Annotated in this window: 48 protein-coding genes and 1 pseudogene (1 of these 49 only partly in view); 21 read left to right on the top strand and 28 right to left on the bottom strand. The window is 68.2% G+C overall.

Going from position 1 to position 55,983, the window contains the following annotated elements; translation table 11 throughout:
* The 5 genes from ACTJLF_RS21400 to ACTJLF_RS21380 form a co-directional block, all read left to right on the top strand.
* A protein-coding gene (locus tag ACTJLF_RS21400; protein ID WP_132752288.1) for a sugar ABC transporter ATP-binding protein crosses the window boundary here: on the top strand, positions 1 to 36 show its 3' end. The gene continues 1,485 nt to the left of window position 1, outside the view; only the last 36 of its 1,521 coding nucleotides appear in the window; the start codon falls outside the window, past its left edge; the stop codon is at positions 34 to 36.
* 139 nt (positions 37 to 175) lie between these two features.
* Positions 176 to 1,210: an ABC transporter permease gene (locus tag ACTJLF_RS21395; protein WP_132752289.1), complete on the top strand. Its 1,035-nt coding sequence runs from the start codon at positions 176 to 178 to the stop codon at positions 1,208 to 1,210.
* Entirely contained in the window at positions 1,207 to 2,241 is a 1,035-nt protein-coding gene (gene yjfF, locus ACTJLF_RS21390; protein ID WP_126182604.1) for a galactofuranose ABC transporter, permease protein YjfF, read from the top strand. Before ACTJLF_RS21395 ends, yjfF begins: the two co-directional genes overlap by 4 nt.
* A 40-nt stretch (positions 2,242 to 2,281) precedes the next feature.
* The gene (locus ACTJLF_RS21385; RefSeq protein WP_132752290.1) at positions 2,282 to 4,030 is read left to right on the top strand and encodes an IlvD/Edd family dehydratase; all 1,749 of its coding nucleotides are present in this window, start codon (positions 2,282 to 2,284) and stop codon (positions 4,028 to 4,030) included.
* 16 nt (positions 4,031 to 4,046) lie between these two features.
* On the top strand, positions 4,047 to 4,964 hold the full coding sequence (locus ACTJLF_RS21380) for a dihydrodipicolinate synthase family protein (protein WP_132752291.1): 918 nt from the start codon (positions 4,047 to 4,049) through the stop codon (positions 4,962 to 4,964).
* An 80-nt stretch (positions 4,965 to 5,044) separates the two neighbouring features.
* On the opposite strand, the gene ACTJLF_RS21375 is transcribed toward ACTJLF_RS21380, so the two are convergent.
* The 5 genes from ACTJLF_RS21375 to ACTJLF_RS21355 all read right to left on the bottom strand — a co-directional run bounded on the left by ACTJLF_RS21375 (position 5,045) and on the right by ACTJLF_RS21355 (position 11,558).
* Positions 5,045 to 5,341, bottom strand: coding sequence for a hypothetical protein (locus tag ACTJLF_RS21375; protein ID WP_019654533.1), 297 nt, complete (start codon positions 5,339 to 5,341; stop codon positions 5,045 to 5,047).
* 137 nt (positions 5,342 to 5,478) lie between these two features.
* Positions 5,479 to 5,940: a hypothetical protein gene (locus ACTJLF_RS21370; protein WP_132752292.1), complete on the bottom strand. Its 462-nt coding sequence runs from the start codon at positions 5,938 to 5,940 to the stop codon at positions 5,479 to 5,481.
* A 98-nt stretch (positions 5,941 to 6,038) separates the two neighbouring features.
* On the bottom strand, positions 6,039 to 6,449 hold the full coding sequence (locus ACTJLF_RS21365; RefSeq protein WP_019654531.1) for a hypothetical protein: 411 nt from the start codon (positions 6,447 to 6,449) through the stop codon (positions 6,039 to 6,041).
* A 259-nt stretch (positions 6,450 to 6,708) separates the two neighbouring features.
* Positions 6,709 to 9,276, bottom strand: a complete 2,568-nt coding sequence (gene cphA / locus ACTJLF_RS21360) for a cyanophycin synthetase (RefSeq protein WP_126182607.1) — start codon at positions 9,274 to 9,276, stop codon at positions 6,709 to 6,711.
* A 44-nt stretch (positions 9,277 to 9,320) separates the two neighbouring features.
* On the bottom strand, positions 9,321 to 11,558 hold the full coding sequence (locus ACTJLF_RS21355; protein WP_240649907.1) for a cyanophycin synthetase: 2,238 nt from the start codon (positions 11,556 to 11,558) through the stop codon (positions 9,321 to 9,323).
* A gap of 139 nt (positions 11,559 to 11,697) precedes the next feature.
* Between ACTJLF_RS21355 and ACTJLF_RS21350 the strand changes: the two genes are divergently transcribed.
* Together ACTJLF_RS21350 and ACTJLF_RS21345 are read left to right on the top strand one after the other, a co-directional pair.
* On the top strand, positions 11,698 to 14,001 hold the full coding sequence (locus ACTJLF_RS21350; RefSeq protein ID WP_440883882.1) for a cyanophycin metabolism-associated ABC transporter: 2,304 nt from the start codon (positions 11,698 to 11,700) through the stop codon (positions 13,999 to 14,001).
* Positions 13,998 to 14,471 (top strand): cyanophycin metabolism-associated DUF1854 family protein, encoded by a 474-nt coding sequence (locus tag ACTJLF_RS21345; RefSeq protein ID WP_019654527.1) that lies wholly within the window; start codon positions 13,998 to 14,000, stop codon positions 14,469 to 14,471. Before ACTJLF_RS21350 ends, ACTJLF_RS21345 begins: the two co-directional genes overlap by 4 nt.
* A 133-nt stretch (positions 14,472 to 14,604) precedes the next feature.
* On the opposite strand, the gene ACTJLF_RS21340 is transcribed toward ACTJLF_RS21345, so the two are convergent.
* Genes ACTJLF_RS21340 through ACTJLF_RS21330 form a run of 3 tightly spaced genes read right to left on the bottom strand, consistent with a single transcriptional unit; the run spans position 14,605 to position 18,373 of the window.
* Entirely contained in the window at positions 14,605 to 15,324 is a 720-nt protein-coding gene (locus ACTJLF_RS21340; protein ID WP_132752294.1) for a hypothetical protein, read from the bottom strand.
* Positions 15,321 to 16,856, bottom strand: coding sequence for an alkaline phosphatase (locus tag ACTJLF_RS21335; protein ID WP_260310171.1), 1,536 nt, complete (start codon positions 16,854 to 16,856; stop codon positions 15,321 to 15,323). Before ACTJLF_RS21335 ends, ACTJLF_RS21340 begins: the two co-directional genes overlap by 4 nt.
* Positions 16,857 to 16,888: 32 nt before the next feature.
* Positions 16,889 to 18,373, bottom strand: coding sequence for an alkaline phosphatase (locus ACTJLF_RS21330; RefSeq protein WP_184604573.1), 1,485 nt, complete (start codon positions 18,371 to 18,373; stop codon positions 16,889 to 16,891).
* A gap of 259 nt (positions 18,374 to 18,632) precedes the next feature.
* On the opposite strand from ACTJLF_RS21330, the gene queC reads away from it, so the two are divergent.
* Positions 18,633 to 19,337 carry a 7-cyano-7-deazaguanine synthase QueC gene (gene queC / locus ACTJLF_RS21325; RefSeq protein ID WP_019654523.1) on the top strand — a complete coding sequence of 235 codons (705 nt, stop codon included), beginning with the start codon at positions 18,633 to 18,635 and terminating at the stop codon, positions 19,335 to 19,337.
* On the opposite strand, the gene ACTJLF_RS21320 is transcribed toward queC, so the two are convergent.
* Both ACTJLF_RS21320 and ACTJLF_RS21315 read right to left on the bottom strand, forming a co-directional pair.
* Positions 19,319 to 21,109, bottom strand: a complete 1,791-nt coding sequence (locus ACTJLF_RS21320) for an ABC transporter ATP-binding protein/permease (RefSeq protein WP_126182611.1) — start codon at positions 21,107 to 21,109, stop codon at positions 19,319 to 19,321. The genes queC and ACTJLF_RS21320 overlap by 19 nt on opposite strands.
* A 132-nt stretch (positions 21,110 to 21,241) precedes the next feature.
* Entirely contained in the window at positions 21,242 to 21,802 is a 561-nt protein-coding gene (locus tag ACTJLF_RS21315; RefSeq protein WP_132752296.1) for a phosphonate degradation HD-domain oxygenase, read from the bottom strand.
* Positions 21,803 to 22,111: 309 nt separating this feature from the next.
* Between ACTJLF_RS21315 and ACTJLF_RS21310 the strand changes: the two genes are divergently transcribed.
* The 6 genes from ACTJLF_RS21310 to ACTJLF_RS21285 all read left to right on the top strand — a co-directional run bounded on the left by ACTJLF_RS21310 (position 22,112) and on the right by ACTJLF_RS21285 (position 30,005).
* Positions 22,112 to 23,146 carry a putative 2-aminoethylphosphonate ABC transporter substrate-binding protein gene (locus tag ACTJLF_RS21310; protein ID WP_132752297.1) on the top strand — a complete coding sequence of 345 codons (1,035 nt, stop codon included), beginning with the start codon at positions 22,112 to 22,114 and terminating at the stop codon, positions 23,144 to 23,146.
* 165 nt (positions 23,147 to 23,311) lie between these two features.
* A complete protein-coding gene (locus ACTJLF_RS21305) occupies positions 23,312 to 24,385 on the top strand; it encodes an ABC transporter ATP-binding protein (protein WP_126182613.1) in 1,074 nt (357 codons plus the stop codon).
* Positions 24,386 to 24,697: 312 nt separating this feature from the next.
* The gene (locus ACTJLF_RS21300) at positions 24,698 to 26,413 is read left to right on the top strand and encodes a putative 2-aminoethylphosphonate ABC transporter permease subunit (RefSeq protein WP_132752298.1); all 1,716 of its coding nucleotides are present in this window, start codon (positions 24,698 to 24,700) and stop codon (positions 26,411 to 26,413) included.
* Positions 26,414 to 26,424: 11 nt separating this feature from the next.
* Positions 26,425 to 27,555 (top strand): TIGR03364 family FAD-dependent oxidoreductase, encoded by a 1,131-nt coding sequence (locus ACTJLF_RS21295; protein ID WP_132752557.1) that lies wholly within the window; start codon positions 26,425 to 26,427, stop codon positions 27,553 to 27,555.
* A 50-nt stretch (positions 27,556 to 27,605) separates the two neighbouring features.
* The gene (phnX, locus tag ACTJLF_RS21290) at positions 27,606 to 28,439 is read left to right on the top strand and encodes a phosphonoacetaldehyde hydrolase (protein WP_132752299.1); all 834 of its coding nucleotides are present in this window, start codon (positions 27,606 to 27,608) and stop codon (positions 28,437 to 28,439) included.
* A gap of 297 nt (positions 28,440 to 28,736) precedes the next feature.
* Complete coding sequence (locus ACTJLF_RS21285; protein WP_019654514.1) at positions 28,737 to 30,005, top strand: MFS transporter; 1,269 nt, start codon at positions 28,737 to 28,739, stop codon at positions 30,003 to 30,005.
* On the opposite strand, the pseudogene ACTJLF_RS21280 reads toward ACTJLF_RS21285, so the two are convergent.
* Positions 29,953 to 30,883: pseudogene (locus ACTJLF_RS21280) on the bottom strand (hypothetical protein). The gene ACTJLF_RS21285 and the pseudogene ACTJLF_RS21280 sit on opposite strands and share 53 nt — an antisense overlap.
* Here ACTJLF_RS21280 and ACTJLF_RS21275 point away from each other — a divergent pair.
* From ACTJLF_RS21275 to ACTJLF_RS21265, 3 genes are read left to right on the top strand one after another with little or no spacing between them, the layout of a single operon-like run.
* Positions 30,870 to 31,196: a DUF2970 domain-containing protein gene (locus ACTJLF_RS21275; protein WP_418150803.1), complete on the top strand. Its 327-nt coding sequence runs from the start codon at positions 30,870 to 30,872 to the stop codon at positions 31,194 to 31,196. The pseudogene ACTJLF_RS21280 and the gene ACTJLF_RS21275 overlap by 14 nt on opposite strands.
* Positions 31,193 to 31,912: a c-type cytochrome gene (locus ACTJLF_RS21270; protein WP_354411539.1), complete on the top strand. Its 720-nt coding sequence runs from the start codon at positions 31,193 to 31,195 to the stop codon at positions 31,910 to 31,912. Before ACTJLF_RS21275 ends, ACTJLF_RS21270 begins: the two co-directional genes overlap by 4 nt.
* 14 nt (positions 31,913 to 31,926) lie before the next feature.
* Complete coding sequence (locus tag ACTJLF_RS21265) at positions 31,927 to 33,210, top strand: cytochrome c (protein ID WP_132752301.1); 1,284 nt, start codon at positions 31,927 to 31,929, stop codon at positions 33,208 to 33,210.
* A 28-nt stretch (positions 33,211 to 33,238) separates the two neighbouring features.
* Here ACTJLF_RS21265 and ACTJLF_RS21260 read toward each other — a convergent pair whose 3' ends face one another.
* The 14 genes from ACTJLF_RS21260 to gspG form a co-directional block, all read right to left on the bottom strand.
* Positions 33,239 to 35,248 carry a lipoxygenase family protein gene (locus ACTJLF_RS21260; RefSeq protein WP_132752302.1) on the bottom strand — a complete coding sequence of 670 codons (2,010 nt, stop codon included), beginning with the start codon at positions 35,246 to 35,248 and terminating at the stop codon, positions 33,239 to 33,241.
* 171 nt (positions 35,249 to 35,419) lie between these two features.
* Entirely contained in the window at positions 35,420 to 36,811 is a 1,392-nt protein-coding gene (locus tag ACTJLF_RS21255; protein ID WP_132752303.1) for an 8-oxoguanine deaminase, read from the bottom strand.
* Between the two features lie 55 nt (positions 36,812 to 36,866).
* A complete protein-coding gene (locus ACTJLF_RS21250; protein ID WP_132752304.1) occupies positions 36,867 to 37,766 on the bottom strand; it encodes a 5'-nucleotidase in 900 nt (299 codons plus the stop codon).
* Positions 37,767 to 37,872: 106 nt separating this feature from the next.
* Positions 37,873 to 39,111, bottom strand: coding sequence for a type II secretion system inner membrane protein GspF (gspF, locus tag ACTJLF_RS21245; protein WP_132752305.1), 1,239 nt, complete (start codon positions 39,109 to 39,111; stop codon positions 37,873 to 37,875).
* An 18-nt stretch (positions 39,112 to 39,129) separates the two neighbouring features.
* Complete coding sequence (locus ACTJLF_RS21240) at positions 39,130 to 40,527, bottom strand: GspE/PulE family protein (protein WP_019654506.1); 1,398 nt, start codon at positions 40,525 to 40,527, stop codon at positions 39,130 to 39,132.
* 10 nt (positions 40,528 to 40,537) lie between these two features.
* Entirely contained in the window at positions 40,538 to 42,868 is a 2,331-nt protein-coding gene (gene gspD, locus ACTJLF_RS21235) for a type II secretion system secretin GspD (RefSeq protein ID WP_132752306.1), read from the bottom strand.
* A 5-nt stretch (positions 42,869 to 42,873) separates the two neighbouring features.
* Positions 42,874 to 43,674: a type II secretion system protein N gene (gspN, locus tag ACTJLF_RS21230; protein ID WP_132752307.1), complete on the bottom strand. Its 801-nt coding sequence runs from the start codon at positions 43,672 to 43,674 to the stop codon at positions 42,874 to 42,876.
* Positions 43,675 to 43,690: 16 nt separating this feature from the next.
* Positions 43,691 to 44,239 carry a type II secretion system protein GspM gene (gene gspM, locus ACTJLF_RS21225; RefSeq protein ID WP_132752308.1) on the bottom strand — a complete coding sequence of 183 codons (549 nt, stop codon included), beginning with the start codon at positions 44,237 to 44,239 and terminating at the stop codon, positions 43,691 to 43,693.
* A complete protein-coding gene (gene gspL, locus ACTJLF_RS21220; protein ID WP_132752309.1) occupies positions 44,236 to 45,447 on the bottom strand; it encodes a type II secretion system protein GspL in 1,212 nt (403 codons plus the stop codon). Before gspL ends, gspM begins: the two co-directional genes overlap by 4 nt.
* Positions 45,448 to 45,573: 126 nt before the next feature.
* A complete protein-coding gene (gene gspK, locus ACTJLF_RS21215; RefSeq protein ID WP_132752310.1) occupies positions 45,574 to 46,599 on the bottom strand; it encodes a type II secretion system minor pseudopilin GspK in 1,026 nt (341 codons plus the stop codon).
* Positions 46,596 to 47,291, bottom strand: coding sequence for a prepilin-type N-terminal cleavage/methylation domain-containing protein (locus ACTJLF_RS21210; protein WP_132752311.1), 696 nt, complete (start codon positions 47,289 to 47,291; stop codon positions 46,596 to 46,598). The genes gspK and ACTJLF_RS21210 overlap by 4 nt, the downstream gene beginning before the upstream one ends.
* A 3-nt stretch (positions 47,292 to 47,294) precedes the next feature.
* On the bottom strand, positions 47,295 to 47,687 hold the full coding sequence (gene gspI, locus ACTJLF_RS21205) for a type II secretion system minor pseudopilin GspI (protein WP_132752312.1): 393 nt from the start codon (positions 47,685 to 47,687) through the stop codon (positions 47,295 to 47,297).
* The gene (locus tag ACTJLF_RS21200; protein WP_019654498.1) at positions 47,684 to 48,202 is read right to left on the bottom strand and encodes a prepilin-type N-terminal cleavage/methylation domain-containing protein; all 519 of its coding nucleotides are present in this window, start codon (positions 48,200 to 48,202) and stop codon (positions 47,684 to 47,686) included. The genes gspI and ACTJLF_RS21200 overlap by 4 nt, the downstream gene beginning before the upstream one ends.
* A complete protein-coding gene (gene gspG, locus ACTJLF_RS21195) occupies positions 48,177 to 48,617 on the bottom strand; it encodes a type II secretion system major pseudopilin GspG (RefSeq protein ID WP_019654497.1) in 441 nt (146 codons plus the stop codon). Before gspG ends, ACTJLF_RS21200 begins: the two co-directional genes overlap by 26 nt.
* Positions 48,618 to 48,667: 50 nt before the next feature.
* Here gspG and ACTJLF_RS21190 point away from each other — a divergent pair, with 50 nt between their 5' ends.
* Positions 48,668 to 49,315, top strand: a complete 648-nt coding sequence (locus tag ACTJLF_RS21190) for a type II secretion system protein N (protein ID WP_132752313.1) — start codon at positions 48,668 to 48,670, stop codon at positions 49,313 to 49,315.
* Between the two features lie 60 nt (positions 49,316 to 49,375).
* Here the strand turns inward: ACTJLF_RS21190 and ilvA are convergent, their stop codons facing one another.
* Entirely contained in the window at positions 49,376 to 50,992 is a 1,617-nt protein-coding gene (gene ilvA, locus ACTJLF_RS21185) for a threonine ammonia-lyase, biosynthetic (protein ID WP_132752314.1), read from the bottom strand.
* 210 nt (positions 50,993 to 51,202) lie between these two features.
* Between ilvA and ACTJLF_RS21180 the strand changes: the two genes are divergently transcribed.
* On the top strand, positions 51,203 to 52,174 hold the full coding sequence (locus ACTJLF_RS21180) for a hypothetical protein (RefSeq protein ID WP_440883881.1): 972 nt from the start codon (positions 51,203 to 51,205) through the stop codon (positions 52,172 to 52,174).
* Between the two features lie 124 nt (positions 52,175 to 52,298).
* Here ACTJLF_RS21180 and ACTJLF_RS21175 read toward each other — a convergent pair whose 3' ends face one another.
* Entirely contained in the window at positions 52,299 to 53,537 is a 1,239-nt protein-coding gene (locus ACTJLF_RS21175; RefSeq protein WP_126182630.1) for a porin, read from the bottom strand.
* A 292-nt stretch (positions 53,538 to 53,829) separates the two neighbouring features.
* Here ACTJLF_RS21175 and ACTJLF_RS21170 point away from each other — a divergent pair, with 292 nt between their 5' ends.
* Complete coding sequence (locus ACTJLF_RS21170; RefSeq protein WP_354424558.1) at positions 53,830 to 54,279, top strand: OsmC family protein; 450 nt, start codon at positions 53,830 to 53,832, stop codon at positions 54,277 to 54,279.
* A 17-nt stretch (positions 54,280 to 54,296) separates the two neighbouring features.
* Here the strand turns inward: ACTJLF_RS21170 and coq7 are convergent, their stop codons facing one another.
* Positions 54,297 to 54,926 carry a 2-polyprenyl-3-methyl-6-methoxy-1,4-benzoquinone monooxygenase gene (gene coq7, locus ACTJLF_RS21165; protein ID WP_440883880.1) on the bottom strand — a complete coding sequence of 210 codons (630 nt, stop codon included), beginning with the start codon at positions 54,924 to 54,926 and terminating at the stop codon, positions 54,297 to 54,299.
* Positions 54,927 to 55,205: 279 nt separating this feature from the next.
* Between coq7 and ACTJLF_RS21160 the strand changes: the two genes are divergently transcribed.
* Positions 55,206 to 55,983 (top strand): porin (locus ACTJLF_RS21160; protein ID WP_440883879.1); only part of this gene is annotated, 778 nt, incomplete at its 3' end.

Here is a 55,983-nt window from a genome sequence, read left to right as displayed (position 1 = left end):
GAGGATGAGGTGTACGAAATGATTGCGGCAGCATGAAGTCCTTCCTGTTCTTCTCCCTCCCCTTCCGGGGGAGGGCTGGGGTGGGGGCAGACGGCCTTCACCTTCGCGCCGCGTTCGAGGCCGCATGCCCCCATCCCAGCCTTCCCCCAGAGGGGGAAGGAGCAAGGCAGAACACATGAACCGCCTTTCATCTCTCATGAGCCATCGCCTCGCGTGGCCCATCGTCACGCTGCTGCTCCTGCTGGCGGTGAACACCGCCTTCAACGCCAGCTTCCTGCACCTCGAATGGCGCGAAGGCCATCTCTACGGCAGCCTCGTCGACATCCTCAACCGCGCCGCGCCGCTGGTGCTGGTGTCGCTCGGCATGACCCTGGTGATCGCCACCCGCGGCATCGACATCTCGGTGGGCGCCGTGGTGGCCATCGCGGCGGCGCTCGCGGCCTGGATGATCGGCGGCTCGGTCTCCAGCGACACGAGCCGCTTTCCGATGCCGCTCGCGATCCTCGCGGCCATCGGCATCGCGCTGGTGTGCGGGCTGTGGAACGGCCTGCTGGTGGCGAAGGTGGGCATGCAGCCCATCATCGCGACGCTGATCCTGATGGTGGCGGGGCGCGGCATCGCGCAGCTGATCGCCGACGGGCAGATCATCACCATCTACTACAAGCCCTTCTTCTTCCTCGGCAGCGGCTACCTGCTGGGGCTGCCGTTCTCGCTGTTCATCGTGGCGGCCGTGTTCGTGCTGCTGTACCTGGCCATCACGCGCACGGCGCTGGGGCTCTTCATCCAGGCGGTGGGCATCAACCCGACGGCGGCGCGCGTGGCGGGCGTGCAGGCACGGCGGCTGATCGTCGGCGCCTATGCGTTCTGCGGCGCCTGCGCGGGCGTGGCGGGCTTGCTCATCAGCTCCAACGTCAAGAGCGCGGACGGCAACAACGCGGGCCAGCTCATCGAGCTCGACGCGATCCTGGCGGTGACGCTGGGCGGCACCGCGCTCACCGGCGGACGCTTCAGCCTCGTGGGCAGCGTGATCGGCGCGCTCATCATCCAGACGCTGACCTACGCGATCTACTCGCTGGGCGTGCCGCCGGAGATCAACCTGGTGGTGAAGGCGGGCGTGGTGTTCGTGGTAATGCTGCTGCAGTCGCCGGAGTTCAGGTCGCAGGTGCGCACGCTGGTGCAGCGGCCGGCGCATGAAGGAGCGAAGGCATGAGCGCGGTGATCGAGACTGCACGCCCGGCCCAGCCCGCTTCCGCAGACGGAAGGCGCGGCAGAGGGAGCCGGGGGCTCAATCCGAAATACCTGCCGCTGGCGGCGACCATCTCGCTGTTCGTGCTGGTGGCCACGCTGGGCTCGGTGTTCTACGACGGCTTCTTCTCGGCGCAGGTGTTCCTCAACCTGCTGATCGACAACGCCTTCCTCATCGTCGTGGCGGTGGGCATGACCTTCGTGATCCTCTCGGGCGGCATCGACCTCTCGGTGGGCTCGGTGATCGCGCTCACCACCATGGTGTCGGCCTCCCTGGTGGAGAAGCACGGCTGGAGCCCGGCCATCGTGATTCCGCTGGTGCTCGTCATGGGCACGGCATTCGGTGCCTTCATGGGGGTGCTCATCGAGCGCTTCAGGCTGCAGCCCTTCATCGTCACGCTGGCGGGCATGTTCCTGGCGCGGGGGCTTTGCTACCTCATCAGCATCGACTCGATCAGCATCACCAACGAGTTCTACTCCGAGGTCTCGCAGATCCGCATTCCGGTGTGGGGCGAGGCCTCGGTGTCGATCAGCGCGGTGATCGCCATCGTGGTGCTGCTGGCGGCGATCTTTCTCGCGCACTGCACCCCGTTCGGGCGTGCGGTGTATGCCATCGGCGGCAGCGAGCAGTCGGCGGTGCTGATGGGGCTGCCGGTGCGCCGCACCCTGATCGGCGTGTACACGCTCTCGGGCTTCTGCTCGGCGCTGGCGGGCGTGATCTTCACCTTCTACATGCTCTCGGGCTACGGCCTGCATGCGGTCGGGCTGGAGCTCGACGCGATCGCGGCGGTGGTGATCGGCGGCACGCTGCTGACCGGCGGCGTGGGCTACGTGGCGGGCACGCTCTTCGGCGTGCTGATGCTGGGCATCATCCAGACGCTCATCTCCTTCGACGGCACGCTGAGCTCGTGGTGGACGCGCATCGTTGTCGGCGCGCTGCTGTTCGTGTTCTGCCTGCTGCAGCGCTTCTTCACATCGCGCGCACCGCGGCGCTGACCTTCCTTTTTCTCCCCCTCTCTCCCTCAGGACAACTCGCATGCCGGACACCCCTCCGAAGAAACTGCGCTCGACCGAATGGTTCGGCTCGGCCGACAAGAACGGCTTCATGTACCGAAGCTGGATGAAGAACCAGGGCATCCCGGACCATGAATTCGATGGCCGCCCGATCATCGGCATCTGCAACACCTGGTCGGAGCTCACGCCCTGCAACGCGCACTTCCGCAAGATTGCCGAGCACGTGAAGCGCGGCATCTCGGAGGCCGGCGGCTTCCCGGTGGAGTTCCCGGTGTTCTCCAACGGCGAATCGAACCTGCGGCCCACCGCGATGCTCACGCGCAACCTCGCGAGCATGGACGTGGAAGAGGCCATCCGCGGCAACCCGGTCGATGCGGTGGTGCTGCTCACCGGCTGCGACAAGACCACGCCCGCGCTCCTGATGGGCGCCGCGAGCTGCGACATCCCGGCCATCGTGGTCACCGGCGGGCCGATGCTCAACGGCAAGCTCGAGGGCAAGAACATCGGCTCCGGCACGGCCGTGTGGCAGCTGCACGAATCGCTGAAGGCGGGCGAGATCAACCTGCACCAGTTCCTCTCGGCCGAAGGCGGCATGTCGCGCTCGGCGGGCACCTGCAACACCATGGGCACGGCCTCGACCATGGCCTGCATGGCCGAGGCGCTGGGCGCCTCGCTGCCGCACAACGCGGCGATCCCCGCGGTCGATGCGCGCCGCTACGTGCTCGCGCAGATGTCGGGCATGCGCGTGGTGGAGATGGCGAAGGAGGGGCTCACGCTGTCGAAAATCCTCACGCGCGAGGCCTTCGAGAATGCGATCCGCGTCAATGCGGCCATCGGCGGATCGACCAACGCGGTGATCCACCTGAAGGCGATCGCCGGGCGCATCGGCGTCGATCTGGAACTGGAGGACTGGACGCGCATCGGCAGCCACACGCCGACCATCGTCGACCTGATGCCCTCGGGCCGCTTCCTGATGGAGGAGTTCTATTACGCGGGCGGCCTGCCCGCGGTGCTGCGCCGCCTGGGCGAGGCCGGCCTGCTGCCGCACCCCGGCGCGCTCACGGTGAACGGCCAGTCGCTCTGGGACAACGTACGCGATGCGCCCAGTCTCGACGACGAGGTGATCCGTCCGCTCGACAGGCCGCTGATCGCCGACGGCGGCATCCGCATCCTGCGCGGCAACCTGTCGCCCCGCGGCGCGGTGCTCAAGCCCTCGGCGGCCTCGCCGGAGCTGCTGAAGCACCGCGGCCGTGCGGTGGTGTTCGAGAACCTGGAGCACTACAAGGAGCGCATCGTCGACGAAGACCTCGACGTCGACGCGAGCTGCGTGCTGGTGCTCAAGAACTGCGGCCCCAAGGGCTACCCCGGCATGGCCGAGGTCGGCAACATGGGGCTGCCGCCGAAGCTGCTGCGCCAGGGCATCAAGGACATGGTGCGCATCTCCGACGCGCGCATGAGCGGCACGGCCTACGGCACCGTGGTGCTGCACGTCGCGCCCGAGGCGGCCGACGGCGGGCCGCTGGCGGCGGTGCGCGACGGCGACTGGATCGAGCTCGACTGCGATGCCGGCCGCCTGCACCTCGACATCAGCGACGAGGAGCTCGCTTCGCGCCTGGCTTCGCTCACCGCGTCCGACAAGCAGCCGATGAGCACGCGCGGCGGCGGCTACCAGAAGCTCTACGTCAACCACGTGCTGCAGGCAGACGAAGGCTGCGACTTCGACTTCCTGGTCGGCTGCCGCGGCGCGGCCGTTCCCCGTCATTCACACTGATCCATCCCTCGACACCATGACCCCCAGATACCGCGGCATCTTCCCGGTGGTGCCCACCACCTTCACCGAACAGGGCGCGCTCGATCTCGAAAGCCAGAAGCGCTGCGTCGACTTCATGATCGACGCGGGCTCCGACGGGCTGTGCATCCTGGCGAACTTCTCGGAGCAGTTCGTGCTGTCGGACGAGGAGCGCGAGGTGCTCACCCGCACCATCCTCGAACACGTGAAGGGCCGCGTGCCGGTGATCGTGACCACCACGCACTACAGCACCAGGGTCTGCGCCGAACGCAGCCGCCGCGCGCAGGACATGGGCGCCGCGATGCTGATGGTGATGCCGCCCTATCACGGCGCGACCTTCCGCGTGCCCGAGCCGCAGATCTACGAGTTCTATGCGCGGCTGTCGGACGCGGTGGGCATCCCGATCATGATCCAGGACGCGCCGGCCAGCGGCACGGTGCTGTCGGCTCCGTTTCTTGCGCGCATGGCGAAGGAGATCGAGCAGGTGGCGTACTTCAAGATCGAGACGCCCGGTGCCGCGTCGAAGCTGCGGGAGCTGATCCGCCTCGGCGGCGATGCCATCGAAGGGCCGTGGGATGGCGAGGAAGCCATCACGCTGATGCCCGACCTCGATGCCGGTGCCACGGGATCGATGACGGGGGGCGGCTATCCGGACGGCATCCGCCCGATCATCGAGGCGCACCGCGCCGGCGACCGCGACAAGGCCTTCGCGCTCTACCAGCAGTGGCTGCCGCTCATCAACTACGAGAACCGCCAGGCCGGTCTGCTGGCGTGCAAGTCGCTGATGAAGGAAGGCGGTGTGATCGCCTGCGAGGCGCCGCGGCATCCGCTGCCGGCCATGCACCCCGACACTCGCGCTGGCCTGATCGAGACCGCGAAGCGGCTCGATCCGTTGGTGCTGCGCTGGGGGAAGTAGGCGAGGAAGAGAGGGGAGGAGCAGCGCGACGGCACTGCCGCGCTGCATGAAGAGAAAGCGAAAGAGAGGGCGAAGGCCTCTCAGGCCTCGGCTTCGCTGGGGTTCGCGCCTTTGGCGCCTTTCGCGTTCTCTTCGAGTTCGCTGACCTGCAGCGACAGGTCGAACAGCTTGGACTTGCTGGCGTAGTAGCGGTCGAGGCGCCACTCCTTCAGGATGTCCATCGCAAGCTGGAAGCTCTTGTAGTCGAGCTCGTAGAGGGTGATGAGTTCGAAGCTTCGTTCGGACTCCAGGGCCAGCACGAGCTGGGCCAGGATCTTGGCCGATTCGTTGGCCGGGTCCGTTTCGATGAATCGGCGAGCGACCTTGATGGCATTCATGAAAAAGAGTTCCTTGGTGGGCAGGGACCGGGAACTATAGCTAGCACATCTCAGGCTTTTGTGACAGAAATATGACAGTAGGGGCATCGCCATCCCCGGGGAAATGGCGATGCCCCTCGCAGGGAAAAGCTGTCAGGTCAGCGCATTGGAGCCGGCATCGGCCGGGGCATGGGCATCGGCCGCGGTTCCATCATGGGCGCTGGCGCGGGCATCACGGTGGTGGTGACCGACTCGCGGATCACGCCGCCGCCCATCACGCTGCCATCGACGCTGGCTGTGGTGTTGCCCATGCTGCCGAGCACGCGTGCCTCGCAGGCAGGGCGGTCGGCGGGCTGCTGAAGGGCGCAGCGCGCGAGCGCATTGGCGCGGTAGTCGGGTGCGCTGGTCAGGCCGCCCTGTGCAGCGGCCTGGCGTGCGGCGCCGGCTTCGCGGATGCATGCTGCGCGGTCCTGCTGGTTGTGGCCGCAGACGGCGAGTTCCTGCTGGTAGGTGCTGTAAGACTCTCCGCGCTTGGGCGGTGCAGCCGAGGCGGCCGCCGAGACTGTCAGTGCCCCGACGGCGAGCACGGTGAAGAGCATCGAACGCTTGTTGCTTTTCATGGATGACTCCTTGAGGTGAGCTGGTTGACCAGGGAGAAGTTGGACTGTGCGAAGCGGCCCGGGTTCACACGATCGACCCGGCCGCTTGTATCCACGTATCAACGCGCCGGGGCGGGTTGCGGCGGAAGCGGCGTCACGGTCTCGCGGATCACGCCGCCGCCCATCACGCTGCCTTCGGTGGTGGTGCGCGGGCCGCCCTTGATGCGGGCCTCGCAGTCGGGCTGCTCGGCGGCGGGCAGTTCGCTGCAGCGAGCAAGCGAATTGACCTGTTCCCGGGCAGGGCTGGGGCTGGTGAGGCCGCCGCGCGAGGCTTCCTGGCGGGCCGCGCCGGCTTCGCGCAGGCATGCAGCGCGATCTTGCTGTACGCCGTCGCAGGTGGCTCGCTCCTTCTGCATGCGGGTTTCGGTGCCGGGCGCCTGTGCGCCGGCCGTCTGCGCACCGAAGACGATGAAGCCGCCGGCTGCGCAAATGGCCGTGGCGGAGAGAACGGAACGAAGGGTTTTTTTCATGCAGGCTCCTTGGTGGGCACGCCCTGCGAGAGGTGCGTGACAGGAGCCTCAGTGTGCTGCCGGCATGGGTTAGGAGTCTGTGGGACAGCCGCACGCCGCCCACCGAGCCGGACTCGCCCTTGCGTGTCGGACATGTCCGGCAGTGGACGGGCCTTCAAACAGGGCGTCGCGCAACCTGCCTTGCCGGGACGCAGACGCCGCCCCCGGAAGGGGGAAGGCGCGCGCGACACGGAGTGCGCGAAGCCTGGGGGCGAGCTTCCTAGCCCGCCGCGATCCGCTGGGCCAGGTGGGCGAGTGCCTCCTCGACCTGGTCGACCAGGATCAGCGAGAGGTCGCCCGGCTGCAGGCGGGCCAGCGCGGCGTCGATGGCCACGAACTCGCCGCGGATCTCGTCAATGTAGCGCGTGCGGGCCGCGCCCTGCAGGCCCTGGCGCAGCAGCGCCATGACCTCGCCGTCGGCGCGGCCGCGCTGAGCCGCGTCCTGGTAGAGGATCACGTCGTCGAAGGCCTGCCCGAGGATGGCCGTCTGGTCGCGGATGTCGGAGTCGCGCCGGTCGCCCGCGCCGCTGATGACCACCGAGCGCTTGTTCGCCGGCATGGTGTCCACGGCCGACACCAGCGCGCGCATCGCGTCGGTGTTGTGGCCATAGTCGGCGATCACGGTCGCGCCGCGGTAGTCCATGACGTTGAAGCGCCCGGGCACGCCGGCCGCGTCGTTCATGAAGCTCGCGAGGCCGCTGCGGATGGTGTCCCAGTCGAGGCCCACGCCCCAGGCCGCGGCCACGGCGGCCATCACGTTGTCGACCTGGAAGCCGATGCTGCCGCCACGGGTGATCGGCACGTCGCGCAGCGGAATGCGTTCGCGCCACGAGCCTTCGGCGGCCACCAGCGTGTCCTGATCGACGTACACGGTGCGCTTGCCCTGCGCGCGGTGTGTGGCCATCACAGGGTGCATGCGGTCGGCGGTGAAGAAGATCACGTTGCCGGGGCAGCCGGTGGCCATCGCGGCGACGTTGACGTCGGCCGCGTTGAGCACCGCGTAGCCGTCGGGCGCCACGTTGCGCACGATCACGCGCTTGAGCACCGCGAGGTCTTCCACGGTGGTGATGTAGTTCAGGCCGAGATGGTCGCCGCTGCCGATGTTGGTGACGACCGCCACCTGGCAGCGGTCGAAGCCCAGGCCCTCGCGCAGGATGCCGCCGCGCGCCACCTCGAACACGGCCGCGTCCACGTCGGGGTGCATCAGCACGTTGCGTGCGCTCTTGGGGCCGCTGCAGTCGCCGCTGTCGGTCTGCCGTCCGTCGACGTACACGCCGTCGGTGTTGGTCATGCCGGTGCGCAGGCCGCTCGATGCGAGCAGGTGGTTGATGAGGCGCGCGGTGGTGGTCTTGCCGTTGGTGCCGGTGACGGCCACCACGGGGATGCGGCCGTCGTCGCCGTGGGCGAAGAGCGTGTCCATCACCGCCTCGCCGACCGCGCGGCCGCGGCCGAACGATGGCGAGATGTGCATGCGAAGGCCGGGTGCGGCATTCACTTCCACCACGCCGCCGTGCTGCTCCTCGAGCGGGCGCAGCACGTTCTCGCAGACCATGTCGACGCCGCAGATGTGAAGGCCGACCATCTGCGCCGCGTCGATCGCGCGCGCCGCGACTTCGGGGTGCACGGTGTCGGTCACGTCGGTGGCGGTGCCGCCGGTGGAAAGGTTGGCGTTGTTGCGCAGCACCACGCGCTGGCCGAGCGTGGGCACGCTGTCTGGCGTGAGGCCCTGCGATTCGAGCCGGCCGATGGCGATGTCGTCCAGGCGGATCTTGGTGAGCGAGGTGGCATGGCCCTCGCCGCGGCGCGGGTCGAGGTTCACCGTGTCGACCAACTGGCGCACGGTGGAGCTGCCGTCGCCGATCACCTGCGGCGGATCGCGGCGTGCGGCGGCCACGAGGCGGTCGCCCACCACCAGCAGGCGGAAGTCGAAGCCGGGCAGGAACTTCTCGACCATCACCTCGCCGTAGACGGCGGCCGATTCGTAGGCCGCGAACAGCTCCTCGCGCGAGTTGATGTTGACCGTCACGCCCTTGCCCTGGTTGCCGTCCTGCGGCTTCACCACGACCGGCAGGCCGATCTCGTTGGCGGCGGCCCAGCCGTCTTCGGCGCTGCTCACGGGGCGGCCCAGCGGCACCGGCACGCCGGCGGCGTTGAGCAGCTGCTTGGTCAGCTCCTTGTCCTGCGCGATCGATTCGGCCACGCCGCTGGTGCTGTCGACCTCGGCGGCCTGGATGCGGCGCTGCTTCGAACCCCAGCCGAACTGCACCAGGCTGCCGCGCGTGAGGCGGCGGAACGGAATGCCGCGCGCAACCGCCGCGTCGACGATGGAGCCGGTGCTCGGGCCCAGGCGCTCGGATTCGTCGAGGTCGCGCAGCTCTGCGATGGCGGCTTCGGCGTCGAAGGGCGTGTCGTTCTGGGCGGCGGCGATCAGTTCCTCGGCCAGCTCGGCGGCGCGGCGGCCCACGGCCTCCTCGGTGTACTGGAAAACGACCTGGTAGACGCCTTCTTCCACGGTGGGAGAGGTGTGGCCGAAGTTGACCGCGCAGCCTGCCTGGGCCTGCAGCGCGACGGCGGCGTTCTCCAGCACGTGGGCGAGCGCCAGCGGCTGGCCTAGCACCATCGGGTGCAGCTCGCCGATGGTCGGGAAGCGCGCGCGCAGGCGGTCTTCGAAACCGCTCAGCTTGCTGATGGCGTTCTCGTCGCCGTGGCAGGCCACGACCGCCTCGATGGCGGTATGGCGGCTCCAGAGATTGGGCCCGCGAAGGGCTCGGGTGCGGGTGACTTTCATGGGCTGCGGGAGCTGCTGCTGTCTATCTGGCGAGGCGAAGAGCCTCAGGCGAATTGGGGTTGGAGGGGCTGGGTCTGCGAAAGCTGCAGCGAGGCCAGCGCAGCCTGCAGGTCGGCCTCGAAGGCTTCGACGCCGGCACCGATCAGGTTGAGCGGAATGCCCATGGCCCATGCCGCGGCCACGGCAGCCAGCAGGCTCTCGAGGCTCACGCCGGCATGCGTGGCGCGCCACACGGTCAGGCGGCCGAGGCCCGGCAGGAACGATTCGCTGCTGCCGTTGGCCAGCACCACGCGGTCCTGCCGCACGAGCACGGCCTTGCCGCCGGCGCTCTGGTGCGCGGAGAGCGCGGGGGCCTGCGCGTCGGCCGAATACAGAATGACTGCGCCGTCGCACAGCGGAGCCAGGCCGGCCACGCGCGGGTCGGCGGCATTGAGCACGGCCGTGCCTTCGGGCAGCACCACGTCGACCTGCGTGCGCAGCACCTTGACCATCTGGTCGCTCTCGGTGATGTCGTAGTCGGCCAGCGCTTCGCAGCCTTCGAGGTCGGTGACGATGCCGACTTCGCAGCGGTCGTAAGCGAGGCCGTCGCGCAGGATGGTCTCGGCGCCGTTCTCGATGACCACGGCCTGCACCGCGCGGTTCACCAGCAGGCGGTGGCCGGCTTCCCAGTTGGCGCTGTCGCGCGCGTCGACGCGGCGGCGTTCGAGGAACAGGCCGTCGCGGCAGGCCAGCCCGGTGTGGCGGCCGCCCAGGTTGATGAGCCAGGCCACCAGGCGCGCCAGCACGGCGGTGTCGCGCGAGCCGGCCACGCCGACCACGGGAATGCGCCCGGGTGCGTCGTTGGGGAACAGGTGGTCGCAGATCGCGCGGCCCACCGGGCGCGGCGAGCCGACGGCCGGCTTCAGGTGCATCAGCAGGCCGGGGCCGGCGTTGACTTCGACGATCGCGCCGCCCTGCGGGCCGAGGGGCCGCGAGATATCCTGCGCCACGAGGTCGATGCCGGCGATGTCCAGGCCGACCACGCGGGCTGCCAGCACGGCGGCGTGCGCCACCTCGGGATGGACCTGGTCGGTGCAGTCGTTGGCCATGTTGCCGTTGCGCTGGATCGTGACCACGCGGCCGGCCGCGGGCACGGCTTCGGCGTTCAGGTCCTGGCGCTTGAGTTCGAGCTGCAGCTTGGCGTCGGTGTCGATCAGGATCACGTCGAGCGGGAACTCTTCCTCGGCGCCGCGGCGCGGGTCGCTGTTGAGCTGCTTGTCGATGAGTTCGCGCACGCTGGACTTGCCGTCGCCGGTCACGGTGATGATCTCGCCGCGCGCGGCAGCCACCACCTCGCCGCCCACCACCAGCAGGCGGTGCTCGTGGCCGCGGATGAAGCGCTCGACCATCACGTCGCTGCCCTCGGGCTCGGCGACCGCGAAGGCGGCCATGACTTCCTCGCGGGTCGTCAGCTCGAGCGAGACGCCGCGGCCGTGGTTGGCGTCGGAAGGCTTCACGACCACGGGCAGGCCGATGTCCTCGGCGGCTTCCCAGGCCTCTTCGGCATCGGCGACCACCTGGCCTTCGGGCACGGGCACGCCGCAGCTCGCGAGCAGGGACTTGGTCAGCTCCTTGTCGCTGGCGATGGATTCGCCGATGGCGCTGGTGTAGTCGGTCTCGGCGGTCCAGATGCGCTGCTGGTTGGCGCCGTAGCCCAGCTGCACGAGGTTGCCGCTGTTCAGCCGCATGTGGGGAATGCCGCGGTCGGTGGCGGCGGCCACGATGGCTGCGGTGCTCGGGCCGAGGTAGCAGTCTTCGACCTTGCCCTTGACCGCATCGACCGCCTTCTGCACGTCAGCGGCGGTGAACGGGTCGTTGTTGATGGCCGCCATCAGCAGGCGGTGGCCCTCGGCCAGCGCCACGCGGGCGACCTGCTCGTCACGCGCGCGGAACACCATGCGGTAGACGCCGTGCTCCGAGGTGCTGCGGGTCTGGCCGAAGCCGGTCGGCATGCCCGCCAGGTTCAGCAGTTCGATGACGACGTGCTCCAGCACGTGGCCCGACCAGGTGCCTTCGGTCAGCCGCTGGATGAAGCCCCCGCGCTCGCCGACGCCGCAGTGGTGCTCGATGAGCGCCGGCAGCAGGGTCGTCAGGCGGTCGGTGAACCCGTCGATCTTGTTGGAGGGGTAGTCTTCGAGCTGGCCCAGGTCGAGCCAGACTTCGAGCACGGGACGGTAGGTCCAGAGATTGGGGCCGCGCAAATAATTGATGCGCAGCAGTTGGATGTCGTCGAAACGGGTCATGCAAACGTTCGATGTGCTTTGGCCGAGCACCGCGGCGCCTTCAAGCGCGCCCATGGCGATCGGTCAGAATCGGCGCCCGACCTGGGGCGCCATGACGCGGTCCAAGAGGCCCGCGACGGGCAAGAGTCAAAGAAACACAATGCAACATCACGATCCAGTCGGCACCCGGGAGGGCGAAACAGAAGCGGCATCAGCGCAAGCACTGAAAAACCGCCTCGCAGTCGCGGAAAACGTTCTGGTAACACTGACGGTTGACCTCGACGACCAACTTAGCTTCGCCTCCGCCATAGTCGCCCTGACTGACGGGAGGCTGATCGCATTCGATCCCCGCGCCGCTTCCTCGGAGCAGTGGCGTGAGTGGCCGCTAACCGACGAAGCCCTGGAATTGCGCGTTTCCGATCATGCCGGCGTCGGCACGCTCGATCTGGTGGACGCTTCGGGCCGCCTGGCACGCTGGCGCTACACCCTGGCCGGGCAGGTCGCGGCGCTGCGGCTGATGAAGCTGTTCGGACAGCGAACGGCTGGCAGTGTCGCCAAGGAGACACCGGAGTCCGCCGAGTCCGCCGACGGCGACGATTCCACCGACGCCGAACTCCAGACCCCGCCCTCCACCTGGGTCCTGCTGCGCCTGGGCCGTTTCGCCAAGCCTTACCGCAAGCAGTTGATCGTCGGGTTCTTCCTGACGCTGCTCTCCACGGCCGCCACCCTGGTTCCGCCTTACCTGACCATCCCGCTGATGGACGACATCCTGATCCCGTTCCAGAACGGCCAGAAGATCGACACCATGCGCGTGGGCTTCTACCTGGGCGGCCTGCTGCTGGCGGCGCTGGTCGGCTGGGGGCTGGGTTGGGCCCGTACCTACCTGCTGGCGCTGGTGTCCGAGCGCATCGGCGCCGACCTGCGCACCACCACCTACGAGCATCTGCTGACCCTGCCGCTGGACTACTTCGGCGGCAAGCGCACCGGCGACCTGATGGCGCGCATCGGCTCCGAGACCGACCGCATCAACGTCTTCCTGTCGCTGCACGCGCTCGATTTCGCCAACGACGTGCTGATGATCGTGATGACCGCGGTCATCCTGATCTCCATCAATCCGCTGCTGGCGGTGGTCACGCTGGTGCCGCTGCCCTTCATCGCCTGGATGATCCACGTCGTGCGCGACCGCCTGCGCACCGGCTTCGAGAAGATCGACCGCGTCTGGTCCGAGGTGACCAACGTGCTGGCCGACACCATCCCCGGCATCCGCGTGGTGAAGGCCTTCGCCCAGGAGCGCCGCGAGGCCGAGCGCTTCCGCGTCGCCAACACCTACAACCTGCAGGTCAACGACAAGCTCAACCGCACCTGGTCGCTGTTCACGCCGACCGTGTCGCTGCTCACCGAGATCGGCCTGCTGGTAGTCTGGGCCTTCGGCATCTGGCAAGTGGCGCGCGGCAGCATCACGGTGGGTGTGCTCACCGCCTTCATCGCGTACATCGGGCGCTTCTACACCCGGCTCGACTCCATGAGCCGCATCGTCTCGGTCACCCAGAAGGCGGCGGCGGGCGCCAAGCGCATCTTCGACATCCTCGACCACGTGAGCAACGTGCCCGAACCGGCCAATCCGGTGAAAGTGGAGCGCGTGCAGGGCCGCATCGAGATGAGCGGGCTGGGCTTCCGCTACGGGTCGCGCGCGGTCATCCACGACCTCGACCTGACCATCGAGCCCGGCGAGATGATCGGCCTCGTGGGCCACAGCGGCTCGGGCAAGAGCACGCTGGTCAACCTGATCTGCCGCTTCTACGACGTGACCGACGGCGCCATCAAGGTCGACGGCACCGACATCCGCCGCTTCGCCGTGGCCGACTACCGCCGCCACGTCGGCCTGGTGCTGCAGGAGCCGTTCCTCTTCTTCGGCACCATCGCCCAGAACATCGCCTACGGCAAGCCCGACGCCACGCGCGAGGAGATCGTCGCCGCCGCGCGGGCCGCGCATGCGCACGACTTCATCCTGCGCCTGCCGCACGGCTACGACTCGCTGGTCGGCGAGCGCGGGCAGGGCCTGTCGGGCGGCGAGCGCCAGCGCATCAGCATCGCGCGCGCGCTGCTGATCGACCCGCGCGTCCTGATCCTCGACGAGGCGACCTCGGCGGTGGACACCGAGACCGAGAAGGAAATCCAGAAGGCGCTCGACAACCTCGTGCAGGGCCGCACCACCATCGCCATCGCGCACCGCCTGTCGACGCTGCGCAAGGCGGACCGCCTCGTGGTCATGGACCGTGGCGAAGTGGTCGAAGTCGGCCCGCACGACGCCTTGATGGCGAAGCAGGGCGCCTACTGGCGGCTCTACCAGGCGCAGCTGCGCCAGGGCGACGACGACGCGAGCGAAGGCGCCGCCGACGAACGCGCCAGCGCGCAGGCGCCGGTCGCCATCACCCACGCGGCCCATCCGGCAGGTGACGCATGACAAGCAGCAACCCATTCCAACTGGAACGCGACCCCTTCGGCCGCCTCGTGCTGATCGATGCCCAGGGCGAGCGCCACGTGGGCATCGTGCCCGTGCGGGCCTTTCCGCTGAGCGCGCCCGGCCAGGGCATCTCGCTGGTCGGCAGCGAGGGCCGGGAGCTGGTCTGGATCGACAGCGTCGAGCAACTGCCGGCGCAGGCCCGTGCATTGCTCGAGGAAGACCTCGCGGTGCGCGACTTCGCGCCCACGCTGCTGAAGCTGCACGGCGTGTCGAGCTTCGGCGTGCCCAGCACCTGGACCATCAGCACCGACCGCGGCGAGACCAGCTTCGTGCTCAAGGCCGAGGAGGACATCCGCCGGCTCGAAGGCGGCGCGCTGTTGATTGCAAGTGCGCACGGCGTGCAGTTCCGCATTCCCGACGTGAAGACGCTGGACCGGGCCTCGCGCAAGCTGCTCGAGCGCTTTCTTTAACCGCCAACAGAAAAGGGCCCGAAGGCCCCTTCGTGAAACACCGAGGTACCGGCTCCGCCGGGCCTCAGGTGTTGCCCCCGGAAGGGAGGCGGCGTAGCGACACGAAGTGCGCGACGCCTCGGGGTGAACCGGGTCAGTCGAGCAGGTCGGAATATTCGCCGCGCTCGTAGGAGTCGGCGGCCTTCCAGGGCAGCGTCTTCGGCGCGGGAATGGACGATGCGGTCATCACGTTGAGCGAGGTGCCGTGCTCGTTGCGCTGTTCGATCCGGCGCGCGTAGCGGCCGACCGTGTCCCACTCGATGCGCAGCGTGCTCTCGCCCTGCTGCAGCTCGTAACGCTGCACGCCCTTGCCCGCGGCACCCAGCGGCTTCATGCGCGGCAGGCTGGCCGGGTCGACGAGCCAGTAGGCGTTCGCCCACGAGCCGCCGTAGCCCACGTTGCCGTAGTTCGCCTTGTCGACCTCGATCAGCTTGCGCTGCTGGCGCAGCACCATGTTGACCTGCACCTTGCCGGCCTGGTCGCGGCTCAGCCACAGCGGGGCGGCCGTGTTGTCGGCGTGCGAGTGGCCGATGTGCACCTTGCCTTCGGTGGCCTCGTGGTCGTGGTCGGCGCGCAGCGCGGGCGGCAGCTCGCGCTCGATCCACACCGTGCCGGCGCGGCGGAACATCAGGTCGGCGTAGCGGCTCTCGCGCTGGACGCCGTCCTTGCCGATCGTCATCACATGGTGCTGGATGCGCAGGTTCTGGTCGGGCGCCTCGGCATCGCCTGCGGCGGTGGCTGCCGGCGGAAGGGCCGCGAGGGCGCCGAAGGCCGTCGCTGCCAGCAGCGTTTTCAGTGCCACGGATTTGCTCACAGCCCGGCCGCTTCCTTGACCTTGTTGAACACCTTGATGTTCTCCATCGTGCCCTTGAAGATCTTCGAGCCCGCGCCGCCCGCGAACAGCATCACGTCGCCGCCGCCGTGGGTTTCGGCGCCGGGCGAACCGAGGTTGATGCCGACTTCCTGCAGGAAGTTGTCGTCGGTGGTGTCCATCGCGGTCTGGTCGTCGCGCGAGGCTGCGCGCGCCGGGGCGATCCACGGCTTGTTGCCGTCTTCCGCGTTCACCTGGCTGGAACCCGTCGCGTTGGGGCGGCCGCCGTTGCCGAATACCAGCGTGGTGTAGGGGTTGCCGTCCGCCGCCTTCGCGAGCTTCCCGTCGGCATAGCCGTTGACCTTGCCCAGGATCGGATTGCCGATCTTCGGATAGCCGTTGAAGGCGATCGCGTGATCGTGGTCGGCGGTGACCACCACCAGCGTGTTCTTCAGGCCCGGGTCCTTCTTGTTCATGAAGTCGAGCGCAGTCTGGATGGCGGTGTCGAAGGCCAGCGTGTCTTCGAGCGCGCGCTTGGCGTTGGTGCCGTGCAGCGCGTGGTCGATGCGGCCGCCTTCCACCATCAGGAAGAAGCCCTTGTCGTTCTTGCTGAGCACGCCGAGCGCCTTCTCGGTCATCTCCGAGAGGCTGGGCTGGTCGAGGCTCTGCTTCACGCGGTCGAGCTCGTAGGCCATCTCGCTCTGGGAGAACAGGCCCAGCAGCTTGCCGGTGGCGGCCGTGTCGACGGCCTTGAGCTTGGTGCCGGTGTCGACGTAGGTGTAGCCCTTGGCCTTCATGGCGGCCACCAGGTCGACGCCGTCGGTGCGCTTGCTGCCGGGGTTGGTCGCCACCGGCAGGTAGTTGCGCTGGCCGCCGCCCAGGAGCACGTCCACGCCGTCGAGCAGCTTGGGGTTGTAGTTGGCGTGGCCCGGCACGCTCTGCTCGGCGATGGTGTTGTAGCCGTTGCGGTTGCAGATGTGCGAGTAGGTGGTGGCCGGCGTGGCGTGGCCCACGCGCGTGGTCGACACGGCACCCACCGAACGGCCCTTGGCCTTGGCGAGTTCGAGCAGCGTGTCGACGGCCTTGCCGTTGGTGGGCGGGCAGGTGGTGTCCTCGCCGTTGATGTACTGCTTGCCGGTGCCGTCGACCGCGGTGGTGTCGCTGGACATCGAGATGACTTCGTTGCGCATCTTCACGCCGGTCATGTACGCGGCCATGGAGGGCGCGCTGTCGGTGGTCTGGCCGTCGAGCGAGAAGGTCTTCACGCGCGCGGCGTACGGCAGCGACTGCATGACGAGATTGGCGCGCTCGGGGCTCACCAGCGATCCGGGCTGGGCGGCAAGCTGCTTCTCGCCCTTGTAGATGCGCGCGGCGGTCACGGTGACGGGGCCCATGCCGTCGCCGAGGAAGAAGATGACGTTCCTGGCTTCGCCGGCGGCGTGGGCGCTGCCGGCCAGGGTGCCGGCAGCGGCGCAGACGAGGGCGGCGGCCAGGCGGGTGTTGCGGGTGATGCGGTTCATGGTCGTCGTGTTCATGGTGGTGTTCGTCGATGAGCGCTCGCTGCCCTTCACAGGCCGACCGCCTTCTTGATGAGGCCGAACACGTCGGTGTTGGTGATCACGCCGGAGAAGTTGTCGGCACCCAGGCCCTGGGCACCGAGGAAGACGTCAGCGCCGCCGTGGGTTTCGGAGTCGCTGGCCGCATCCATCGGCACCACGGCTTCCTGCCGGTAGTCCTTGCTTTCCAGCTCGGCGTCGGAGATCGGGCCTCGCGTGGCGAGGCGGCGCGGGCCGTTGCCGAAGCCGATGATGGTGTAGGGGTTGCCATCGACGTCCTTGCTGGTCTTGCTGGTGTCGACGTAGTCCTTCACGAGGCCCAGCACGCCGGGCTTGCCCGCCTCTGTCTTGCCGGTGCGCGCGGCGTAGCCGTTGAGCTGCAGCGTGTGGTCGTGGTCGGCCGTGACCACCACCAGCGTGTTCTTCAGGCCAGGGTCGATGGCCTGCATCCTGTCGAGCGCGAGCTTGATGGCGTCGTCGAAGGCGCCTGTGTCCTGCAGGGCGCGGCGTGCGTTGGTGGCGTGCAGCGCGTGGTCGATGCGCCCGCCCTCCACCATCAGGAAGAAGCCCTTCTTGCGCGCGGCCAGCGCGTCGATGGCCTTGCCGGTCATCTCGGCCAGGCTCGGCTCCTTGGTGGCGTCGCGGTCGAGGTCGTACGCCATGTGGCTCTTGGTGAAGAGGCCGGCGATCTTGGTGGCGCCGTCGGCCGGCAGCTTGTCGAACTCGCTCTTGTTCGCGGCGAAGCTGTACTTCGCGGCCTTCAGCTCGGCGATGAGATTGCGCTTGTCGTTGCGCTTGCCGCCGTCTTCCTTGGCGGTGAAGTAGTCGGTGCCGCCGCCGAAGAACACGTCGACCCCGTCGCCCAGCTTGCCGTTGTAGCCGGCGCCGCCCGGCACGAGCGCGGCGGCGATGGTGTTCTCGGCGTCGCGGTGGCACACGTGCGAGTACGTGGCCGCGGGCGTGGCGTGCGTGATGCGGGTGGTGGTGACCACGCCGGTGGCGTAGCCCCTGGCCTTGCTCTGCTCGAGCAGCGTTTCCACCGCCTGGCCGTTGCCCGAGGGGCAGGTGCTGTCGAAGTTGACGTGGTAGGCCTTGCCCGAGGCGTCGGTCGCCTTGGTCTCGGCGCTCATCGAGATGACCTCGTTGTTCATCTTCACGCCGGTCATGTAGGCCGACATCGAGGGAGCGCTGTCGGTGACCTGGGCGTCGTTCGAATAGGTGTGGACGAAGGCCGTCTCGGGCAGCGTGTCCATCGTGAGGTCGCCGTCCTCGCCGACCTTGTAGATGCGCGCGGCGGTCATGGTGGTGATGCCCATGCCGTCGCCCAGGAAGAACAGGACGTTCTTCGGCGCCTGCGCTGTGGGCGGCGGCGTTGTGGTGTTGGTGGGCGGCGGGATGAACGGCAGCACGATGCCGTTGTTGTTGCTGCTGCCGCCACAGGCGGACAGCAGGAGAGAGACGCCCAGCAGTGCTGGGGCGATGAGGCGTTGGGTCATGATTCCCTCGGTTGGTTGTTAGACCGGCGCACCGGGCGTGCACCATTTCTGGCGATGAAATCTAAAGACGTCAGATGACCCGGCCGTGACGAGTTGAAAGCCGAATGAAAGTTCGCCGATCGCTCGGAAATGAATGCCCGGAATGTCTTCGGCGTTTCATGCGCATCGGCTAGCGGATGCGGTGAATTCCGGCAGCTGCGCCAAGCTGACGGAAAATCGCGTCTTTGGATTGCGGCGGCACGCACCGCCGCCCACGGACATGCCTCTGCACACCACCGCCCTCGTCCTGTTCTCCGGCGGCCAGGACTCGACCACCTGCCTCGCCGATGCGCTCTCGAAGTACCAGCGCGTCGAAACCCTGGGCTTCGACTACGGGCAGCGTCACCGCGTCGAGCTCGACGTGCGCGGCAGCATCCTCGCGAAGATGCGCGAGCGCTTTCCCGACTGGGCGCCTCGCCTGGGTGAAGACCACGTGCTCACGCTCGCCGCGCTGGCGCAGCTGGGCGGTTCGTCGCTCACGGAAGAGGTCGCCTTCGCCATGCAGGCCGACGGACTGCCCAACACCTTCGTGCCGGGGCGCAACCTGCTGTTTCTCACGCTCGCGGGGGCGCTGGCCTACCGGCGCGGGCTGCAGGTGATCGTCACCGGCGTCTGCGAGACCGACTTCTCGGGCTACCCCGACTGCCGCGACGACACCATGAAGGCGATGCAGCTCGCGCTCTCGCTCGGGCTGGAGCGCCGCCTCGTCATCGAGACGCCGCTCATGTGGATCGACAAGGCCGAGACCTGGAGCCTGGCGCACCGCCTGGGCGGCAAGCCGCTGGTCGACCTCATCGTGGAAGAAACCCACACCTGCTACCTCGGCGACCGCGAGCATCGCCACGCCTGGGGCTACGGCTGCGGCGAATGCCCCGCCTGCGATCTGCGCAGGAAGGGCTGGGAGCGCTACGCCGCGGCGGGCTGACCCCCGGAGGTGCTCAGGCGGTAGCGCGCGCCGCCGTCCTTTCCTTCTTGCTGCGGCACGAGCGTCCAGCGCTGGTTGTGGAAGTCGCCCACCGCCGCGCGGTGCGCGATCGACACCATCGCGCCGCCTGCCGCCTTCACCGTGTCGGAAAGGCGCTTGTAGAGCACGCTCTCGGCCTGCGCGTCGAGCGCGCTGGTGACCTCGTCGGCGAAGAGCCACGCCGGTTTCTTCAGCAGCACGCGCGCGATGGCCAGCCGCTGCTGCTCGCCGCCCGAGAGCTTCTGGCTCCAGGCGTCGCTGTCGTCGAGGCGATCCACCAGATCGGGCAGCAGGGCGTCGTCCAGCGCCTGGCGCAGCTGGTCGTCGCTGAAGTTCGCGGCCGGATTGGGGTAGGTCAGCGCGTCGCGCAGCCTGCCATCGGGCACGTACGGGCGCTGCGGCATGAACGCGACGTTCTCGGGCACCTGCAGCTTGCCCTTCGAGAAGGGCCAGATGCCGGCGAAGGAGCGGAAGAGGGTCGACTTGCCGCTGCCCGACGGGCCCTGGAGCAGCACGCTGTCGCCGGGCTTCACGGAAAGCGCGGCGCCTGCGAGGAGCGGGGTGCCGTTGGGCAGGGCGACCGCGAGGTCGTCGGTGTGCAGGCTCTGCGAGGGCGCGCGCTCCAGGGCGTCGCTGCGCGCGGCATGGGCCGCCATGCCGTCGTCGAAGCTGGTCAGGCGGTCGGTGGTGGCGCGCCACTCGGCCACGCTGTTGTAGTTGTCGACGAACCAGCTGAGCGACTCCTGCACCTTGCCGAAGGCGGAGCCGATCTGCATCAGGTGGCCGAGCTGGAACGCGCCGCCGAAGTACTGCTGAGCCGCCACGATGAACGGAAAGATCACCGCCGCCTGCCCGAAGAACGAGGTGAAGGTGACGAGGTTCTTCTGCTGCTTGATCAGCAGCAGGTAGTTGCGCAGCACGTCACCGAAGCGCAGGTCGAGCTGGCCGCGCTCGACCTTCTCGCCATGGTCCAGCGCGATGGCCTCGCTGTACTCGCGCACCCGCACGAGGTGGTGCCGGAAATCGGCCTCGTAGCGCTGCTGCCTGAAGTTCAGCCCGATCAGCGGACGGCCGATGAAATGCGTGATGACGGTGCCAAAGATGGAATACCCCAGCGCCACCCAGACCATCGCGCCGACGATCTGGTAGGTCGTGCCGCCCGCGGTGAACGAGAAGTTGCCCGACAGCGTCCAGAGCAGCCCGATGAAGCTCAGCAGCGTGACCACTGCGTTCAGCAGGCCCATCGACAGCGTCATCGTGGCGCTGGTGAAGAGCTGCATGTCTTCCTGGATGCGCTGGTCGGGGTTGTCGGGCGCCGCGCCGTTCTTGTTCGTGTAGCGCGCGAGTTCGAGGTGGTAGAAGGTGCGGTCCGCCATCCAGCGCGACATGTAGCTGCGCGTCATCCATGTGCGCCAGCGCAGCTGCAGCAGCTGCGTGATGTAGAACTTGAGCACCTGCACCGCGATGTTGAAGAAGGCGATCCAGCCGAACACCCGAACCTCGCGCCAGAAGGCCACCACGTCCTTGTTCTGCAGCGCGTCGTAGAAGCGCCCGTACCACTGGTTGCCGAGCACGGCCACGTACACATAGAAGAGATTGAGCGCGACGATCGCGACCAGCATGGCCCGCGCCCGCCACTTCTCCTCCGACTTGAAATAAGGCGCCGCAAGCCTGAAAACACGGCGCAGCACCTGGATGAACGAGCCAGCGCGAGCTGTGACTGATGGGGACATTCGGGTTTCCTCGCAGGCGCTCGCGCGCCAGTCATAGTGAGGAGACCATCGTAGACAAATGTTTCTTAAACCGGGCTGAACCCGCCCCGAGCCCGACCCACGACCGACCCGTGGCCTCGAACAAAGAGCCGGTCAGCCCTGCAGCACCCGTGCAGCCGTCGCCAGGAAGTGGGCCAGGGGCGGGGTCTGCAGCCCCTCGACCTTCGCTTCCTCGTCCCATTGCCGCAGCCGTACCGCGTCGCCGGACCACGGGTGCGCGGCGAAGCGCTGGGCCGCTTCGGCGTCCATCACGCCGCCCTGCAGCGCGAGGCTGCGCACGGAATCGGGAGACAGCCTGGAGAAATAGTCGGGCCGGACGGCGCAGAGGTAGCGCTTGGCATCCACGTGCAGCCGGATCGGCTCGCGCACCTCGGCGTCGAAGGCGCCGCGCAGCAGGGGCAGGGCGATGTACTGGTGGCGGTCGTCGATGCCCAGCTGGGTAGGAGAGTGCGAAAGCGTCTGGTGCTCGGCGATCAGCAGGTGGCCCAGGTCGTGGAGCAGCGCCGCGGTGACCAGCGAATCGCTCGCGCCGGCCTGCTCTGCGAGCCAGGCGCATTGCAGCGCATGTTCCAGCTGCGACACGGGCTCGCCCGCATACGCGGTTCCGCCGCGTTCGGCGAACAGGCGGGCGATCTCGGCGAGGTCGAGGGTCATGGAAGTGGGATGCGGCGCGCGACGCGAAAGCAAAGGGCAATAAGTCCGCGAGTCTGCCCCGCCGCGGTGACAGGTCGATGACGAAGCCGCCGCACGGCGGCTCCGGCGCCTCGATCTTGAGCGCAATTTTGGGGATTTGGGGTTTTTTGGGGCATCTGACAAATCACTGTCACATGCCGCTGCCAGCATCGCCCCCATTCGTCGCCCAGTGGAACCTGCGTACTTTCGCTTTCCCGTTCGTGGTTCCGCGCGGCGTCCCTTCTTCCCTTCACCGCCTCGATCCTTTTTCCCTCCCAAGGAACCACCCCAATGCTGCATCGTTCCATCCGCTGGGCCGCCGTGCCGGCCGCTGTGCTCTCGCTGGCCTTCGCCGCCTCGGCCCAGGGCCGTACCGAACTGCTGGTCTACACCGCGCTCGAGGCCGACCAGGTCCAGGCCTACAAGGCCGCCTTCGAAAAAGAGAACCCGGGCATCGAACTGAAGTTCGTGCGCGACTCCACCGGCATCGTCACCGCCAAGCTGCTGGCCGAGAAGGCCAACCCGCAGGCCGACGTGGTCTGGGGCCTGGCCGCCACCTCGCTGATGCTGCTCGACAAGGAAGGCATGCTCCAGCCCTACGCGCCCAAGGGCCTGGACGCCGTCAAGTCCAACATGCGCGATCCGGCCAACCCGCCCAAGTGGGTCGGCATGGACGTGTGGTCCTCGGCCATCTGCTTCAACACCGCCGAAGCCCAGAAGAAGAACCTGCCCAAGCCCGCTAGCTGGGCCGACCTGACCAACCCGGTCTACAAGGGCCAGATCACCATGCCCAACCCGGCTGCCTCGGGCACGGGCTACCTGATGGTATCGGGCTGGATCCAGATGATGGGCGAAGAAAAGGCGTGGAAGTACATGGACGCGCTGCACCAGAACATCGGCATCTACAGCCAGTCGGGCAGCAAGCCCTGCCGCCAGGCCGGCGCCGGCGAATTCGCACTGGGCATGTCCTTCGAATACCGCGCCAACAAGACCAAGCGCGACGGCGCCCCCATCGACATCGTGCTGCCCAAGGAAGGCCTGGGCTGGGACATGGAAGCCACCGGCATCATGAAGACCAGCAAGAAGCAGGAAGCCGCCAAGGCGCTGGCCGACTGGGCCGTGACCAGGCAGGCCAACGAGCTCTACGCCAAGAACTTCGCCGTGCTCGCGCTGCCGGGCGTCCAGGAGAAGCTCGAATTCGTGCCGGGCGACGTCGAGAAGCTGCTGGCCAAGAATGACTTCAACTGGGCCGCCGCCAACCGCGAGCGCATCCTGACGGAGTGGTCCAAGCGCTACGAATCGAAGTCGGAAAAGAAGCCGATGTAAGAGAAATGCGGGCCGCCGGACGCCGACTCGCGAAGGTTGCGCGAAGGACGCGAGAACGATGCGAACGACATCCGTCATGGATTTCTTTCGCGACCTTTGCGGAGTCTTCGCGCTCCTCGCGTACGGCAGTCCGGTCCCGCATCCGACCCAGCCCTGAGCCTTGAAATGACCAGCTTCCTGTCCCTGCGCGGCATCCAGAAATCCTTCGGCACCACCCGCGTGCTCGACGGCATCGACCTCGACATCGAACCCGGCGAGTTCGTGTGCCTGCTCGGCCCCTCGGGCTGCGGCAAGACGACGCTGCTGCGCATCGTCTGCGGCATCGAGCGTGCCGACAGCGGCCAGATCCTGCTCGGCGGCCAGGACATCGCGGGCCTGCCGCCCGCGGCGCGCGGCTTCGGCGTGGTGTTCCAGTCGTACGCGCTGTTTCCCAACCTCACTGCCGCGCAGAACATCGCCTACGGCCTGCACCCCACGGGCGCGCTGGCCCGCGAGATGGCCAAACGCTCGCGCGAGATGCTCGACCTCGTCGGGCTCGCCGCGCATGCCGACAAGTACCCGGTGCAGCTCTCGGGCGGCCAGCAGCAGCGCGTGGCACTGGCGCGCGCGCTTGCGCCCAACCCGCGCCTGCTGCTGCTCGACGAGCCGCTCTCCGCGCTCGACGCGCAGGTGCGCGCCAGCTTGCGCAGCGAGATCCGCGCGCTGCAGAAGCGCCTGGGCATCGTCACCATCATGGTCACGCACGACCAGGAGGAAGCCCTCTCGATGGCCGACCGCGTGGTGCTCATGCACGACGGCCGCATCGAGCAGGCCGGTACGCCCGACGAGCTGTACCGCCAGCCGCGCACCCGCTTCGTGGCCGGCTTCGTCGGCCGCATGAACATGCTGCCCGCTACCGTGCTGGCCGATGGCAAGGTGCGTGTGCGCGACAGCGAGCTGTTCTGCGCACCTGGCAACCTGAGCGTCGGCGCGCAGGCCACCGTGGGCATCCGGCCCGAGCACGTGGTGGTGAAGCGCTACGGCACCGAGCTCGGCGCCAACAGCTTCGCAGCGCGGCTGCTCGACACCGAGTTCTTCGGCAACCGCACCTCCGCCCGCCTGGCCTGCGAGCCGCTGGGCATCGAGATCGAAGCCGAGCTGCCCGCCGACGCGCGCGGCGGTGGCGACGAGCCGCTGGTGCCCAGCAGCATGGTGCATATCCAGCTGCCGTTGAATGCGCTGTCTGTGCTGGCGCGTTGAGATGAGCGCCTGTCGTTTGGACTCTTGTGTCGTGTTCGACATTCGCCGTTCAGGGCGTGCTCACGCCGACGGGGTACCTTGCTCCGCGAATGTCCCCCGGCCTTCGGCCTCCTCCTTTATTTCGCTGCGCAAGGCACTCCATCGTCGTGATCACTCAGAGCACCGGTTCATCAGCCCTCACAGGCGCTGCGTCCACGTGCACAGGGTGTCGGGTGCTCCCCGCAGCGAAACAAAGGAGGAGGGCCGCAGGCCCGGGGGACATTCGCGGAGGGGAGTACCCGGCGGCCTGTGCGCGCGCCCCGGACACCAAGCATGAGCAGTTCCCCAGACGCCATCGCCATGGTGCCTCCGATAACGACGCACAAAAGCGCGTTCGACCGCGAACGCTGGATCACCGGCGCCGCCGTCCTGCTGGTCGTGCTGCTGCTGGTCGTGATCGTCGCGCTGCCCGTAGGCGCGCTGGTCGGCCAGAGTTTCTTCGACCGCGAAGGAGCCTTCGTCGGCCTTGCCAATTTCGCGCGCTACTTCGAGAACCCGGCGCTGGTGCAGTCGGCATTCAACAGCGTGGGGCTCGCGGCGATCAGCGCGGTGATCTGCACCGCCATCGCTTATGTCTATGCCTACGGACTCACGCTGTCGTGCATGCCGGCCAAGGGCGTGCTGCGCGCGGTGGCGCTGATGCCGCTGCTCGCGCCTTCGCTGCTGCCCGCGATCAGCCTGGTCTACCTGTTCGGCAACCAGGGCCTGTTCAAGGGGCTGCTGGGCGACGTGTCGATCTACGGCCCGCTGGGGATTGTGCTCGGCTCGGTGTTCTGGACGCTGCCGCATGCGCTGCTGATCCTCACCACCGCCATGGCCACCTCCGACGGCCGGCTCTACGAGGCCGCGCAGACGCTGGGCGCCTCCCGCTGGCGCATCTTCCGCACGGTGACGGTGCCTTCGTCGCGCTACGGCCTCATCGTGGCCGCGATGGTGGTGTTCGTGCTGGTGGTCACCGACTTCGGCGTGCCGAAGGTGGTTGGCGGGCAGACCGGCGTACTCGCCACCGACATCTACAAGCAGGTGGTCGGCCAGCAGAACTTCCAGATGGGCGCGGTGGTCGGCCTGGTGCTGCTGATCCCGGCCGTGCTGTCCTTCCTCGTCGAGCGCCACGTGCGCGGCAGGCAGGCGGCGGCGCTGTCGGCGCGCGCCACGCCGTATCGGCCCGAGCCCGTGAAGTCGCGCGACCGCGCATTGCTGGCGTTCTGCGTGCTCACGGCCGGCGCCATCCTCGTGATGATCGGCATGGCGGTGTTCGCATCGCTCGCCACCTACTGGCCCTACAACCTCGTGCCGTCGTTCAGGAACTACGACTTCAGCAACATGGACGGCGGCGGCTGGGGCAGCTACTTCAACTCGCTGCGCATGGCCGTGTGCGCGGCGGTGGCGGGCGCGCTCGCCACCTTCGTCTCTGCCTACTTCGTCGAGAAGCCGCGTCACTTCGGCCTGCTGCGCGAGCTGCTCAACCTGCTGGCCAACCTGCCGCTGGCGGTGCCGGGGCTGGTGCTGGGCGTGGGCTACATCTTCTTCTTCATCTCGCCTTCGAACCCGCTGCGCGGCATCTACGGCAGCATGGCCATCCTCGTGGTCTGCACGGTGGCGCACTTCTTCTCGGTGGCACACCTCACCTCGCTCACCGCGCTGCGCCAGCTCGACCGCGAGTACGAGCTGGTGTCGGAATCGATGGGCGTGCCGTTCTGGCGCACGCTGTGGCGCGTGCACCTCCCGGTGGCGCTGCCCACCGTGATCAACGTGGGCGGCTATTTCTTCGTGAACGCGATGACCACCGTGTCGGCCGTCGTGTTCCTCTATTCGCCGCAGACCACGCTCGCGGCCATCGCCGTGCTCAACATGGACGACGCCGGCGATGTGGCGCCCGCCGCCGCCATGGCCTCGCTGATCATGCTCACCGCCGCCGTCGGCCGGGGCCTGTTCGCGCTGGCGGGGCATTGGGCACTCAAGCGCACCCAGACCTGGAGACATCGTTGACAAGCGCCCCCCTGCAAGCAAGCAATCCGAACAGTTTCGACCTGATCGTGGTCGGCGCCGGCATCGTCGGCCTGGCCCATGCCTACACCGCCGTGCAGCGCGGCCTCAAGGTCTGCGTGATCGAGCGCGATACGGCCGCCATCGGCGCGTCGATCCGCAATTTCGGCTTCATCACCATCACCGGCCAGGCGCCGGGCGACATGTGGCGTCGTGCGATGCATGCGCGCGGCGTTTGGAACGAGATCGCGCCGCAGGCCGGCATCGAGGTCGTGCACCGCAACCTCTGGCTTGCGGCCTATCGCCCCGAGGCGCACGACGTGCTCGAAGCCTTCATGCGCACGCCGATGGGCAAGGGCTGCGAGCTGCTCGACGCCGCCGACGCACAAGCCAGGGCGCCTGCGCTGAGCCTGGCCGACGCGCGGTCGGTGCTCTTCAGCCCGCACGAGCTGCGCGTCGAATCGCGCACCGCCATCGGCCTGCTCACGAAATGGCTGGCCGAGGCGCACGGCGTGAGCTTCCGCTTCGGCGAGACCGTGCACGAGGTGGAAACCCCGCGCGTGCGCACCTCGCGCGGCACGCTGCACGCCGAGCGCGTGGTGGTCTGCACCAACACCGACCTGCACGGCCTTTTTGCCGATCGCATCGCCGCGCACGAGCTCACGCTGTGCCGCCTGCAGATGCTGCGCGTGAAGCCCGAGGCGGGCTTCCGCCTGCCGGGCTCGGTGATGATGGACCTGAGCCTCGTGCGCTACGAGGGCTACAGCACGCTGCCCGAAGCCGCTGCGCTGCGCGCACGCCTGCAGCAGGAAGAGGCCGCCTCGCTCGCACACGGCATTCACCTGATCGTGGTGCAGAGCGCCGACGGCTCGCTGGTCGTGGGCGATTCGCACCACTACGCCGACGCGCCCGAACCCTTCGCGATGGAGGAGGTCGACCAGCTCATCCTGCGCCACCTGCGCAGCACGCTGAACCTCGAATCCGCGCAGATCGCCGAGCGCTGGACCGGCGTGTACCCTTCGTCGAAGACAACGCCCTGCGTGATCGACACGCCCGACGACGCCACGCGGCTGGTGCTGGTAACCAGCGGCAGCGGCGCGAGCACCGGTTTCGGCATCGCGCACGACGTCTTCAACGCATGGTGACCTCCAGGCCGCCGCAACCTTTTCAGCCCGTCACTCACACCTCCGCCGCCATGAACGCCCACAACCATTCGCAACTCAAGGCCGTCGTCTTCGACTGGGCCGGCACCATCCTCGACTTCGGCTCCTGCGCACCCATGGGCGCCTTTGTGAAGCTGTTCGAGCAGTTCGGCATCGACATCACCATCGCCGAGGCGCGCGGTCCGATGGGCATGGCCAAGTGGGACCACATCAAGGCGCTGGGCACGCTGCCGCGCATCGCCGCGCAGTGGGAAGAGAAGCACGGCCACGCATTCAGCGACGCCGATGTCGACCGGCTCTACGAGGTGTTCACGCCGATGAACGCGGCCAGCGTGCGCGACCATGCCGACTTCATTCCCGGTGCGCTCGAAGCGGTGAAGGCGGCGCGCGAGCGGGGCCTGAAGATCGGCTCCACCACAGGCTACAACCGGCCGATCATGGAAGTGGTCGTGCCCATCGCTGCGGCCGGCGGCTATTCGCCCGACAACCTCGTGTGCGCCGGCGACCTCGCCGAAGGCCGTCCGTCGCCGCTCATGATGTACCGCTGCTTCTCCGATCTCGGCGTGTGGCCGCCGCACACCGTGGTGAAGGTCGACGACACGGGCGTCGGCCTGCAGGAAGGCCTCAACGCCGGCACCTGGGCCGTGGGCCTCGCGGTCAGCGGCAATGCCAACGGCCTCACGCTGGCCGAGTGGCAGGCGCTCGACGAGGCGCAGCAGCAGGAGCGCCGCGCACGCGCCACCGTCGAGCTCGAGGCCGCAGGCGCGCACTACGTGATCGACAGCGTGGCCGACCTGCCGCGGGTGCTGGAAGACATCGAGCGCCGCCTGCAGGCCGGCGAACGGCCCGCTCCCACAGCCGCCTGAGTCGCAAGGAAAGCGGCAGCGTCCGACTTGACGCACCGCCGCGCAGGCCTAGCATGGCCTGCATGCGAAGCACAGCCTTTGTCCTTCTCTTCTGCCTCGGCCTGCTGACGGCCGCGTGCGACGACAAGCCGACGAAGCCGGGCATGCCGGTGCCCAAGGCTTCGGCGAATCTGGTCGCACCAGTGTCGTCCTCGCACTGAGCCGACGCGCTGCTGGAGGTGGCCGGCAGGGCCGCCGGGTTCTCCACGTGCCTCGCGTTCTTGCACCCCGGGGTATCCTCGCCGCGGAGATAAAAAAATGAAAACGAGCGAGACAACCATCCACCAGCCCGACTCACGCTATGCCATGGTCCGCCTGGGCCTCACGCTGCTGATCATGACGGTGGGCAGCAGCGGCATGTACGTGGTGTCGGTGATGCTGCCGGCAGTGGAAACCGAGTTCGGCATCGCGCGCGCCGACGCATCGCTGCCCTACACGCTGCTGATGCTGGGCTTCGGCTTCGGCGGCGTGCTGATGGGCAAGCTGGCCGACCGCATCGGCGTGATGAAGCCGCTGCTGATGGGTGCGGTCTTCCTGGGTGCGGGCTACATCGCCACGGGCTTGTCGGGCGGCATCGTCGGCTTCACCGTCGCGCAGGCGCTGCTGGTCGGACTGCTCGGAAGCTCGGTGGCCTTCGCGCCGCTGGTGGCCGACACCTCGCTGTGGTTCGTCAAGCGGCGCGGCATCGCGGTGGCGGTGTGCGCCAGCGGCAACTACCTGGCGGGCGCGGTGTGGCCGCCGATCGCGCAGCACTTCGTGGAGACCGTCGGCTGGCGCCAGACCTACATCGGCATGGGCATCTTCTGTGGCGTGACGATGGCACTGCTGGCGATGTTCTTCCGCGCACGGCCGCCGGCACTGGCCGTTGCGCCGCCGGCCGGCACGGCAGCGGGTGCGGCGGCGGCGCGCGACATGACACGCCCCTTCGGCCTGAGCATCGGCACCGCGCAGGGCCTGCTGTGCGTGGCCGGCGTCGCCTGCTGCGTGGCCATGGCGATGCCGCAGGTGCACATCGTGGCCTACTGCGGCGACCTGGGATACGGCCCGGCGCAGGGCGCGATCATGCTGTCGCTGATGCTGGGCTTCGGCATCGTGAGCCGGCTGGTGTCGGGCGCCATCTGCGACCGCATCGGCGGGCTGCGCACGCTGCTGCTGGGCGGCGTGCTGCAGTGCGTGGCGCTGCTCCTGTTCCTGCCCTTCGACGGGCTGGTGCCGCTCTACGTGATCTCGGCGCTCTTCGGCCTCTTCCAAGGCGGCATCGTGCCTTCCTACGCGATCATTGTGCGCGAGCACTTTCCGCCGAAGGAGGCGGGCGCCCGCGTGGGAACAGTGCTGATGTTCACGCTCTTCGGCATGGCGCTGGGCGGATGGATGTCGGGCAAGGTGTTCGACCTCACGGGCAGCTACCACGCGGCCTTCATCAACGGCATCGCCTGGAACCTGCTGAACGTGAGCATCGCAAGCTTCCTGCTGTTCAGGACGCTTCGGCGATCAGGCGGCCGAGTGTTCGCATTGCCTGCTCGCTGACCTCGTTCCACGGATGGCCGTAGTTGAGCAGCAGGCAGTTGCCGAAGGCGCGCGTGGCCGAGAAGATCGGGCCCGGCGCGACGCTGATGCCGAGTTCCAGGGCCTTGCGGTGGATCTCCAGCGCGTTCGCACCCGCCGGTAATTCGACCCAGAGGAAGTAGCCGCCCAGCGGCCGCGTCGCGCGCGTGCCCTGCGGAAAGTAGTGCCTCACGGCCTGCGCGAAGGTGGCCTGCTGCATCGCCAGTGTCTGCCGCAGCTTGCGCAGGTGCCTGTCGAGCCCGCCTTTCTCCGGGTAGCCCGCGAGCGACTGTTGCGCAGGCGCCGATGTGCTCAGCGTGCTCGACAGCTTCTGCCGCGCGACCTTTCGTGCGAAGCCGCCGGCCGAGGTCCAGCCGTCTCGTCGGCCGGCACCTGCATGCCGTCGGCCAGGTGGCGCAACGCGATCTGCCGCCGGAGCGCCGCGCTGCCGGGCGTGAGGTCGTCCACCGTGCTCCACGGGTCGAGCGACCTGGCGCTGGCGGCCATGAACTGTCCCAGCCGCGCCAGCGGAAACAGCAGCGGGCTCGGAAAGGCCGAGCCGAAGGGCACCACCCTGCGCGACATGCTGGCTTCGAGGATGTCGAACACCTGGTCGCTCACGTCGAGCGACCTGGGCCGCCCGCGGGACGCGAGGTGAGGGTGGATTCGGGCGGCGCGTCTCGCAGGCCGCCGCCGGTCACGTAGTAGCCCGATCGGTCGCGCGCCCGCACCAGGCCGCGCGCCTCGAACACGGTCGATGCGCTGACGCCGCGGCTCTGGCCGGTGTGGCGCACCGAGGGCAGGCGGTCGCCGGTCTTCAGGGTGTCGTTGCGGATCGAGGCCTCGATGTCGGCGGCCAGGGCTTCGCACCTTTTCCATCAGCTTCTTTGCTGGATTCGTTCTTCGGGGCACTTCATCTGCACCGGTCAATTGGAGCGGATCTGCATCTGTTTTTTCTGGCCGGACTGGGCCACACTCGGCCTCATGTCGAATCTCTTGCGCGCGCTGCGCGCCGTTCTCTGGAGTTTCATCGGGCTGGGCGGCCGCCGCGCCGACGCCGAAAGGCGCACCTCGCAAGTCGGCATCCTGCCGCTCGTCGGCGTGGCGCTGGTCATGGTGCTGCTGCTGATCGCAGGCCTCGTCACGCTGGCGCATCTCGCCGCCGGCACATGAGGCACGCGCTCAGGCTCATCGCGCTCGGGCTGCTGCTCGTCTTGCAGGGCATGGCTGGCGCCGCCACGCCCGCCCCTCCAGCGACAGTGCCCGACACCATCGAGCAGCGCGTGGCTGCATGCATCGCCTGCCACGGCCGCGAGGGCGCGACCACCAACGCCGGCTACTTTCCGCGCCTGGCGGGCAAGCCGGCCGGCTACCTGTTCAACCAGCTCGTGAGCTTCCGCGACGGCCGGCGCTTCAACACCGACATGGCCTACATGGTGCAGCACCTGTCGGATGCCTACCTGCGCGAGATGGCCGAATACTTCGCCGGACTGCAGCTGCCTTATCCGCCCGTTTCTCCGGTCAGCGATGCGACGCCCGAGCAGCTGCAGCGCGGCAGCCAGCTCGTGCGCGAAGGAGATGCGGCGCGCGGCATTCCGGCCTGCGTGCAATGCCACGGGGTGGCGCTCACGGGCGTGCAGCCCGCCATCCCCGGGCTGCTGGGGCTGCCGCGGCTCTACGTGTCGTCGCAACTCGGCGCGTGGCTCACCAACGAGCGCCATGCGATGGCGCCCGACTGCATGGCCGACATCGGCCGGCGCATGAGCACTGCCGACATCAACGCCGTCGCGAGCTGGCTCGCCGTGCAGCCGATGCCCGCCGACACCAGGCCCGCAGCCGCGCTGCCCGCTCCGCTGCCGGTGAAATGCGGCGGCATGCCCGCGAAATGAGGGGAGCAGAGCCCATGAAACTGCGACACCTCGGCTGGCTGCTGCTTGCGCTCATCGTGCTCTGCGCCGCGGCCGCCGGCGCCATCGTGGCGATGAACCTGCGCGGCGAAGACCCGCTGCCCGCGCGGGCGGAAGCCTTCCAGTCCACGCCGCAGCTCGTCGAGCGCGGGCGCTACCTCGCGCTGGCCGGCAACTGCGCGGGCTGCCACACTACGCGCGGCGGCGAGCCCTATGCGGGCGGGATGCCGATCGAGACACCCTTCGGCACCGTCTATTCGAGCAACCTCACGCCCGACGACAAGGCAGGCATCGGCAGCTGGGGCAGCGCGCACTTCTGGCGCGCGATGCACAACGGCCGCAGCAAGGACGGCCGCCTGCTGTACCCCGCATTCCCGTACCCCAGCTTCACGCAGGTGACGCGCGAGGACTCGGACGCCATCTACGCCTACCTGCGCAGCGTGCCGCCCTCGGCGGTGCCCAACCGCGAGCACCGGCTGCGCTTTCCCTACGACACGCAGGCCGCGCTGGCCGTGTGGCGAGCGCTCTCGTTCAAGCCTGAACCCTTCGTGGCCGATGCGGGCAAGCCTGCCGAATGGAACCGCGGCGCCTACCTCGTCAACGGGCTGGGCCATTGCATCGCCTGCCACGGCAGCCGCAATTCGCTCGGCGCGACCGAGGCGAAGCTGGGGCTCTCGGGCGGCCTGATCGCCGTCGAGAACTGGTATGCGCCCTCGCTCACCGATCCGCACGAAGCGGGCGTTGCCGACTGGCCCGCGGCCGAGGTGGTGTCGCTGCTGAAGAACGGCGTGGCGCCGCGGGGCTCGGTGATGGGGCCGATGGCCGACGTGGTGTTCCGCAGCACGCAGTACCTGAGCGACGCCGACCTCACGGCGATGGCCAGCTATCTCAAGGACCTGCCCGACGCGCCCAAGGCCGAAGCTCCGGCCGCGGCAAAGGCCCCGATCCGCCGCGACGCCGGCACCATGGCGCGCGGCGCGAAGATCTACGACCAGCGCTGCGCCTACTGCCACGGCGACCAGGGCCAGGGCGCGGCGGGCGCATACCCGCCGCTGGCGGGCAACCGCGCGGTGAACATGGCGCGGCCCACCAACCTGATCCAGGTGATCGCGCACGGGGGCTTCCTGCCGTCGACCTCGGGCAACCCGCGCCCCTACGGCATGCCGCCGTTCGGCCAGACGCTGGACGCGGCCGAGGTCGCGGCCGTGCTCACCTACGTGCGCGGCTCCTGGGGCAACGACAGCCCGCCGGTCACCCAGCTCGACACGATGCGCCGCTGAGCGATCGAAAGAACGAGCGAACGTTCGCTCAGATGTTCGTGCTGGACGGAATGCGGCTCGGCAGCAGGTATTCGTAGGGCCGCGCGCGCGTGGCGTTGCGCTGGCGGATGGTCGCCTCGATGCCTGCGAGCGCACTGCGGAAGCGCTCCAGCGGCCCGCCCTGGCCCGCGATGGCCGGGTCCAGCAGCACAGGCAGGTGCGGGAACACGTTGTCCCTGTACTCGCCCAGCGGCCGGTAGTACACGCCGCCGAGGATGTGGAACAGCAGGATCTGCTCCTGCGCCGCAAGCCGCGAAGGCAGCATCTGCGACCAGCTCGCCTCGCTCTGGCCAGCGCTGCCCGCCGGCGCCGGCATGCCTTCGGCGCCTGCGCTGAAAGGCGCATAGGTCATCACCGCGTACTGCGGGAAGTTCACTGCCGCATGCTGCGCGCTGGCGTTGAAGATGATGGCGGTGAGCACGTCGACGAGCTGCGCGCGCGTGGTGATGGCCCGGAAGCCGTGCACCTTGCCGCTGGTGGCCAGCTCGGCGGCCCAGGCCTTGAGCTCGTAGTCGCCGGTCACGTCGGCATCGCTCAGGTAGTAGGTGGCCACGTAGTCGCCCACCCATTGCGTGATCGCGTTCCACACCAGCAGGGCGTCGTCGCGGTAGGCGTAGTCGGGCAGCGCCGCTGTGTCGTCCACGCCGCGCGTGCGCAGGTCGTTGGGCAGCATCATGCGGTCGTAGAAGTCGTAGGCCAGCCGATCGCGTCCGCACTGCTGCTGCAGCGTCTCGATGGGCGCGGCGAGGATCACGTCGCCGGTGGTCAGCGGCGCCATGATGATCAGCGTGGCTGCCTCGTTGATGAACATCGCGCCTTCGAGATGAGGCGACAGCAGCCGGCTCAGCGGATGCGCGGTCGCCAACTGGCGCTGCGTGGCCATCGCGAAGGCTTCCGACATCAGGTGCGTGCGGCCCAGGTGCACGAACATCTCGTGGTAGTTGAAGTCGGCCACCTGCACCGCGGTCTTGGCCGACTGCCAGGCCCAGTAGGCCTCGGCGTTGGCCGTGTCGTCCACGCGCAGGAAGATCGGGTTCGCGGCCGGGTCCTGACCGCACTGGATGGCGACCGGCACCAGCGAGCGGCCGGCCTTCGGCCGCGCGAACAGCGCGATGGGCGCCTGGATGTAGCCCGTGCCCGTGAGCGGCTTGACCTGCGCCCCGGCCGGTGCCATGTCGCCCAGGCCTTCGTAGTCGAGGATGTAGAGCCGTCCCGACGAGGCCGCGTCGGCGAGGCTGTCGCCCGAGCCCATCACCTGCCGGTACTGCGCGTCGCCCAGTGGGAACTTGGCCGGCAGGGTGGTCGCGCGCTGGATCAGCATCGGGTTGGGCCCGGCCACGCGCATCGCGGCGAACAGGTCGTTGTCGTGCAGCAACTGCGCGATGGCCGGCTTCTCGATGGTGACGAAGAGCGCGTCGTACTGCGCCACCGTCTTCGGTCCGTTCAACGCGCCCAGCGGGCCCTGCGAGAGCAGGTCGTGGTGGATCTGCTTGAGCTGCGTGGCGATGTCGCCCGCCGCGCCCGTGAGCGTTTCGAGCGTGCTCAAGACTGCGGCGGGCAGTGTCGCCAGTCCGCCGTTGGCGGCCAGCAGCTGGTCGAAGCTGGCCTGCAGGCTGGCGAGCCGCGTGCGCAGGTTGTCGAGCGACTGCAGGCTGCTGGACGCCAGCGCGCTGGTCGCGAACGAAGCCGCGAAGTTGGTGACGGCCTCCAGTGCCTTCGCGGTGGTCTTCAGCTGGTGCTCCAGCGCCGGCAGTTCCGTGGCGGGCACCACCGCGCCCATCGGCACGCCGGCCAGGTTGATGTGCGATTCGGTCCAGACATAGGTCGCCTGCCGCCCGACCAGTTCGAGCCGCCGCAGCGTGGCGCTGATCGGGTCGATCTTCTGCGGCAGCGTGGGCCTGGGCACCGGCAGTGCGGCCGAGGCGGTGGAAGCCTTGCCCGCCAGCAGGCCCAGGCCGCCCGCCGAGGCGGACCATTTGAGGATGTCTCTGCGCTTCATCGGGAGTTCCCTGTTGTTGTGTATCTCGGGAAGGCCGACGGAAGGCTCGGCCACCGAATCGAACGGTCGTTCGATTCGGTGGGCGGATTCTGCGGAGGGGCCCGGGCGTTGGCAATCAGGGTTGCTGCCTACTTCGAGGCGCGTCCCCTGCAACGCCTGGTCAGCGCGTCGTCAGGCGGTATGCGGGTGGCGTGCGGCGTCGTACAGCGTGCGCGCCAGTTCGCGATGCCTCGCGAGCAGCGGTGCCAGTTCGAGCCCGGTGAATGCGCCGCCGCGGATGCGCACCACGCCGCCGATCACGCTCAGCGACACCGAGGCAGGCGTGCAGAACACGAGCGCCGCCACCGGGTCGTGCCACGCGCCCGCGTGCGCGACGCCGCGCATGTCGAAGGCAACGATGTCGGCCGACATGCCGGGCGCGATCGCACCGATGTCGTCGCGGCCCAGCACCTGCGCGCCGCCGAGCGTGGCGATCTCGAGCGCCTCGCGCGCCGTCATCGCCGCCGGGCCGTAGCCCACGCGCTGCAGCAGCATCGCCTGGCGCGCCTCGCCCAGCATGTGCGCGCCGTCGTTCGACGCGCTGCCGTCCACCCCCAGCCCCACCGGCACGCCTGCGCGGCGCATCGCACCGATGGGCGCGATGCCCGAGGCCAGCCGCATGTTGGAGCACGGGCAGTGCGCCACGCCCGTGCCGGTGCGGCCGAAGAGCGCGATGCCGGCCTCGTCGAGCTTCACGCAGTGCGCATGCCACACGTCGCGGCCGACCCAGCCCAGGTCTTCGGCGTACTCGGCCGGCGTCATGCCGAACTTCTCGCGCGAGTAGGCGACGTCGTTGTCGTTCTCGGCCAGGTGCGTGTGCAGCGAGACACCGCGCTCGCGCGCCAGTTCGGCCGACAGACGCATCAGGTCGCGCGACACCGAGAAAGGCGAGCAGGGCGCGAGCACGATGCGGTGCATCGAATGGCGCGAGGCGTCGTGCCAGCGGTCGATGAGCCGCTCGCTGTCGCGCAGGATCGCTTCCTCGGTCTCGACCACTTCGTCGGGCGGCAGGCCGCCGGCGCTGCGGCCCACGCTCATGCTGCCGCGCGCCGCGTGGAAGCGCATGCCCATCGCGTCGGCCGCCTCGATCGAATCGTCGAGCCGCGAGCCGTTGGGAAACAGGTAGAGATGGTCGCTGGTGGTGGTGCAGCCCGAGAGCATCAGCTCGGCCATCGCGGTCTGCGTCGACACGCGGATCATCTCGGGCGTGAGGCGCGCCCACAGCAGGTACAGGTTGGTCAGCCAGCCGAAGAGCTCGGCGTCCTGCGCCTCGGGCACCGCGCGCGTGAGGCTCTGGTACATGTGGTGGTGCGTGTTGACCAGGCCGGGCATCACCACGTGGCCGCGCATGTCGATGGCCTCGGCGCGGCCGTCGCGCAGGGCTTCGAGGCATGCGATCGGCAACTCGGCCGTGGGGCCGGCCCAGGCGATCGCGGGGCCGTCGCACACCACGGCGCCATCGGCGATCTCGCGCCGGGTGGCGTCCATGGTGACGAGGATGTCGGCGTGTCGGAGGATCAGCATGGCGGCATTCTTGCCGCGGCCCGGGTCGCGGGCAAGCGCAAGGCGATGCCGCCGTTCAGGACTCGTTGCTGATCCCGCTGCTCACATGCCCCGCCGGCACGTGCCGCGAGGCCGCATCCACGTGCCCCGTCTGGTCGTCGAAGAAGAAGTCGGGCTCGAACTCGCGCAGGAACTCGCCCTTGGGCAGGCCGCCGAGGAACATGGCCTCGTCGACGCGGATGTTCCACTTCATCAGCGTGCGGATCGCGCGCTCGTGCGCCGGGGCGCTGCGCGCGGTGACCAGCGCGGTGCGGATGCGCATCTGCGCGTTGCCGGCCATCTGCAGGCGGTGCAGGGCGGCCAGCAGCGGCTTGAACGGGCCTTCGGGCAGGGGGAGGTCGGCCTTGCTGAGTTCGTGGGCCTGGAAGGCGTCGAGGCCCTGGGCCTGGAACACGCGCTCGGCCTCGTCGGAGAACAGCACGGCGTCGCCGTCGAAGGCGATGCGCACTTCGTTCGGCCATGCGTCGCTGGCCTTCACCGATTCGACCAGCACGCGCGCCGCCGGAAAGCCGGCGTTGAGCGCCTCGCGCACGTCCTGCGCGTTGACCGAGAGGAACAGGTGTGCGCGCAGCGGGCGCAGGTAGCCGAAGGGCGGTCGGCCCTGGGTGAACACGCCGCGCTGCAGCTTGATGTCGGCCGCGGCGCTCGACCTGAAGATGCGCATGCCCGAGACCGGGTCGTTGCGCGAGAGGATCACCACCTCCACGCGCTGCACGCCGTCGTCGTTGAAGCGCAGCAGCTTGCGGATCAGCGAGTAGGCGATGCCGGGCGCGGCCGGCACGTCGATGCGGTCGAGCTGCAGCTTCATGTAGCCCTCGTCGTCGCCCGCCTCGAAGACCTTGTTCTCTTCCTCGAGGTTGAACAGGGCGCGCGAGGAGATCGCGACCACGAGCTTGTCTTCCAGCGTTACCGGCATGGCGCTTCCTTGCGGCTGTGTCTTCTTCGAGCAGTTGCGCCGCGCGCGGCAGCCCTCTGCAAGCGGGTTGGAGGCCGCACGAAGTGGGCAAGCCTGGGGGTCTGCCTCATTTCACGAACTGGTTGAGCTGGATGATGGGCAGCATCACCGCGAGCACGATCAGCATCACCACGCCGCCCATCGCCACGATCAGCAGCGGCTCCAGGATGGTGGCCAGGTGCATCGCGCGGCGCTGCACTTCGGCGCCGAGCTGGTTGGCGGCGCGCTGCAGCATCAGCGGCAGGGTGCCGGTCTGCTCGCCGAGGCGGGCGAACATCGACACCAGGCCCGGAAAGCGCTTCTTCTGCGCCAGCGCCGATGCCAGCGGCGCGCCTTCGCGCACCAGCACCAGCGCGTCGAGCGCATCGGCGCGCATCGCACGGTTGCCCAGCGTTTCAGAGGCGGCCTGCAGCGCGCGCAGGATCGGCACGCCGGCGGTGGCCAGCATGGCGAGCGTGCTCGCGAAGCGCGCCGCGTTGTAGCCGCGCGAGAGCTTGCCCACCAGCGGCAGCCTGAGCCAGGCCGCATCGAACTTCAGGCGCAGCGCCTCCTGCGCCAGCGCGAGCCGTGCGCCGATGGCCACGAGCACCACGCCGGCCAGCATCCACCAGCCGTAGTTGCGAACGCCGGCGCTCAGCGACAGCATCACCGTGGTGAGAAAAGGCAGCGAGCGCTTCGTGCCCGCGAACACCTGCGCCACCTGCGGCACCACGTAGCTCACGAGGAAGATCACGATCACGATCGCCACCAGCGTGACGATGGCCGGGTACAGCGCCGCACCGATCAGCTTCTGCTGCAGCGCCTGGCGCTCTTCGAGGTCGTCGGCGAGGCGGTCGAGCACGAGGCCCAGGTTGCCGCTCTGCTCGCCGGCGCCGATCACGGCCGTGTAGATGGGCGAGAACTCGCGCGGATGCGCCGACAGCGCACGGGCGAAGGGGGAGCCTGCATTGACCTCGGCGCGCAGCGAGGCGACGAGGTTGCGCTGCTGGTCCGATTCGGCTTCATCGGTCAGCGCAGTGAGCGCGCGTTCCAGCGGCAGGCCCGAGGAGACGAGGCCCGCGAGCTGCCGCGTCCACACCGCGAGCCCGGTCGAATTGAACACGCGCTTGCCGCCGCCGAGCCAGCGGCCGAGACCGCTGCGCTGGCTGGAACCACCGGCATGCTCGCTGCCCACCGGCTTGACCGACAGCGGTATGAGCGACTGCGCGCGCAGCAGGCTGCGCGCGCTGCGGGCGGTGTCGGCCTCCAGCACGCCTTCGCGCGACTGGCCGCTGGCGTCGATGGCTTCGAATGCGTAGGCGGGCATCTCTTCTCTTCTTGCTCGCTACTCGCGCGTGACGCGCAGCAGCTCGGCGCGCGACGTGATGCCGGCCTGCACCAGCCGTTCGCCGTCCTCGCGCATCGAGCGCAGGCCGCCGCGCTGGCCGGCCTCGAACAGCTGGCTCTCGGCGGCCTTGCCGTGGATGAGCGCCTGCACCTTGTCGTCGGCCACCAGCAGCTCGAAGATGCCGGTGCGGCCCTGGTAGCCGGTCTGCCCGCAGGCTTCGCAGCCCGCGCCGGCGCAGACCGTGCAGACCTTGCGCACGAGCCGCTGCGCGAGCACGCCCAGAAGGGACGAACTCAGCAGGAAGGGCTCCACGCCCATGTCGGTGAGACGCGTGACTGCGCTGACGGAATCGTTGGTGTGCAGCGTGGCCAGCACCAGGTGACCGGTCAGCGAGGCCTGGATGGCGATCTGCGCGGTCTCGAAGTCGCGGATCTCGCCGATCATGATCACGTCCGGGTCCTGCCGCAGGATGGCGCGCAGGGCCTTGGCGAAGGTGAGTTCGATCTTGGCGTTGATCTGTGTCTGGCCCACGCCCGGCAGCTCGTACTCGATGGGGTCTTCCACCGTCATGATGTTGCTGCGGGTGGCGTCGAGCCGGGCCAGCGCGGCGTACAGCGTGGTGGTCTTGCCCGAGCCCGTGGGCCCGGTCACGAGGATGATGCCGTGCGGCTGCGCGATCAGCTTCTCGAAGCGCTCGAGCGTGTCGCCCTGCATGCCCACCGATTCGAGCGTGAGCTTCGATTCGCTCTTGTCCAGCAGGCGAAGCACCGCGCGTTCGCCGTGCGCGCTCGGCAGCGTCGACACCCGCACGTCGACCGCGCGCGTGCCGATGCGCAGCGAGATGCGCCCGTCCTGCGGCAGCCGCTTCTCGGAGATGTCGAGGTCGGCCATGATCTTCAGGCGCGAGATCAGCGCCGCGTGCAGTGCCCGGTTGGGCTGCACCACTTCGCGCAGCGTGCCGTCGATGCGGAAGCGCACGGACGAGGTGCGCTCGTAGGGTTCGATGTGGATGTCGCTCGCGCCGTCGCGCGCGGCCTGCGTGAGCAGCGCGTTCAGCATGCGGATGATGGGCGCGTCGCCCGCGCTCTCCAGCAGGTCTTCGACCGCCGGCAGCTCCTGCATCATGCGGGAGAGGTCGGCGTCGCTCTGTACCTCGCTCACCACCGCCGCGGCGCTCGACTCGCCCTGCGCGTAGGCCGCGCTGATGCGCTGCGCCAGCGGGCCGTCGGCGAGCACCTCGAAGGCCTGAACGCCGTACTTGCGCGACACCTCGCCGACTGCGCTGCGCGCCGGATGGCTCGACATCCAGAGGGTGTACCGGCCGTCGTCGGTCTCCTCCAGCAGCAATTGCTGGCTGCGTGCGAAGGCGTAGGGCAGGGGGTAGCGGTTGGACATCGGGGCGGTATCAGGGCAGTTCGCGCGAGCTCACCGGGTCGGCGGTGGGGGGCAGGGCGCCGCGCAGGGGGCTGGGCGCCAGCCTGCGGCTGTCCGCGGCGGGCTGCGGCGGCGGGATCAGCTGGGTGCCTTCGAAGCTCGTGCCGCTGCGCGCGGTGCTCGGTGCGGAAGGGGCCGCAGAGATGGGCGCCGCAGGGCGCGACGGCGGCACCAGCTCGGGCAGGACGTTCGAGCCGCTCACGCCGCGCAGCATCACATTGGAGGTGTCGGGTTGCGTGCGAATCTGCAGGCCGCGGATCTCGTCGTAGCGGTCGTACGCGAAGGCCTCCGTGGCATTGGCGTCGCGCATCACCGCCGGACGCAGGAACATCATGAGGTTGACCTTGTCGCGCGTGCGGGCCTGGCTCTTGAACAGGTTTCCGAGCACGGGGATGTCACCCGCCAGCGGCACCTTCTCGACCGTGTTGTTGTAGGAGTCGGACAGCAGGCCGCCGAGCATCACGAGCCCGCCGTCTTCCACCAGCACGCTCGATTCGATCGAGCGCTTGCTCGTGGTCGGGCCGTTCTGGTTGTTGACCGTGTTCTGGTCGACCGTGGAGGTCTCCTGGAAGATCGTCAGCTTCACCGTGCCGTTCTCGTTGATGGTCGGGCGCACGCGCAGCGTGAGGCCGACGTCCTTGCGCTCGACGGTCGTGAACGGATTGACGCCGACCGAGCCCGAGGTGCTGGCGTACTGGCCCGTCACGAAGGGCACGTTCTGGCCGATGACGATCTTGGCTTCCTCGTTGTCCAGCGTCAGCAGGTTCGGCTTGGACAGCACGTTGGCGTCCTTGTCGCTGTCGAAGAAGCTGGCGATCGCGCCCAGGATGTACTGGCCGCCGATCTTCCCGGCGATGCCGAGGTTCGCCCCCGGCGTGATCGCCCCCGCCACGCCGGCGGCATTGCGCGTGGCCAGCGCCTGGGTCAGCGTCAGCAGGTTGGCGCCGGCCACCGAGGAGTTGGTGCCGAGCACCGCGTTGCTGCCCAGCGCGCTTTGCCACTGCACGCCGAACTTCGCGGCCGCGGTGTCGTTCACCTCGACGATCAGCGCCTCGATCATGACCTGCGCGCGCCGGCCGTCGAGCCTGTCGATGACCGCCCGGATCTGCCGGTACTGCGGCTCGGGCGCCGTGATGATCAGCGAGTTGGTCGACGGGTCGGCCTGGATCTGGCCGCCGGTGGAAGGCTGGTTGGCGTTGTTCAGCGGCGCGGTGGCGGCCGCCGAAACGCCCGACTGGCCGCTGTTGTTCAGGTTCACCTGCATCGCCTGCGGCGCGCTCTGCTGCGGCACGGACCCGGCCGCGGCGCCTGGCGTGCCCGGCGCCGTGTTCAGCTGGTTGGCGGCCATGGCGGCGCGCAGCGTGGCCGCGAGGCGCACCGCGTCGGCGTTCTTCAGGTAGACCACGTAGATGTTGCCGGCCGCGCCGTTGCTGCTCTCGGCGGCAGGGCGGTCGAGCTTGTCGACCAGGGTGCGGATCAGCGCCACGCGCGCGGGGTTGGCCGCGCGGATGATCAGCGAGTTGCTGCGCGGATCGGCCAGGAGCGTGGTCCGGAACGACGCATCGGCAGCGCCCGGGGCAGCCGCCGCACCCGGAGCGCCCGAGCCGCCGCCGTCCACCAGCCGCTGCACCAGCGGCACCATGTCGGTCGCCACCGAGTGCCTGAGCTGGATGATCTCGATGTCCGAGGCGTTCGGCACGTCGAGCGACGCGATGATGCGCGCGAGCCGTCGCATGTTGTCCGCGTAGTCGGTGATCACGAGCGAGTTGTTGCCCGGGTTCACGTTGATGGTGTTGTTCGGCGGGATCAGCGGGCGCAGCACCGGCAGCAGGTTGTTCGGCGACTCGTAGTTGAGGCGGAAGATCTGCGTGACGATCTGGTTGCTGCCGCTGGAAGCCGTGGCGCTGATGGAGGTGTTGACGGTGCTGCTCTGCAGCTTGGCGTCGGCCTCGGGCACCACCTTGTAGAGGCCGTCGGCCTCCACCACCGCGAAGCCCTGCAGGCGCAGCGCCGAGGCGAACTGGTTGAACGCGGCCGACGGCTGGATCGCGCGGTCGGTGACGAGATTCATCGTGCCCTTCACGCGCGGGTCGACCACCACGTCGCGGCCGGTGACCACCGCCATGGTGCGGGCCACCGCCTCGATGTCGGCATTGGAGAAGTTCAGCGTGATCGGCTCGCCGCGGCGCGGCGCGTCGCCGGTCTGCGCGAACGCGGCGGGCGCGCCCTGCAGGAACGTGGCGGCGATCAGCACGCGCACGGCGAGCGCGACGGTGCCGGTCGAAAACAGTGGCTTCATCATGAGGATCAACCCAGGGTGATGATCGAACGCGCGTTGTCGCGCCGTCCGATGATGTTCAACAAATTGGAAAGTGCGTCTTCGCGGCCGGGCGCGGCGCTGGCTTCGCCGTTGAAGCGGAAGGAGGTGCCGGTCCAGCTGCCGCTGCCGTTGAGTTCGAGGCTGCCCTCGCGCGTGCTCAAAAGCAGCGTGGGGCGGCTGCCGCCTTCGAGCGTGAGCCGGTAGCTGCCCATCGGCCGCAGCGTCGAGAGGCTGGATGAAACGTCGGTCGCGTCGAGCGTCGCCTGTCCGGCGATGCGCAGCGCGGGGCCGTCCCACTGCATCGCGAAGGCCTTGGTGTTCAGGTCGAGTGCGCCTTCGAGCTTGAGCGTGTTCCACGGCGCGCCCAGGCCCATGAGCAGGGTGGCGGGCCAGCGCGAGCGGCTGTCCTGCCATTCGACCAGCATGCCTCCGGCGCGCGGGCTGGCCTTGAGTTCGAGCGGCTGCGTGGCGCAGCACGGCAGGTCGAGGCTGGCGGAGATGCCGCTCCAGCTCGGGCGCATGCGCCAATGCAGCAGGCCCGGCAGCGACACCGCCTGCATGCCGCCTGCGCCGCTGGCGAGCACGACCGCGGCCGTGCCGTTCCACACGGTGCCGCGCGGGTTGGTCAGCACGAGGCGGCCCTGGCTCCAGCTCGACAGCGCGCCCGACAGCCAGCGCGCGGGCGCAAAGAGCACCACGGCCAGCAGCACGCCGACGACCGTGCCGAGCAGGGCCCAGCGCCAGCCAAGGCGTGGTCGCGATTCGGGGATCGGAGGGCGGCTCAGCATGCGGGTCTGCTGTTCCTCATCGCGCCGCGGGCAGCGCCATGACGATGGTGCCGTCCCATCGGACCTGCGGCGTCTTCGGCGCATCCTTGGCGCCGGAGGAGGAGGGCGGCGGCGCCGAGGCCGGCGCACGCGTCAGGTGGACTTCGCGCGGCACCGCGTGCGCATTGCCGCGGGCCTGTCCGAGCCATTGGGCGACGGTGGACGCGGGCGCGGCACGCAGCGAGACGCTGGCCGCACCGTCGCCGCCGGATGCCATGAGCTGCGCGTTGCTCGTGCCGAGGCCTTCGCGCACCGAGGTTTCGAGCGCGCGCATCGCGTCGTCGCGGTTCAGCCGCGGCTGCGACTGCAGCGCCTTCGCGCGGGCCTGCAGCGTGGCCATCTGCTGCAGCTGCGCATCGAGCTGCGCGTGTTCGGCCGGTGCGGCCGACAGGGTGCGCAGTGCGGGAGCGAGCGCGATCCACCAGAGCAGGGCCAGCGCCACGAGTGCGGCTGCGGCTTGGACCATGCGGCGCTCGCGCACTTCCAGGGTGGCCCAGCGGGCCTTGAGCTGTTCGCTGAAATTCATCGGTTGGCCTCGGCCTGCACCAGCAGGAGGTCGCCCTCGGTGCGCACGTTGTAGCCGCGCGGCGCCATGGCGCCAGTGATCTGCGAGACCTCCGAGGGCTGCAGCCCCAGGCCGCGCAGCCGCAGCTGGCCGGCGCTGTAGTCGACGGCGCTCGGCACCTTGCCAGGCGGCAGCAGGGCCGCGAGCGCGCCGACCATGGGTTCGAAGTCGCTGTTGGACACGTCGCCCACGGCCTGTTGCAGCGATGCGACCTCGCGCTGCATCTGCACCGGCGCATCGACCACGATCTTCACCGAGGGAAAGGTCTGGGTCAGCATCGCCTTGGCGGCTTGGCGCTTCGATTCGAGGGCGTTGCGCTCCTTCCATGCCCAGGCGTTCAGGCCGATGAGCTGGGTCAGCAGCAGGGCGATCACGCCCCAGCGCGCGGCGCGCCACTCGGGCGCATAGCGCAGCGTCTGCACCACCGAGGCGAACTTCTTGCCGGCGCGCGCGCGGCCGGTGACGGCGAGGTCGAACTGCGCGAGTTCCCAGGGCGTGCGGGTGGCCTGCAGCCAGCGCTGCGGCGACTTCACGATCGGCACGGGGCGCTGCAGCAGGTGCTCGGCGGCCTCGGCGACAGCGGGTTCGGTGGTGATGACCGCGGTGTCCAGCGGCAGGCCGTCCGACAGCGCCTGCCCCGCGCCGGCCAGCGGCAGCGAGACCACGCCGTCGGCGTCGCACACCGTGAGCCGCGCAGTCTCGGGCTCGCCGGTGACCAGCAGCAGCGGCGGGCCGTCGACCGGCTGGGGCGTGAATTCGGGAACGATGCGCACCACGCGCCGGCCGGCCGCCTCGAGCCCGTGCACGACGCTGCGCAGCCAGATGCGGTTGCAGGCCGCGACCCATACCGGCGCGCCGGCCTTGGCATCGGGCTCGAGCGCGAAGTGCAGGGCTTCGGGTTCGTCGAGCAGGTGCTCTTCGAGCAGGCCGTCGAGCACGGCGCGCAGCTTCGAGGCGCTGCCCATGCTGCCCTTGGGCAGCGTGACGCGGTGCCAGGAGAGAGCCGCGGACGGAATGCCCAGCATGACCTCCGTGCTCGAAGGCAGCAGGGCCAGCAACGCACGGCCCTGGTCGCGCAACGCAATGCCGTCGTCGCCTGCCTGGGCCCAGTCGTACTCGCCCGCGGCATCGGCCGGGGGGAGGGGGGCAATGAGCAGCAGGGGAGTCATGTGGATCTTGGAAAAGCCGGTGATTGTAGGTGCGCGTCCGACAAGGCGGCGCTCTGTTTTTCATAGCGTATCACGCAGATGTGACGCGCGCTGGAAGGCTTTTTGGCTACAAATGGTGCATCAAAATCAGGGTTTGACCGGAGTGACCGTTGCGCCGGCGCCGCGCGTGCGCCAGATCGTCGTCACAGTGACACCGCTTCGCTGTAGCAACGAGCGTTCCTCCACGTAGGTGCGATCGAGCCGCAGCTTGCCGTAGACCTCGAAGAACTGGGTGCCCACGCCGTGCTGGGCGGCGTTGAAGGGCGCGGTGCCGCTGGGCAGGGCGGCGTTGGCGGCGGCGATGTCCTTGAAGAAGGCGCGCGAGCGGCGCTCCACCAACTGGCGCGCGCTGGCGATGTTGAGCGACTCCATGCTGGCGCTGATCGCCTCCGCGCTGGCCGTGTTGAGGTTGAGCGTGGTCTTCACCGGCAGGATCGTCACGTAGGGCTCGAGCGCCGCGGCCGTCGATGCGGAGAGGCCGAGCCACACGAGTTGCGAGACCTGTTGCGGCATCAGTGGAGCGGCACCGGAATCTGCACCGCTGGTGTTGTTGGTGCTGCCGTCGGTCGAGGTGCCGGTCGCAAGCGCTGCAGCGAGGCCCGTGGTCATCAGGCTGAGCTCCGATGCGGGCAGGCCCAGCATGTTGAACAGGCGCGTGAAGGTGGCGACGCCCGCGGGGGACGGCTTGCCGTTGTCGACCAGCGAGAGCACGTTGAGCTTGGACTGCGCATCGACGATGCGGCCCGAGAGAAAGGCGTCGGGCAGCCCGTCGAGGTTGTCGCTCGCCACGTTCTTCTCGGCCGAAAGGAAGCTGGTGAGCCGCGCCTCCTCCAGCGGAACGGCCCAGGGCTCGCCCAGGTGGTCGGGGCCGCCGGCACGGCCGTCTTCCCCGAGGATGAGGCGGGACCAGTCGAGCGCCCCGATCAGCACCCAGGCCGCCTGTACGCGCGCGCGCTCGGCGCCTTCGACTTCGGCCGAACGCCACTGCTGCCAGAGCGCGGCGGCAGCGAAGGTGGCCACGAGCATCACCGTCAGCATCGCGGCGAGCAGGGCGGCGCCGCGCTGGCTGCGTCGTGCGCTCTTGGCTGTGCTTGTTTCGGGCGTCGGCGTCATGAGGTTTTCGGCGCTCCGACGGTCGGCTTGACCCAGTCGCGCGTCAGCGTGCCCGAGAGGCCCTCGCCCGGCGGCAGCGTGATGACGAGGCGCACGCCGTCGGGCATGGCGACGACCGGGCCCGAGGGGTTGTTCGGGTTGGGCGGGGTAACCGGCAGCTGGCTGGCCGGCACCCAGCTGTTGTCGCGGAAGAAGAAGATCTGCCAGCTGTTGGCCGGCACCAGCGCAACGTCGCTGAAGCCGCCGTTCGAGCCGACGCCGCCGTCCTGCGCCCAGGCGGCCGCGAGGTTCCAGGCCTGCTGCCATTCGCCGCGCGTGGTGAAGGGCAGCGATTGCCAGCGCCGCCAGCGCACGCCATCGGGGCCCGACTTGAGTGTCCAGGCCACCACCTGCACCGCGGGCGCGGTGTCATCGCTGCCGCGGCGCGTGAGCCGCAGCACCCGGCCGTCCCAGTCGATGGGTCGGGTCTGCGCGAGCGTGGTCACGGCGTCGAGGTCGGCGCCCCATTGCGCCAGCGTGGCCTGCAGCGTGAGCACGGCATCGGCGCGCTGCTGGTTCTGCGAGGTGGCGCGCGACATGCTGTCGAGGCCGCGCCAGCTCACGAGCGAGAGCAGCGCCATCACCGCGATCGCCACGAGCAGCTCGATCAGCGTGAAGCCGTGCAGGACGCGGGCACCGTGGCGTTGCCGCATCGTTCAGTACCTCCCCACCACGGTGGAGATGCGCAGGATGGGCGAATCGGCCTGGTCGCGCACCTGCACGTCGACACGCCGGAAATTCGGGTTCAGCGTCGGAATGGTCGAGGTGGTCACGTTGAAGGAGGCGCCGGCCTGCAGGCAGATCGAGCCCGAATCTCCCACCGCCGGCATCTGGCGCGACAGGCGGGCCTTGGCGAGTTCGTTCTCGGCACACAGGTCGGCCAGCACCAGGTCGGACTGGCGCTGCGCATTGCGCGTGAGCGACATGGTCGCCTGCGAGCCCGCGGCCAGTGCGATCGCGACGATGCCGAGTGCGATCAGCACCTCGATCAGCGTGAAGCCGCCGATGCGGGAGTCGGCGTGCAAAGCCGGAGCGCGTCGCGCTTTCATTGAACCGCCGACACGGTGAAGGGGCGCACCCCGTCGGTCGAGATGCGCAACGCGCGCGCGGGCGGACCGGCGGAATAAAGCATGACCTGCTGGGCCGCGATGATCGGGTCGGGCCCGAGCTGCAGAGCGGGAAGCTGCGTGCCGTTGGCGAGCGAGATCTGGGCGGTGATGCCCTCGGCGGCCCAGCCGTCGGGCAGCGAGCCGGGCAGGAGCCCGTCGAACCTGAAGCTGCCCTCGACCGGCCGCCACCGCACCACGATGCCGCTGGCGCGCGACTGGGCGCGGGCCGATTCGAGCAGGGCGGCCAGGCGATCGGCCTCGCGGTCGAGGTTGGCGGCGTTGGTGTCGCGGATGGCGAAGCTCACGGCGGCAGTGGCGATCGCGATGATGGCGATCACCACGATCAGCTCCAGCAGCGTGAAGCCGCGGGATCGGTGGATGCTGGTGCGTCGGTGCGGGTTGCGGGGCAGTGCGCCCGTGCCGCCGCTGCTACTGCCAGCTGCCGATGTCGGCATTCTTGCCCTCGCCGCCGCTCTGGCCGTCGGCGCCGAACGAGAGCACGTCGATCTCGCCCTTGATGCCAGGGTTCAGGTACTGGTAGGGATGGCCCCAGGGATCATTGGGCAGCTTCTCGACGTAGGGCTTCCAGTTCGGGGCGGCCGGGCCGGTGGTCGGGCGGGTGAGCAGCGCCTGCAGGCCCTGCTCGGCAGTGGGGTAGCGCTGGTTGTCCAGGCGGTAGAGCTTGAGCGCCTGCATCAGGTTGTTGATGTCGGTCCGGGCGGCCGTCACGCGGGCGTCGTCGGCGCGCTCGATCACGTTCGGGACGATGAGTGCCGCCAGCACGCCGATGATGACCAGCACGACCATCAGCTCGATCAGCGTGAAGCCGCGTTGGACGGTACGGGTAGCGGCACGAAGGAATTTGTTCATAGCTTGGGCAGACATGATTCGGAAGGCGCGCTGCATGATAATCCGCGGCCATGACAAGTCCTTACTCCGCCGCCCGCTGGCATGCCCCACTTGCCACGACGGGGCTTTGGGCGTTGGCGGCCGGCGCTGCGGTGTTCTGGGCGCTCCGGCTGGCGGCCCCGGCAGATGCCGTCGCGGCCGCCGCGACCATGCCGCGGCCTTCCGTGGCGGCCGATTCCGATTCGGTGGCACGCCTGCTGGGCGTGCTGCCCGAGTCGCGCACGGCGCCTGTGGCGCCGGAAGCCGCCAGCCGGTTCGCGCTGGCCGGCGTGGTGGCCGACCCTTCCAAGCGCGGCGCGGCGCTGATCTCTATCGACGGCAAGCCGCCGCGCCCTTTCCGCGTCGGCTCGACGGTCGGTGAGAGCTATGTGCTGCAGTCGGTGGGCCTGCGCTCGGCCACGATCGGCATGCAGGCCGAGGGACCCGCGGCCTTCACGTTGCAGCTGCCGGTGCGGGCGCCGATCAGCGTTTCCAGCCCTGCGCTGGCAACTGCGCCCGTGGTGGCCGTGCCGCCCGCGACGATGCCGGCAGTGGCCGTTCCGCCACAGACGCCGCAACAGCAGATCCAGCCTCCGCCGCTTCAGCCCGGTGGCGCGTTGCTGCAACAGCCGGCTTCGATGGGGGCGCCGCCCCTGCAACAGCAGGCGGTTGCGCAGTAGTCGCCCAGCAAGTATCCAGGAGCAAGAAGCGAAGCCGGCCGCGCGCCGGCTTCTGCTTTTTCAGGCCTGGAGGAAAAGCCGGTATGCCGGGTTGGCGGTCTCCTCGACGTAGGGATAGCCCAGCGTCTTGAGGAACGCGTCGAATTCTGCGGACTCGCCGGCCGGCACCTGCAGGCCGACGAGGATGCGGCCGTAGTCCGCGCCCTGATTGCGGTAGTGGAACAGGCTGATGTTCCAGCTCGGCTGCATCAGGCTCAGGAACTTGAGCAGCGCCCCCGGCCGTTCGGGGAACACGAAGCGCAGCAGGCGCTCGTCGTGCGCGAGCCCGGTACGCCCGCCAACCAGGTGCCGCAGATGCTCCTTGGCGAGTTCGTCGTGCGTGAGGTCGAGCGCGTCGAAGCCGTGCGCCGCAAAGGTCCGCGCGATGAGCGCCGACTCGCCGCGCGTCGAGGTCGTGAGGCCGACGAACACATGCGCCTTGGCCGCGTCGCTGATGCGGTAGTTGAATTCGGTCACGTTGCGCAGCGCGCCACCTCCGGTGCCCGGCGCTTCCGACTCGCTGGCCGGCATCTCGCCGATCAGTTCGCAGAAGCGGCGGAAGCTGCCGCGCTCCTCGGGCATGGTGACGGCGAACAGGGCCTCGCGCTCCTCGCCAACCTCCGCGCGTTCGGCGACGAACCGCAGCCGATCGAAATTCATGTTCGCACCGCACAGGATCGCGGCGTAGGTCTCGCCGTGTCTGCCATGCTGTGCGACGTATTCCTTGATGGCCGCGACCGCCAGCGCACCCGCCGGCTCGACGATGCTGCGCGTGTCCACGAAGATGTCCTTGATGGCGGCGCAGACGGCGTCGGTGTCGACGGCGATGTATTCGTCCACCAGTTCGCTGGCGATGCGGAAGGTTTCTTCCCCGACGAGCTTGACGGCCGTGCCGTCCGAGAACAGGCCGACATCGGGAAGGTTCACGCGCTGATGCGCAGCGACCGATTGCATCATCGCGTCGGAGTCGTTCATTTGCACGCCGATCACCTTGATCTCGGGGCGCACCGCCTTGATGTAGTTGGCCACGCCGGAGATCAGGCCGCCGCCGCCGATCGCGACGAACACCGCATCGAGCGGGCCTTGATGCTGCCGAAGGATCTCCATGGCGATGGTGCCCTGGCCGGCAATGACGTCGGGATCATCGAAGGGATGGACGAAGGTCAGGTTCTGCTTTGTCTGCAATTCGAGTGCGTGCAGATAAGCATCGGAATAGCTGTCGCCATGCAGAACGATTTCTCCGCCGAAACCGCGCACTGCATCGATTTTGAGTTTGGGTGTGGTCACCGGCATCACGATCACCGCGCGAGTGCCGAGCTTGCGGGCGCCCAATGCGACGCCTTGCGCATGATTGCCGGCCGAGGCGCAAATCACGCCGCTCGCCAAGTGCTCGGCACTCAGATGCGCCATCTTGTTATAGGCGCCGCGAAGCTTGAAGCTGAAAACAGGCTGCTGGTCTTCGCGCTTCAATAGAACGGTGTTGCCGAGTCGTTCGCTGAGCGCGCGCGCCTTCTCGAGCGCGGACTCGACAGCAACGTCGTAGACCCGGGCGTTGAGAATTTTTCTGAGATAGTCGGCGGGCGTCAGCTTTGTTTTAAGAGGTGCGTCTTGCACGATTTTTTCCAAGGGAGTTTTCATTTGCTAACTGCCGATGATAAGAGGCATCGAGATTGCATGCGAGATATGGCATGGACACAAATGTCATAAACCTCTTCCACAAGGCGCCAGCTGCCAAATGATTCGGGATTTTTTGGACGCACCTATCCCGCGATCCATACGGCCGCCGATCAAATTACAAATGAGCAAAATCTGTTATCAATTTCTGTCAGTGATCTTTCGAAGAGGCTGATGCAGGCGGAGGCCGCGCGCGTTCAGCGAAAAGAAATCGGACGTGCTACGTGGCAGGTGATGGGCAACAGATTGCGTGCGCACATCGTTCCGTTGCTGGGCGATGTGCCCGTGCAATCGTTCGCGACGGCTGATGCGCAACGCCTGATCGATCACCTCGGAGAGCAGGGCTTCACCAGTACGACCATTGCCCAGTACCTGGTGCTGCTGCGCAAAGTGGTGATGCACGGCGTGCACATCGGCGTGCTTCGCGACGCGCCTGCATTCCCGAAGGTCAAGGTGCGCAGCCAGCCGCGTGGCAGCTTCAGCGTTGCGGAGTACCGCGCGATCATCAAGACGGCGCGTAGCCTGCGCGGGCATTCGCATCCGGTGCTCGATCAGCTTGCCGCGGGCGAGCGCTTCTGGATCGCGCGCGAGTTGCTTGCGATGCCGCATGAACTGCCATGGCTGGTTCGCTGGATGGTGAACACCTTCGTCCGCCCGAGCGACATCAAGTTCATGAAGCACAGGCACATCGAGGTGGTGCGTGGCAAGCACGTCTATCTGCGGATGAACCTTCCGGAGACCAAGCGGCACAGCCAGCCGATCGTGAGCCTGTGTCCTGCCGTGCGGGTCTATGAATGCCTGCTCGCCTACCGTGATGAGCATGGGTACGGCGGCGCGGAAGACTATGTGTTCATGCCGCAGCTCAAGAATCGGGAGCACGCCCTGGCGGTGCTCAACTTCTTCTTTCACTGGGTTCTCGAAAAAGCTGGGCTTGAGAAGGGGCCGTTGGGCCAGTCGAGGACCTTGTACTGCCTGCGCCATACCGCCATCACGTTGCGGCTTCTGTACGGGCAAGGAATCGACATGCTGACCTTGGCGCGCAACGCGCGCACGAGCGTCAACATGGTCGAGCGTTTCTACGCCTCGGTATTGAGCGGAGAAATGAATGTGGGGTTGCTGCAGAGCCGGCGTAGCCGGACAACCTGAAAGAGAACGGGGAAAACGAGAAAAAGCCGCCCGGCGTGAGCCGGGCGACTTGAGGCATGTTTGCCGCTTCGAACTGGCAGGAGCCAGCATCGGGGTCAGGCAAAGAACTTGAAAAGTTCGACGATCAGAATGCGTGGCGAATGCCGAAGTCGTAGCCCGTCGAAGTCTTCGGCTTGAACACATTCTCGGAGGCCTTGTAGAAACCGGGGCCGCCGACCGTCAGTGCTGCGCCGTTCTTGTTGCTGACACGAGCGATCGTTGCATACAGAGCCGTTCGCTTGGACAGGTTGTGCACATAGCCCAGCGCGAGCTTGTTCGCCTTTGGATCGGGGGTGTTCAAGCCGTAGGGATTGAACGGCTTGTTGTAGTCGTACTTGACGCTCGAGTAGGCTGCACGGATGAGTCCCGGGCCGACCGGCACGGTCACGCCGAGCAGGTAGCCGTTCAGATCCACGTCTGGACGGGCTCCGATGATGGGCGTGATTTCGTAGTCGCGCGAATTCTTGGCGCGCGACACTTCGCCGAACAGCTTCACGGGACCGAAGTCGTACGAGGCGCCCAGGTTGAACGTCTTCACGTAGTCGGTGGTGCCTGCGTAGTACTGGTCGGCGACCGTGCTGTTGCCGTACGAAACCGCCACGTCGAGCGGGCCGTTGGCATAGCCGAAGCGGCCCCCGATGTAACGGCCGGCGCGGCTCTTGGAGGTGCTGCTGTCCTTCGGCGTGAAGCCGCCTTTGCTGTACTTGTCGTTCTCATGGAACGCGTACATGACCTGGCCGTAGAAACCGCCGAGATTGGATGGCAGGAAATAGCCGATCGAGTTGCTGGCGCGGGCGTAGTTCTGGTTGCCCCCGAAACCGCCGGTGTCCTTGGCGCCATAGGTCTCGGCGTTGAAGCCGTTGGCGGTGTTGATGAGGTTGCTGCCGACACCGTTGGTGCCGAAGGGATCGAAGACGGTGTCGTTCCAGAAGGTCGGGGTGTAGTCGCGGCCCAGGCGCAGTTCGCCGAAACCGCCCGACAGGCTCACGGTCGAACGACGTGCGAAGCTGGCGACTCCGGTTGCGCCGTCGTCATTGGTGATGGGGGCTTCGAGCCAGAAGCTGGCTGCGAGGCCGCCACCCAGGTCTTCGGTGCCGCGAAAGCCGAGGCGGCTCGAGTTGTAGCCCGAGTTGGCCAGAGCCCTGCGGCTGACCTTGACGCTGCCCAGGTTCGTGTAGGTGGGAACGCCGACGCTGTTGGGCAGAACGGTGGGCTTCAGGTCACGCGAACTGGACGAGTACCCGCTGATCGACGTGTCGACCAAGCCAAAGAGATTGACGTACGACTGAGCCGAGGCAACACCGGCAACAGCCAGGGCAGCCAGAGCAACTGCCCTTTCAAGGCGAGAAACTGCCCTTTTGGCCCAGTGAAACTAGAGTCGCCGCCGCGTAGGCAGCGGTCTCCGGAAAGAAAAAAGCCCCGAGCTTTGCAGCTCGGGGCTAAATCCACCAATTGGAAGGGTGGAGGAGACAACTTGCCGCGCATACGTTTGCGCAATGAAATAAAGTATATCGGCTGTTTGTTGCGATGCAACAAGCGAGTGACGCTTTTCCCACACATTCATGGGTGCTGTTGTGCATTTTGCCCGGCATCCTCGACCTGGAACCCCGAAAACCATGGAATGCACAGTAAGTTGGACCGGCGACGCGGGCACGCGATCGGCCATGGGCTTCGTTGCCGAGACGGGCAGCGGCCACGTCCTGATGATGGACGGCGCCCCCGACGCCGCCAAGCCGGAAAACGGCGGACAGAACCTCGCCGCGCGGCCCATGGAGACCGTGCTGGCCGGAACCGGGGGCTGCACCGCCTACGACGTGGTGCTGATCCTCAAGCGGGGGAGGCACCGCGTCGAACGCTGCAGCGTCAAGCTGACCAGCGAGCGGGCCGAGAAGGACCCCAAGGTCTTCACCAAGATCCACATGCATTTCACCGTGGCCGGAAAGGGAATTCCGGCTTCTGCGGTGGAGCGCGCGATCGCGCTGAGCCACGAAACCTACTGCTCCGCAAGCATCATGCTGGCCAAGACGGCCGAGATCACGACCAGTTTCAATCTGATCGAAACCTGAGCAGGGGCCCGGCTGGATCAGATGCGGTGCGCCAGCGTGGTCATCACGCGGGAAGCCACACGCATCAAGGCCTTGGCGGGCGTCGGGAGCTCCGCCGCACCGGCATCAACCGCCTGGGACGCATGGCGGGCCTCGTCCAGCTTCATCTGCTCGACCACCGCCCGGGAGGCGCTGTCCTGGGCCGGGAGACGGTCCAGATGGCTGTCGAGATGTGCCTCCACCTGGCGTTCCGTCTCCGCGACGAACCCGAGGCTCAAAGGGTCTCCAAGTCGGCCCGCGACGAGGCCGAGGCCGAATGCGCCGGCATACCAGAGCGGGTTGAGGATGGAAGGGCGCGCCCCCAGCTCGTCCAGCCGCTGGCGAGTCCATGCCAGATGATCGGTTTCTTCGTGAGCTGCCTCGATGAAATGGGCTCGCAGGGCGGGATCGCTCGCCACGGCTGCCTGCGCCGTGTAAAGCGCCTGGGCGCAGACTTCGCCAACATGGTTCACCCGCATCAGGGCTCCGGCTTCCCGCCGCTCGGCGTCGGTCAATTCGCCTGGGGTTTGTGACGGGGCAGGCAGGGCGCGCGTGGCATGGGGACGGGCGAAAAGCGTGCGCAGCGCCGAGTCCGCCGCGGTCAGGACAGGGTCGATCATGAACGTCATGCATCTATTTGAACGCACATGGGAGGGGCCGCGCCGATCCGGGCGATTTTCATAATGTGATGTATCAGGGGGTCTAAGTCCTTTGTTGCAAGCGTGCAACGAAACGCGCGGGCCATCCAAGATTTCGGGAGATTTGTTTTGCCCTGCCGCAGCGGCTCTGGTGCAATAGCATCAACTTCCCAAAAGGAGGTTGGCCCGGGGTCCGGTGGGAGCACAAAGTGCCAGTCACGGTGAGCCCTTCGCACCGGAGCCCTATGTTTAACCTTGGAGAAACTTGCAATGAAAAAATCTCTAGTTGCTCTGGCTGCCCTGGCTGTTGCCGGTGTTGCCTCGGCTCAGTCGTCCGTCACGCTGTTTGGTGTGGTCGACGCGTCGATCAGCGGCTATTCGAGCACCTCGCGCGACCTGCGCCCGACCGTGTTCCCCAACGCCTTTGGCATTCCGACGTACCTGAACCAAGGTTCGGTCAAGGTCAGCAACCGTCAGCTGGCTAACTCGGCCTATAACTCCAGCCGTATCGGCTTCCGTGGTACGGAAGACCTGGGCGGTGGCCTGGCAGCCAGCTTCTGGCTCGAAGCTCCGATCAGCAATGACGACGGTCAAACCGGTATCTCGACGTTCGCACGTCGTTCGACCGTGAGCCTGTCGGGTGGTTTCGGTGAACTGCGTCTGGGTCGTGACTACACCCCGACGTTCTGGAACGACACCGTGTTCGACCCGTTCGGCACCAACGGCGTTGGTACCAACCTGATCTCGACGGCCAACACCAGCTTCGGCGCCTTCAACGGCACCGCTCCGACGGCTGTTCCCGGCGTGCCCAACGTGAGCACGAGCAACTATGTTCGCGCAAGCAACAGCATTGGCTACTTCCTGCCCCCGAACCTGGGTGGTTTCTATGGCCAAGTGATGTACGCCTTCAGCGAGAAGAACAAGTACAGCCCCGCTATCGCTACCCCCGGCGGCGACAACACCACGCGCACCGGCCGTTACATCGGTGGTCGTTTCGGCTACGCCAACGGTCCTCTGGACGTTGCTATCGCTTACGGCAGCAGCACGG

The organism is Variovorax sp. 22077 (genome assembly GCF_052044195.1).
Taxonomy (GTDB): Bacteria; Pseudomonadota; Gammaproteobacteria; order Burkholderiales; family Burkholderiaceae_C; genus Variovorax; species Variovorax atrisoli.
The sequence above is the reverse complement of the archived record's forward strand: the minus strand, read 5'-3'. Positions and strand labels throughout refer to the sequence as shown.

What these genes read in the sequence shown, in the direction of transcription:
- ACTJLF_RS21275 (WP_418150803.1), top strand. Translation starts at nt 30,870, where the DNA reads ATGTCGGCGGCCAGGGCTTCGCACCTTTTCCATCAGCTTCTTTGCTGG.
- gspK (WP_132752310.1), bottom strand. Translation starts at nt 46,599, where the DNA reads ATGACGCCGACGCCCGAAACAAGCACAGCCAAGAGCGCACGACGCAGC.
- ACTJLF_RS21270 (WP_354411539.1), top strand. Translation starts at nt 31,193, where the DNA reads ATGAGGCACGCGCTCAGGCTCATCGCGCTCGGGCTGCTGCTCGTCTTG.
- gspF (WP_132752305.1), bottom strand. Translation starts at nt 39,111, where the DNA reads ATGCCCGCCTACGCATTCGAAGCCATCGACGCCAGCGGCCAGTCGCGC.
- ACTJLF_RS21310 (WP_132752297.1), top strand. Translation starts at nt 22,112, where the DNA reads ATGCTGCATCGTTCCATCCGCTGGGCCGCCGTGCCGGCCGCTGTGCTC.
- phnX (WP_132752299.1), top strand. Translation starts at nt 27,606, where the DNA reads ATGAACGCCCACAACCATTCGCAACTCAAGGCCGTCGTCTTCGACTGG.
- ACTJLF_RS21395 (WP_132752289.1), top strand. Translation starts at nt 176, where the DNA reads ATGAACCGCCTTTCATCTCTCATGAGCCATCGCCTCGCGTGGCCCATC.
- ACTJLF_RS21335 (WP_260310171.1), bottom strand. Translation starts at nt 16,856, where the DNA reads ATGAACACGACGACCATGAACCGCATCACCCGCAACACCCGCCTGGCC.
- ACTJLF_RS21265 (WP_132752301.1), top strand. Translation starts at nt 31,927, where the DNA reads ATGAAACTGCGACACCTCGGCTGGCTGCTGCTTGCGCTCATCGTGCTC.
- gspI (WP_132752312.1), bottom strand. Translation starts at nt 47,687, where the DNA reads ATGAAAGCGCGACGCGCTCCGGCTTTGCACGCCGACTCCCGCATCGGC.
- ACTJLF_RS21260 (WP_132752302.1), bottom strand. Translation starts at nt 35,248, where the DNA reads ATGAAGCGCAGAGACATCCTCAAATGGTCCGCCTCGGCGGGCGGCCTG.
- ACTJLF_RS21375 (WP_019654533.1), bottom strand. Translation starts at nt 5,341, where the DNA reads ATGAATGCCATCAAGGTCGCTCGCCGATTCATCGAAACGGACCCGGCC.
- ACTJLF_RS21300 (WP_132752298.1), top strand. Translation starts at nt 24,698, where the DNA reads ATGAGCAGTTCCCCAGACGCCATCGCCATGGTGCCTCCGATAACGACG.
- ACTJLF_RS21250 (WP_132752304.1), bottom strand. Translation starts at nt 37,766, where the DNA reads ATGCCGGTAACGCTGGAAGACAAGCTCGTGGTCGCGATCTCCTCGCGC.
- ACTJLF_RS21355 (WP_240649907.1), bottom strand. Translation starts at nt 11,558, where the DNA reads ATGACCCGTTTCGACGACATCCAACTGCTGCGCATCAATTATTTGCGC.
- cphA (WP_126182607.1), bottom strand. Translation starts at nt 9,276, where the DNA reads ATGAAAGTCACCCGCACCCGAGCCCTTCGCGGGCCCAATCTCTGGAGC.
- queC (WP_019654523.1), top strand. Translation starts at nt 18,633, where the DNA reads ATGCCTCTGCACACCACCGCCCTCGTCCTGTTCTCCGGCGGCCAGGAC.
- ACTJLF_RS21345 (WP_019654527.1), top strand. Translation starts at nt 13,998, where the DNA reads ATGACAAGCAGCAACCCATTCCAACTGGAACGCGACCCCTTCGGCCGC.
- ACTJLF_RS21315 (WP_132752296.1), bottom strand. Translation starts at nt 21,802, where the DNA reads ATGACCCTCGACCTCGCCGAGATCGCCCGCCTGTTCGCCGAACGCGGC.
- ACTJLF_RS21200 (WP_019654498.1), bottom strand. Translation starts at nt 48,202, where the DNA reads ATGCCGACATCGGCAGCTGGCAGTAGCAGCGGCGGCACGGGCGCACTG.
- ACTJLF_RS21350 (WP_440883882.1), top strand. Translation starts at nt 11,698, where the DNA reads ATGCAACATCACGATCCAGTCGGCACCCGGGAGGGCGAAACAGAAGCG.
- ilvA (WP_132752314.1), bottom strand. Translation starts at nt 50,992, where the DNA reads ATGAAAACTCCCTTGGAAAAAATCGTGCAAGACGCACCTCTTAAAACA.
- ACTJLF_RS21330 (WP_184604573.1), bottom strand. Translation starts at nt 18,373, where the DNA reads ATGACCCAACGCCTCATCGCCCCAGCACTGCTGGGCGTCTCTCTCCTG.
- gspD (WP_132752306.1), bottom strand. Translation starts at nt 42,868, where the DNA reads ATGATGAAGCCACTGTTTTCGACCGGCACCGTCGCGCTCGCCGTGCGC.
- gspG (WP_019654497.1), bottom strand. Translation starts at nt 48,617, where the DNA reads ATGAACAAATTCCTTCGTGCCGCTACCCGTACCGTCCAACGCGGCTTC.
- ACTJLF_RS21210 (WP_132752311.1), bottom strand. Translation starts at nt 47,291, where the DNA reads ATGCGGCAACGCCACGGTGCCCGCGTCCTGCACGGCTTCACGCTGATC.
- coq7 (WP_440883880.1), bottom strand. Translation starts at nt 54,926, where the DNA reads ATGACGTTCATGATCGACCCTGTCCTGACCGCGGCGGACTCGGCGCTG.
- ACTJLF_RS21170 (WP_354424558.1), top strand. Translation starts at nt 53,830, where the DNA reads ATGGAATGCACAGTAAGTTGGACCGGCGACGCGGGCACGCGATCGGCC.
- gspM (WP_132752308.1), bottom strand. Translation starts at nt 44,239, where the DNA reads ATGAATTTCAGCGAACAGCTCAAGGCCCGCTGGGCCACCCTGGAAGTG.
- ACTJLF_RS21285 (WP_019654514.1), top strand. Translation starts at nt 28,737, where the DNA reads ATGAAAACGAGCGAGACAACCATCCACCAGCCCGACTCACGCTATGCC.
- ACTJLF_RS21380 (WP_132752291.1), top strand. Translation starts at nt 4,047, where the DNA reads ATGACCCCCAGATACCGCGGCATCTTCCCGGTGGTGCCCACCACCTTC.
- ACTJLF_RS21365 (WP_019654531.1), bottom strand. Translation starts at nt 6,449, where the DNA reads ATGAAAAAAACCCTTCGTTCCGTTCTCTCCGCCACGGCCATTTGCGCA.
- ACTJLF_RS21190 (WP_132752313.1), top strand. Translation starts at nt 48,668, where the DNA reads ATGACAAGTCCTTACTCCGCCGCCCGCTGGCATGCCCCACTTGCCACG.
- ACTJLF_RS21385 (WP_132752290.1), top strand. Translation starts at nt 2,282, where the DNA reads ATGCCGGACACCCCTCCGAAGAAACTGCGCTCGACCGAATGGTTCGGC.
- ACTJLF_RS21305 (WP_126182613.1), top strand. Translation starts at nt 23,312, where the DNA reads ATGACCAGCTTCCTGTCCCTGCGCGGCATCCAGAAATCCTTCGGCACC.
- ACTJLF_RS21370 (WP_132752292.1), bottom strand. Translation starts at nt 5,940, where the DNA reads ATGAAAAGCAACAAGCGTTCGATGCTCTTCACCGTGCTCGCCGTCGGG.
- ACTJLF_RS21240 (WP_019654506.1), bottom strand. Translation starts at nt 40,527, where the DNA reads ATGTCCAACCGCTACCCCCTGCCCTACGCCTTCGCACGCAGCCAGCAA.
- yjfF (WP_126182604.1), top strand. Translation starts at nt 1,207, where the DNA reads ATGAGCGCGGTGATCGAGACTGCACGCCCGGCCCAGCCCGCTTCCGCA.
- gspN (WP_132752307.1), bottom strand. Translation starts at nt 43,674, where the DNA reads ATGCTGAGCCGCCCTCCGATCCCCGAATCGCGACCACGCCTTGGCTGG.
- gspL (WP_132752309.1), bottom strand. Translation starts at nt 45,447, where the DNA reads ATGACTCCCCTGCTGCTCATTGCCCCCCTCCCCCCGGCCGATGCCGCG.
- ACTJLF_RS21320 (WP_126182611.1), bottom strand. Translation starts at nt 21,109, where the DNA reads ATGTCCCCATCAGTCACAGCTCGCGCTGGCTCGTTCATCCAGGTGCTG.
- ACTJLF_RS21180 (WP_440883881.1), top strand. Translation starts at nt 51,203, where the DNA reads ATGCAGGCGGAGGCCGCGCGCGTTCAGCGAAAAGAAATCGGACGTGCT.
- ACTJLF_RS21255 (WP_132752303.1), bottom strand. Translation starts at nt 36,811, where the DNA reads ATGCTGATCCTCCGACACGCCGACATCCTCGTCACCATGGACGCCACC.